This is a genomic window from Herbiconiux dendrobii (assembly GCF_052048175.1).
Lineage (GTDB): Bacteria > Actinomycetota > Actinomycetes > Actinomycetales > Microbacteriaceae > Herbiconiux.
On the sequence record NZ_JBLZQV010000002.1, the window covers coordinates 774,583 to 830,353 of the forward strand.

The 55,771-nt window shown below is 71.8% G+C and carries 55 protein-coding genes (2 of these 55 running past the window's edge); 29 read left to right on the forward strand and 26 right to left on the reverse strand.

Annotated features, from left to right (window positions below):
• The 3 genes from ACN4JJ_RS08545 to ACN4JJ_RS08555 all read right to left on the reverse strand — a co-directional run.
• Window positions 1-822: the 5' portion of a sensor domain-containing phosphodiesterase gene (locus tag ACN4JJ_RS08545; protein WP_440709482.1), read on the reverse strand. It extends 399 nt beyond the left edge of the window; the window shows 822 of its 1,221 coding nt (coding positions 1-822); its start codon is at window positions 820-822; its stop codon lies beyond the left edge, outside the window.
• A 210-nt stretch (window positions 823-1,032) separates the two neighbouring features.
• On the reverse strand, window positions 1,033-1,794 hold the full coding sequence (locus ACN4JJ_RS08550; protein ID WP_440709572.1) for a putative protein N(5)-glutamine methyltransferase: 762 nt from the start codon (window positions 1,792-1,794) through the stop codon (window positions 1,033-1,035).
• Window positions 1,795-1,862: 68 nt separating this feature from the next.
• Window positions 1,863-2,429, reverse strand: a complete 567-nt coding sequence (locus tag ACN4JJ_RS08555) for a glutathione peroxidase (RefSeq protein WP_440709483.1) — start codon at window positions 2,427-2,429, stop codon at window positions 1,863-1,865.
• A gap of 73 nt (window positions 2,430-2,502) precedes the next feature.
• Here ACN4JJ_RS08555 and ACN4JJ_RS08560 point away from each other — a divergent pair, with 73 nt between their 5' ends.
• Complete coding sequence (locus ACN4JJ_RS08560) at window positions 2,503-3,252, forward strand: DUF4232 domain-containing protein (protein ID WP_440709484.1); 750 nt, start codon at window positions 2,503-2,505, stop codon at window positions 3,250-3,252.
• A 21-nt stretch (window positions 3,253-3,273) separates the two neighbouring features.
• Here ACN4JJ_RS08560 and ACN4JJ_RS08565 read toward each other — a convergent pair whose 3' ends face one another.
• Window positions 3,274-3,996 carry an SDR family NAD(P)-dependent oxidoreductase gene (locus ACN4JJ_RS08565; RefSeq protein WP_440709485.1) on the reverse strand — a complete coding sequence of 241 codons (723 nt, stop codon included), beginning with the start codon at window positions 3,994-3,996 and terminating at the stop codon, window positions 3,274-3,276.
• Between the two features lie 326 nt (window positions 3,997-4,322).
• On the opposite strand from ACN4JJ_RS08565, the gene ACN4JJ_RS08570 reads away from it, so the two are divergent.
• The 7 genes from ACN4JJ_RS08570 (at window position 4,323) to ACN4JJ_RS08600 (ending at window position 11,036) form a co-directional block, all read left to right on the forward strand.
• Window positions 4,323-4,844, forward strand: coding sequence for a VanZ family protein (locus ACN4JJ_RS08570; protein ID WP_440709486.1), 522 nt, complete (start codon window positions 4,323-4,325; stop codon window positions 4,842-4,844).
• 81 nt (window positions 4,845-4,925) lie between these two features.
• Window positions 4,926-6,119, forward strand: coding sequence for a MarP family serine protease (locus tag ACN4JJ_RS08575; RefSeq protein WP_440709487.1), 1,194 nt, complete (start codon window positions 4,926-4,928; stop codon window positions 6,117-6,119).
• Window positions 6,120-6,219: 100 nt separating this feature from the next.
• Entirely contained in the window at window positions 6,220-6,648 is a 429-nt protein-coding gene (locus ACN4JJ_RS08580; RefSeq protein ID WP_440709488.1) for a VOC family protein, read from the forward strand.
• 85 nt (window positions 6,649-6,733) lie between these two features.
• The gene (locus tag ACN4JJ_RS08585) at window positions 6,734-7,792 is read left to right on the forward strand and encodes a phosphodiester glycosidase family protein (RefSeq protein WP_440709489.1); all 1,059 of its coding nucleotides are present in this window, start codon (window positions 6,734-6,736) and stop codon (window positions 7,790-7,792) included.
• On the forward strand, window positions 7,789-8,997 hold the full coding sequence (locus ACN4JJ_RS08590; protein ID WP_440709490.1) for a GtrA family protein: 1,209 nt from the start codon (window positions 7,789-7,791) through the stop codon (window positions 8,995-8,997). The genes ACN4JJ_RS08585 and ACN4JJ_RS08590 overlap by 4 nt, the downstream gene beginning before the upstream one ends.
• A gap of 55 nt (window positions 8,998-9,052) precedes the next feature.
• Window positions 9,053-9,571 carry a DinB family protein gene (locus tag ACN4JJ_RS08595; protein ID WP_440709491.1) on the forward strand — a complete coding sequence of 173 codons (519 nt, stop codon included), beginning with the start codon at window positions 9,053-9,055 and terminating at the stop codon, window positions 9,569-9,571.
• 25 nt (window positions 9,572-9,596) lie between these two features.
• Window positions 9,597-11,036 (forward strand): APC family permease, encoded by a 1,440-nt coding sequence (locus ACN4JJ_RS08600; protein ID WP_440709492.1) that lies wholly within the window; start codon window positions 9,597-9,599, stop codon window positions 11,034-11,036.
• Window positions 11,037-11,069: 33 nt separating this feature from the next.
• Here the strand turns inward: ACN4JJ_RS08600 and ACN4JJ_RS08605 are convergent, their stop codons facing one another.
• Complete coding sequence (locus tag ACN4JJ_RS08605) at window positions 11,070-11,591, reverse strand: hypothetical protein (protein ID WP_440709493.1); 522 nt, start codon at window positions 11,589-11,591, stop codon at window positions 11,070-11,072.
• 40 nt (window positions 11,592-11,631) lie between these two features.
• Window positions 11,632-12,834 carry an ROK family protein gene (locus ACN4JJ_RS08610; RefSeq protein ID WP_440709494.1) on the reverse strand — a complete coding sequence of 401 codons (1,203 nt, stop codon included), beginning with the start codon at window positions 12,832-12,834 and terminating at the stop codon, window positions 11,632-11,634.
• Between the two features lie 237 nt (window positions 12,835-13,071).
• Between ACN4JJ_RS08610 and ACN4JJ_RS08615 the strand changes: the two genes are divergently transcribed.
• From ACN4JJ_RS08615 to ACN4JJ_RS08645, 7 genes are read left to right on the forward strand one after another with little or no spacing between them, the layout of a single operon-like run.
• Window positions 13,072-14,190 (forward strand): substrate-binding domain-containing protein, encoded by a 1,119-nt coding sequence (locus tag ACN4JJ_RS08615; protein ID WP_440709495.1) that lies wholly within the window; start codon window positions 13,072-13,074, stop codon window positions 14,188-14,190.
• Between the two features lie 4 nt (window positions 14,191-14,194).
• Complete coding sequence (locus ACN4JJ_RS08620) at window positions 14,195-15,178, forward strand: ROK family protein (protein WP_440709496.1); 984 nt, start codon at window positions 14,195-14,197, stop codon at window positions 15,176-15,178.
• Window positions 15,175-16,152: an ABC transporter permease gene (locus ACN4JJ_RS08625; protein WP_440709497.1), complete on the forward strand. Its 978-nt coding sequence runs from the start codon at window positions 15,175-15,177 to the stop codon at window positions 16,150-16,152. The genes ACN4JJ_RS08620 and ACN4JJ_RS08625 overlap by 4 nt, the downstream gene beginning before the upstream one ends.
• A gap of 11 nt (window positions 16,153-16,163) precedes the next feature.
• Window positions 16,164-17,378 carry an alanine racemase gene (locus tag ACN4JJ_RS08630; protein ID WP_440709498.1) on the forward strand — a complete coding sequence of 405 codons (1,215 nt, stop codon included), beginning with the start codon at window positions 16,164-16,166 and terminating at the stop codon, window positions 17,376-17,378.
• A 26-nt stretch (window positions 17,379-17,404) separates the two neighbouring features.
• Entirely contained in the window at window positions 17,405-18,187 is a 783-nt protein-coding gene (locus tag ACN4JJ_RS08635; RefSeq protein WP_440709499.1) for an ATP-binding cassette domain-containing protein, read from the forward strand.
• On the forward strand, window positions 18,184-19,311 hold the full coding sequence (locus ACN4JJ_RS08640) for an SIS domain-containing protein (RefSeq protein ID WP_440709500.1): 1,128 nt from the start codon (window positions 18,184-18,186) through the stop codon (window positions 19,309-19,311). Before ACN4JJ_RS08635 ends, ACN4JJ_RS08640 begins: the two co-directional genes overlap by 4 nt.
• Window positions 19,312-19,321: 10 nt before the next feature.
• Window positions 19,322-20,347: a phosphotriesterase family protein gene (locus ACN4JJ_RS08645; protein WP_440709501.1), complete on the forward strand. Its 1,026-nt coding sequence runs from the start codon at window positions 19,322-19,324 to the stop codon at window positions 20,345-20,347.
• 59 nt (window positions 20,348-20,406) lie between these two features.
• On the opposite strand, the gene ACN4JJ_RS08650 is transcribed toward ACN4JJ_RS08645, so the two are convergent.
• From ACN4JJ_RS08650 to ACN4JJ_RS08670, 5 genes are all read right to left on the reverse strand, one after another.
• Window positions 20,407-20,922, reverse strand: coding sequence for an O-acetyl-ADP-ribose deacetylase (locus ACN4JJ_RS08650; protein WP_440709502.1), 516 nt, complete (start codon window positions 20,920-20,922; stop codon window positions 20,407-20,409).
• Between the two features lie 21 nt (window positions 20,923-20,943).
• Window positions 20,944-21,600, reverse strand: coding sequence for an Ig-like domain-containing protein (locus ACN4JJ_RS08655; RefSeq protein WP_440709503.1), 657 nt, complete (start codon window positions 21,598-21,600; stop codon window positions 20,944-20,946).
• A 94-nt stretch (window positions 21,601-21,694) separates the two neighbouring features.
• Window positions 21,695-22,393, reverse strand: coding sequence for a phosphoribosylformylglycinamidine synthase subunit PurQ (purQ, locus tag ACN4JJ_RS08660; protein ID WP_440709504.1), 699 nt, complete (start codon window positions 22,391-22,393; stop codon window positions 21,695-21,697).
• Window positions 22,390-22,683 carry a phosphoribosylformylglycinamidine synthase subunit PurS gene (purS, locus tag ACN4JJ_RS08665; RefSeq protein WP_440709505.1) on the reverse strand — a complete coding sequence of 98 codons (294 nt, stop codon included), beginning with the start codon at window positions 22,681-22,683 and terminating at the stop codon, window positions 22,390-22,392. The genes purQ and purS overlap by 4 nt, the downstream gene beginning before the upstream one ends.
• Before the next feature lie 38 nt (window positions 22,684-22,721).
• Window positions 22,722-25,439, reverse strand: a complete 2,718-nt coding sequence (locus ACN4JJ_RS08670) for a helix-turn-helix transcriptional regulator (RefSeq protein WP_440709506.1) — start codon at window positions 25,437-25,439, stop codon at window positions 22,722-22,724.
• Window positions 25,440-25,806: 367 nt separating this feature from the next.
• Between ACN4JJ_RS08670 and ACN4JJ_RS08675 the strand changes: the two genes are divergently transcribed.
• From ACN4JJ_RS08675 to ACN4JJ_RS08690, 4 genes are all read left to right on the forward strand, one after another.
• Entirely contained in the window at window positions 25,807-31,263 is a 5,457-nt protein-coding gene (locus tag ACN4JJ_RS08675) for an ExeM/NucH family extracellular endonuclease (RefSeq protein ID WP_440709507.1), read from the forward strand.
• A gap of 81 nt (window positions 31,264-31,344) precedes the next feature.
• Window positions 31,345-31,773 carry a Fur family transcriptional regulator gene (locus ACN4JJ_RS08680; RefSeq protein WP_440709508.1) on the forward strand — a complete coding sequence of 143 codons (429 nt, stop codon included), beginning with the start codon at window positions 31,345-31,347 and terminating at the stop codon, window positions 31,771-31,773.
• 76 nt (window positions 31,774-31,849) lie between these two features.
• On the forward strand, window positions 31,850-33,352 hold the full coding sequence (locus ACN4JJ_RS08685) for a catalase (protein WP_440709509.1): 1,503 nt from the start codon (window positions 31,850-31,852) through the stop codon (window positions 33,350-33,352).
• A gap of 83 nt (window positions 33,353-33,435) precedes the next feature.
• Window positions 33,436-33,861: a hypothetical protein gene (locus ACN4JJ_RS08690; protein WP_440709510.1), complete on the forward strand. Its 426-nt coding sequence runs from the start codon at window positions 33,436-33,438 to the stop codon at window positions 33,859-33,861.
• A gap of 18 nt (window positions 33,862-33,879) precedes the next feature.
• Here the strand turns inward: ACN4JJ_RS08690 and ACN4JJ_RS08695 are convergent, their stop codons facing one another.
• From ACN4JJ_RS08695 to ACN4JJ_RS08720, 6 genes are all read right to left on the reverse strand, one after another.
• Window positions 33,880-35,403, reverse strand: a complete 1,524-nt coding sequence (locus ACN4JJ_RS08695; protein WP_440709511.1) for an aldehyde dehydrogenase family protein — start codon at window positions 35,401-35,403, stop codon at window positions 33,880-33,882.
• 11 nt (window positions 35,404-35,414) lie between these two features.
• Window positions 35,415-36,560, reverse strand: a complete 1,146-nt coding sequence (locus tag ACN4JJ_RS08700; RefSeq protein ID WP_440709512.1) for a mandelate racemase/muconate lactonizing enzyme family protein — start codon at window positions 36,558-36,560, stop codon at window positions 35,415-35,417.
• The gene (locus ACN4JJ_RS08705; protein ID WP_440709513.1) at window positions 36,560-37,504 is read right to left on the reverse strand and encodes a dihydrodipicolinate synthase family protein; all 945 of its coding nucleotides are present in this window, start codon (window positions 37,502-37,504) and stop codon (window positions 36,560-36,562) included. Before ACN4JJ_RS08705 ends, ACN4JJ_RS08700 begins: the two co-directional genes overlap by 1 nt.
• The gene (locus ACN4JJ_RS08710; RefSeq protein WP_440709514.1) at window positions 37,501-38,889 is read right to left on the reverse strand and encodes an MFS transporter; all 1,389 of its coding nucleotides are present in this window, start codon (window positions 38,887-38,889) and stop codon (window positions 37,501-37,503) included. Before ACN4JJ_RS08710 ends, ACN4JJ_RS08705 begins: the two co-directional genes overlap by 4 nt.
• 98 nt (window positions 38,890-38,987) lie before the next feature.
• Window positions 38,988-39,692 (reverse strand): GntR family transcriptional regulator, encoded by a 705-nt coding sequence (locus tag ACN4JJ_RS08715; RefSeq protein WP_440709515.1) that lies wholly within the window; start codon window positions 39,690-39,692, stop codon window positions 38,988-38,990.
• Window positions 39,693-39,783: 91 nt separating this feature from the next.
• On the reverse strand, window positions 39,784-40,845 hold the full coding sequence (locus ACN4JJ_RS08720; protein ID WP_440709516.1) for a PHP domain-containing protein: 1,062 nt from the start codon (window positions 40,843-40,845) through the stop codon (window positions 39,784-39,786).
• A gap of 93 nt (window positions 40,846-40,938) precedes the next feature.
• On the opposite strand from ACN4JJ_RS08720, the gene ACN4JJ_RS08725 reads away from it, so the two are divergent.
• Window positions 40,939-41,214, forward strand: a complete 276-nt coding sequence (locus ACN4JJ_RS08725; protein ID WP_440709517.1) for a PadR family transcriptional regulator — start codon at window positions 40,939-40,941, stop codon at window positions 41,212-41,214.
• A gap of 94 nt (window positions 41,215-41,308) precedes the next feature.
• Here ACN4JJ_RS08725 and ACN4JJ_RS08730 read toward each other — a convergent pair whose 3' ends face one another.
• The 3 genes from ACN4JJ_RS08730 to ACN4JJ_RS08740 are packed head-to-tail and all read right to left on the reverse strand — an operon-like array spanning window position 41,309 to window position 42,983.
• The gene (locus tag ACN4JJ_RS08730) at window positions 41,309-41,752 is read right to left on the reverse strand and encodes a hypothetical protein (RefSeq protein ID WP_440709518.1); all 444 of its coding nucleotides are present in this window, start codon (window positions 41,750-41,752) and stop codon (window positions 41,309-41,311) included.
• Window positions 41,749-42,414, reverse strand: a complete 666-nt coding sequence (locus ACN4JJ_RS08735; protein WP_440709519.1) for an Asp23/Gls24 family envelope stress response protein — start codon at window positions 42,412-42,414, stop codon at window positions 41,749-41,751. The genes ACN4JJ_RS08730 and ACN4JJ_RS08735 overlap by 4 nt, the downstream gene beginning before the upstream one ends.
• On the reverse strand, window positions 42,411-42,983 hold the full coding sequence (locus ACN4JJ_RS08740) for an RNA polymerase sigma factor (protein WP_440709520.1): 573 nt from the start codon (window positions 42,981-42,983) through the stop codon (window positions 42,411-42,413). Before ACN4JJ_RS08740 ends, ACN4JJ_RS08735 begins: the two co-directional genes overlap by 4 nt.
• A 176-nt stretch (window positions 42,984-43,159) precedes the next feature.
• Between ACN4JJ_RS08740 and ACN4JJ_RS08745 the strand changes: the two genes are divergently transcribed.
• From ACN4JJ_RS08745 to ACN4JJ_RS08785, 9 genes are all read left to right on the forward strand, one after another.
• Window positions 43,160-43,603 (forward strand): Asp23/Gls24 family envelope stress response protein, encoded by a 444-nt coding sequence (locus ACN4JJ_RS08745; RefSeq protein WP_440709521.1) that lies wholly within the window; start codon window positions 43,160-43,162, stop codon window positions 43,601-43,603.
• Window positions 43,600-43,797: a DUF2273 domain-containing protein gene (locus tag ACN4JJ_RS08750; RefSeq protein ID WP_440709522.1), complete on the forward strand. Its 198-nt coding sequence runs from the start codon at window positions 43,600-43,602 to the stop codon at window positions 43,795-43,797. Before ACN4JJ_RS08745 ends, ACN4JJ_RS08750 begins: the two co-directional genes overlap by 4 nt.
• Entirely contained in the window at window positions 43,794-44,219 is a 426-nt protein-coding gene (locus ACN4JJ_RS08755; RefSeq protein ID WP_440709523.1) for a hypothetical protein, read from the forward strand. The genes ACN4JJ_RS08750 and ACN4JJ_RS08755 overlap by 4 nt, the downstream gene beginning before the upstream one ends.
• Entirely contained in the window at window positions 44,216-44,911 is a 696-nt protein-coding gene (locus ACN4JJ_RS08760; protein WP_440709524.1) for a DUF6286 domain-containing protein, read from the forward strand. The genes ACN4JJ_RS08755 and ACN4JJ_RS08760 overlap by 4 nt, the downstream gene beginning before the upstream one ends.
• Complete coding sequence (locus tag ACN4JJ_RS08765; protein WP_440709525.1) at window positions 44,908-45,510, forward strand: hypothetical protein; 603 nt, start codon at window positions 44,908-44,910, stop codon at window positions 45,508-45,510. The genes ACN4JJ_RS08760 and ACN4JJ_RS08765 overlap by 4 nt, the downstream gene beginning before the upstream one ends.
• 124 nt (window positions 45,511-45,634) lie before the next feature.
• Complete coding sequence (locus ACN4JJ_RS08770; RefSeq protein WP_440709526.1) at window positions 45,635-45,808, forward strand: CsbD family protein; 174 nt, start codon at window positions 45,635-45,637, stop codon at window positions 45,806-45,808.
• A gap of 88 nt (window positions 45,809-45,896) precedes the next feature.
• Window positions 45,897-46,268 (forward strand): hypothetical protein, encoded by a 372-nt coding sequence (locus ACN4JJ_RS08775; protein WP_440709527.1) that lies wholly within the window; start codon window positions 45,897-45,899, stop codon window positions 46,266-46,268.
• Window positions 46,265-50,413 carry a Pls/PosA family non-ribosomal peptide synthetase gene (locus ACN4JJ_RS08780; RefSeq protein WP_440709528.1) on the forward strand — a complete coding sequence of 1,383 codons (4,149 nt, stop codon included), beginning with the start codon at window positions 46,265-46,267 and terminating at the stop codon, window positions 50,411-50,413. Before ACN4JJ_RS08775 ends, ACN4JJ_RS08780 begins: the two co-directional genes overlap by 4 nt.
• Window positions 50,410-51,744, forward strand: a complete 1,335-nt coding sequence (locus ACN4JJ_RS08785; RefSeq protein WP_440709529.1) for a M1 family metallopeptidase — start codon at window positions 50,410-50,412, stop codon at window positions 51,742-51,744. Before ACN4JJ_RS08780 ends, ACN4JJ_RS08785 begins: the two co-directional genes overlap by 4 nt.
• Window positions 51,745-51,916: 172 nt before the next feature.
• Here ACN4JJ_RS08785 and ACN4JJ_RS08790 read toward each other — a convergent pair whose 3' ends face one another.
• The 6 genes from ACN4JJ_RS08790 to ACN4JJ_RS08815 all read right to left on the reverse strand — a co-directional run.
• Window positions 51,917-52,750, reverse strand: a complete 834-nt coding sequence (locus ACN4JJ_RS08790; RefSeq protein ID WP_440709530.1) for a 4'-phosphopantetheinyl transferase family protein — start codon at window positions 52,748-52,750, stop codon at window positions 51,917-51,919.
• An 8-nt stretch (window positions 52,751-52,758) separates the two neighbouring features.
• The gene (ppk2, locus tag ACN4JJ_RS08795; protein ID WP_291054592.1) at window positions 52,759-53,679 is read right to left on the reverse strand and encodes a polyphosphate kinase 2; all 921 of its coding nucleotides are present in this window, start codon (window positions 53,677-53,679) and stop codon (window positions 52,759-52,761) included.
• A gap of 267 nt (window positions 53,680-53,946) precedes the next feature.
• Complete coding sequence (locus ACN4JJ_RS08800) at window positions 53,947-54,639, reverse strand: hypothetical protein (protein WP_440709531.1); 693 nt, start codon at window positions 54,637-54,639, stop codon at window positions 53,947-53,949.
• A 152-nt stretch (window positions 54,640-54,791) separates the two neighbouring features.
• Entirely contained in the window at window positions 54,792-55,139 is a 348-nt protein-coding gene (locus ACN4JJ_RS08805; RefSeq protein ID WP_440709532.1) for a CHY zinc finger protein, read from the reverse strand.
• Between the two features lie 9 nt (window positions 55,140-55,148).
• Window positions 55,149-55,745: an energy-coupling factor transporter transmembrane component T family protein gene (locus ACN4JJ_RS08810; protein ID WP_440709533.1), complete on the reverse strand. Its 597-nt coding sequence runs from the start codon at window positions 55,743-55,745 to the stop codon at window positions 55,149-55,151.
• On the reverse strand, window positions 55,739-55,771 hold the final stretch of the coding sequence (locus ACN4JJ_RS08815; protein WP_440709534.1) for an energy-coupling factor ABC transporter ATP-binding protein. Its footprint extends 801 nt past the window's final position; 33 of the gene's 834 nt are visible here — the last part of the coding sequence; the start codon falls outside the window, past its right edge; its stop codon occupies window positions 55,739-55,741. Before ACN4JJ_RS08815 ends, ACN4JJ_RS08810 begins: the two co-directional genes overlap by 7 nt.

A 55,771-nucleotide genomic window follows, 5' to 3' on the forward strand; every position in this document is an offset into this window, starting at 1 on the left:
GCCTCGCCGGGGCTCCAGGGCGGCGCTCACGATCTCGAACGGCGTGCCGGCGGAGGGTCTGGCCGCGGAGGCCGAGCGGGCGACGCGTGCCCGGAACTCCGCGCGGGCCTCGGCGGTGTTCTCGGCGGCGGCCGCCTCGTGGGCGGAGGCCGGCCGGCCGTAGTGCCAGCCCTGCCCGAGCGTCGCGCCGAGCGCCTGCGCCATGACTTCGTGACGCTCGTTCTCGATGCCCTCGGCGAGCACGAAGGTGTCGGAGTGGGCCGCGTAGTCGGCGACCGCGGTCATGATCCTGGCCACGTTCTGGTCGGGCTGCTGCCGGATCAGGCCCATGTCGAGCTTGATGATGTCGGGTGCGATCAGCGGCAGCAACGCCAGGGTCGCCGGCTCCGCCCCCAGATCGTCCACGGCGATGGCGTGGCCGAGATCACGCAGGCGCCGGATGGCGGCGAGCAACCGCCCGGTGTCGCGCCCGAGCGCCCGTTCGGTGATCTCCACGGTGAGGGGCGATCCGGTTCTCAGCCCGGCGGGCAGCGTCTCGCGCCAGAGCGTGGGGGGCTCGACGTTGACGAAAAGATGGTGAGCCCGGTGCCCCTCCATCACCCCGGCCGCGGCGACGGCCTGGGCGATGCACGCGGCGTCGACGTCTTCGATGGAGCCCGCGTCGTAGGCCTTCGCCAGGGCGAGGTCGGGGCTGACCGCGCCGGAGGCGTCGGCGAATCGCGACAGTGCCTCGTGCGCGACCACGCGCCCGGTGGCGATCTCGACGATCGGCTGGAAGACCGTCCCGACGAGGGCGATGTCTCGGAAAGTCTCCAGGGTCATGCCGCCATCCTGTCTCACCCGAGGCGCCCCGGGCGACTTGGTAGGATGGAACGACTCGAAATTGTGGGGAGATCTCATGGCAGAAGTGCTGATCGGTGCCGTCGGACTGTTTTCGCTGGTCGTCGGCGTTCTCGGCGTCATGGCCGTCGTCGCCATGATCAAAGCGCCCTACAAGGGCTAGTACCCCCGCCTCCCGGGGGATCGTTCGGCCTAACGCGTGCCGGTGACCACCGTGGCGTCGAGGTCGTCCGAGCGGGCGATCTGCGGATGCAGGCCCGCGGCCTCGAAGAGCGCCGCGGTGAGCGGGGCCTGGCGCTCGCTGGTCTCGATCAGGAGGCGGCCGCCGGGCGCGAGCCATTCCGCCGCCCCGTCCACCACGCGCCGCTGCACGTCGAGGCCGTCGTCGCCGCCATCGAGCGCCATCCGCGCCTCGTGCAGCCGTGCCTCGGGCGGCATCGTCGCGATCGCCTCCGTCGGAACGTAGGGCGCGTTCACCACGAGGGCGTCGAGGCGGCCGCGCAGGGAGCGGGGGAGCGCCCCGTAGAGGTCGCCCTCGAACACGCGCTCCGGCGGCAGGTTCAGGCGGGCGCTCGCGACGGCCGCCGGGTCGAGCTCGGCGGCGTAGACGGTGCAGGTGGGTGCGGCCGCGGAGATCGCGGCGCCGACCGCTCCGGATCCGCAGCACAGGTCGAGCACCACGGCCGGTGTCGGCAGGCCGAGGAGGGCGTTCTCCACGAGGAAGCCCGTGCGCTGCCGGGGGACGAAGACCCCGGGGCCGACGGCGATCCGCAGCCCCCGGAACTCCGCCCAGCCCAGGATGTGCTCGAGCGGATCGCCCGCGACCCGGCGTGCGAGCATCCGTTCGAGGGCGGCGGGGTCGTCGCCGGCCGCCTCGATCAGCAGGGCGGCCTCGTCTTCGGCGAACACGCAGCCCGCGGCGCGCAACCGCGCCACCACGGCGGATCCGTCCACGGCTGCGGCTCCGCCTGCGGCCGCGGAACCGTCGGCCGCCGTTCCGCCCCTCGCGCTGTCGGCTGAGGTCACTCGGGTAGCGAGGCCTCGATCAGCGCCACGATCTCGGGATCGTCGGGCTGCACGGTCGGCCGGAACCGGTGCACCGCGCCATCCGGGGTCACCACGAACTTCTCGAAGTTCCACTTGACGCGCCCGGCCTTGCCCGCGGCATCCGGAGTCTTGGTGAGCTCCTGGTAGAGCGGATGCGCCGAGCGCCCGTTCACCTTGACGCGGTCGAACATCGGGAAGGTGACGCCCCAGGTGAGGGAGCAGTACTCCTTGATCTTGTCGGTGTCGCCGAGCTCCTGCAGGAACTGGTTGCTCGGGAAGCCGAGCACCGTGAGGCCGCGGTCGCCGTACGTCTTCTGCAGCTGCTCGAGCTTCTCGTACTGCGGGGCCAGCCCGCAGCGCGAGGCGACATTCACGATTAGCTTCACCGGACCGTAGTCGGCCAGCGTGGTGGTGCCGCCGTCGATCGTGGTGAGCGGGATCCGGTCGAGTGTGGGGGTGGGGGTCGCGGTCACGATCACGTCCTTCTCGCCGCGCTCCGGGTGGCGGCACGCCAGAACTCTACGCCCGCGATCGCCTGCCATCCTGGCGATCTCCTGCTTTACTGGCAGCATCCGGATGCGTTCGTGACGGCTCCGGCGAGGTCAGGGGTTGGCGATGGCGCACTACAGCACCGGTCCGGCGGGGCCGGACGGCGAACGGCGCCCCGGCGCGCACGTGCCGGCGCATGCGGCACCCGGCAGCGTGGGCGGTGCGGGCGGCCTCGGTGGTTCCGGAGGCTCCGGAGGGCAGCGGCCGGCGAACGCGTGGCGCACCGGGTTCATCGTGCTGGCCGTCATCGTGGGGCTCGCGGTGATCGGAGCCGTCGTGTGGGGCATCGTCAGTGCGGTCGGCGCACAGGGTCCGGATGCCGCGAACACGCCCCAGCCGACCGTCACCGTCACCGAGACGACCACCCCCACCGAGGCACCCACACCGACCGCCGTGCCTCTCGCCGCGTGCCCGGCCGGGCAGGTGACCGTGACCCTCGGCGAGGCCGGGGGAGCCGCCGGTTCGACGCAGGTGCCGCTGATCTTCACCAACACCGGTGCCGAGTGCACCATGCAGGGCTTCCCGCAGGTGGCGTTCGTGGGCGACGACAACGGCACCCAGCTGGGCGCCGCCGCGGTGCCCGACAGCACGAGCGCCGTGGCCTCGTTCGACCTGGCCACCGGGGACTCGGTGCAGGCCGCGCTGACCATCGAGGTGGCCGAGAACTTCCCCGACTGCGACACCGCCGCGGCCAATGGCTTCCGCGTGTTCCCGCCGAACGACTCCGGCGCCGTCTTCGTGCCCACCACCGACTACACGGCCTGCACGAACACGGGCACCGAGCTGCTGAAGATCGGCGCCGTTCAGCAGAACTGAGCGTGCGGTCCCCGCATCCGACTACGCGCCGGCGATACCCCGCAGCTTGTGGCCCACGGCGATCGACTCGCCCGACACCGCGGCGGCGGCTGGGGAGGCGAGGTACACCACGAGCGACGCCACCTGGTGCGGGGTCGACTCCGCGGCCGCGCCGACCGCCGGCGCATCCGTCGACGCGTCCTCGCGCACGACCCCGGGATTCACGACGTTCACCCCGACGCCGGTGCCCGCATAGGCGTCGGCGAGGCCCTTGGCGATGGTGATCAGCACGATGTTGCGCACCGAACCGGTGATCGAGGCCGAGCTTCGGGCGTTCTGGCCGCTGAGGCCGACGATGCGGCCCCCGCCGGCGGCCACCATGTGCGGCGCGACCGCTTCGGCCACACGGAGGAACCCGAGCGCCTTGGTGTCGACGGCGGCGATGATCTGAGCCGGGTCGCGATCGCGCGAGCGGTCCAGCGTGGTGGCCGAGGGGGCGGAGGTGATGACGAGGGAGTCGATGCGGCCGTGCTCGGCCAGCACGTCGGCGACGAGGCGGGCGACCGACTCGTCGTCACTCGTGTCGACCGGATGCGCGTGCACCCGCGCGCCGAGGCGCTCGGCGAGCGCGCCGAGCCGCTCGGGGTCGCGCGCGGCGACGACCACGGTGGCCCCCTCCTGGGCGAGCGCTTCCGCCACGTGCGAGCCGATGAGTCCGGTGCCGCCCACCACGAGGGCGACCTTCGAGTCGAGGTGCAGATCCATAGATGTATTCTGCCGGTGGCGCCGGGCTGGCATGTTCTGCCGGTGGCGCCGGGCTTCGCTCGGCGTCACCGGGTCGCGCCGGTCCCTGCCCGGCGCGACGCGACATGTGAGCGCGCGGTCGAGGGACGCGGCCTGCGGTCGCATCCCTCGGCCACACGCTCACCTTGGGTCGGCGGGTACGGCCTGCGGCCTGCCGTCCCGTGGCCTCGCTCCGGGCGGGCTCGAGTCGGGTTCGGGTCCTCGCTGGGTGAGCGCCCTCACCTCATAGGTAGGGCACTGCTGACGTTCAGGGTGCGCGCGGGCGGGGCTGCCAGGCTGGGGCGATCATGGTCTCGCTCACGCTGCTGCTCAACCTCCTGTTCGCGGGGGTGCTCGGCACGCTGGCCGTGGTGGGCGTGGTGCGCGCCGCATCCGATGCCCGGCCCGCCCGGGCGCGGGCGGTCGTGCCGCTGGTGGTGCTGTGGGCGGTGTCGGTGCTGTTCATGACGCTGCGGCCGGGCACGGGGCTGGGGGTGCGGCTGAACCTGGTTCCGCTGATTGTCGACGGGCCGGCATCCGCCGTCGACGCCGTGCTGAACGTCGCCGTCTTCGTGCCCCTCGGACTGCTGCTGGCGCTCACCGGCACGCGGTTGCGCAGCGTGTTCGCACTGGCCCTCGCGCTCACCCTCTTCATCGAGATCACGCAGTACCTCACCGACCTCGGCCGCACCGCCGACATCAACGACGTCATCACGAACACCGTGGGCGCCTGCCTCGGCTGGGCGGTCGCGAGCGGCCTCCGGCGCATCGCCGCGCGAGCCGCAGCCGTCCGCACGAGGGTCGGCCGGCCGGTCGCACCCCGCTTCTGAGGCGGCGGCCGGCGGCCGTCCCCGGGCGTCCCCGGCCTTTCCCAGCCGGGCGAACTGCGCGGCGGCTAGCCTGGGCGGTCTATGGAGATCGTCGTCGACATCGTGCTGCTCGTGATCGCCCTGCTGGCCGTGCTGGGCGGCTGGCGGCGCGGGGCTCTGGTGACGGCGGCGTCGCTCGTGGGCATCGTCGCGGGGGCGTGGCTGGCCACGGCCGTCGCGCCGCCGATCGTGAGCTGGCTGGCGGAGCTCGGCTGGGCCGACCCGATCCAGCGCGCGATCGCCGCCGGAGTCGTGCTGCTGCTGTGCATGTCGCTCGCCATCGCGCTGCTGGGCGTCGTGGCCCGGCTGCTGCGGCGCGTGATCGGGGTGGTGCGCATCGGGCGGGGGATCGACTCGCTCGGCGGAGCCGCGCTCGGACTCGTCACCTGGGGTGTCGTGGTGTGGCTGCTGGCCGGCTTCCTGCAGACCACCGGGTTGATGCCGGTGACGCAGCTCGTGGCATCCTCCCGCGTGGTGTCGACCCTGAACAGCATCTCGCCCATCCCCTCCTCCACGGCTCTGGCCGCCATCGGCGACACGCTCGACGACTCCGGCTTCCCCGAGGTGTTCGCCTTCGGCTCCGAGACCATCCAGGGCGCGGCCGAGCCCGATCCGAACGTGCCCGCCGCCGTGAACGCGGCCGCCGACGGGGTCGTGCGCATCCTCTCCTCCGCCCCGGGCTGCGGATCGGATGCCGAGGGCAGCGGCTGGGTCGTGGCCGGCGACCGGATCGTCACCAATGCGCACGTCGTGGCCGGATCCGAGCAGCTCTACGTGCAGCGAAGCGGCGTGGGCGAACTGCTCGAGGCCACGCTCGTGGTCTTCGACCCGGAGCGCGACCTGGCGGTGCTCGACGTTCCGGGCCTCGGACTCGACCCGCTGCCGCTCGGCACCGAGCTCGCCTCGGGCGACCCGGCGGTCGTCGCCGGCTTCCCCGAGAACGGGGCGTACACGGTCGTGTCGTCGCGGGTGCGTGAGGTGGTGGACGCCGTGGGCCGGGACATCTACGAGCAGGATGCGGTGACGCGCGAGATCTACTCCCTGCGCTCGACCGTGCGCCCCGGCAACTCGGGCGGCCCGCTGTTCGACGCGGACGGCCAGGTGGTGGGCGTGGTCTTCGCCCGCTCGACGATCGACGCCGAGACCGGCTACGCGATGACCCTCGACGAGATCGCGCCGGTGCTCGCCGCGGCCGGCTCCACCACCCCCGTGGCATCCGGAGCCTGCGCGGGCTGACCCGCCTCCGGGCCAGCGTGAACACCGTTCACCGATCGCATGTGTACAGCGTCCACATCCTCTGTTACCGTGGGCTCATCATCGACCGGAGGAGCCCGCCATGACCACGAACCTCAACCCGTACATCAACTTCCGCGGCCAGGCCGCCGAGGCGGGCGACTTCTACCGGTCGGTGCTCGGCGGCTCGATCACCCGCAGCACCTTCGCCGACTTCGGGATGCCCGTCGCGCCCGGCGAGGAGGGGCTCGTGATGCACTCCCAGCTGGTGACCGACGGCGGCCTGGTGCTGATGATCTCCGACGTGCCGGCCCACATGGAGCTGACTCCCGGCAACAACATCACCGTCTCGCTGAGCGGTGACGACATCGACGAGCTGCGCGGCTACTTCGACAGGCTCTCCGAGGGCGCCACCGTCTTCGTGCCGATGGAGAAGGCGCCGTGGGGCGACTACTTCGGGCAGCTCACCGACAAGTTCGGCATCAACTGGATGGTGAACGGCGGCGGCACGCCCGACAGCCCCACCGAGTAGCGCTCATGGCGAGTCCATAGGGGCTCATAGGGTGCTGAGACCTCCCGCCAGCCTCACGCCTGTGATGCGCGCGTAGCAAGGGAGGATGCGACAGACAGACACCAGGAAGAGGCGGTGGTTCCGCCGCCGTAACGTCATCATCGCGTCGGCGCTCGGCGTCGCGCTCACCCTCGGCGTGGGTACGACGTGGGCGCTCGAACGCTACGTGATCGCGCACGTGGCGATCTCCGACGTCGACGCCTACGAGGCCGAGCAGTCGGCGCTCGCCGAGGACTCGGCATCCGGAACCGGCACCGACTCCGGCACCGACTCGTCGGCATCCGGAACCGGCGTGGTCAGCGGCGGCACGAGCTACAGCTCCGACGACGCCGCCATCCAGATCTCCACGGTCACCACGGGCACCGGCGACGACACCGTCACCTACTACGTGGCCGACGTGACGCTGACGGATGCGACCGTGCTGCGCTCGGCCTTCGCCCAGAACTCCTTCGGCGAGAACATCACCGAGACCACCTCCGACACGGCGGAGGACAACGACGCGATCTTCGCGATCAACGGCGACTACTACGGTTTTCGCGACACCGGCATCGTCATCCGCAACGGCGTCGTCTACCGCGACGAGGGGGCCCGCGAGGGCCTCGCCTTCTACCGCGACGGCACCGTCGAGGTGTACGACGAGACCGCCACCACGGCCGATCAGCTGGTCGCCGACGGCGTCTGGAACACGCTGAGCTTCGGCCCGGCGATCGTCGAGGACGGGGCGGTCGTCGACGGGATCGAAGACGTCGAGGTCGACACCAACCTCGGCAACCACTCCATCCAGGGCGAGCAGCCGCGCACCGCCGTGGGCGTGATCGACACGAACCACCTCGTGTTCGTGGTGGTCGACGGCCGCAGCCCCGGCTACAGCGCGGGCGTCACGATGACCGGCCTGGCCGAGATCATGCAGTCGCTCGGCGCCACCACCGCCTACAACCTCGACGGCGGCGGCTCCTCCACCATGTACTTCGACGGCTCGCTCGTGAACGATCCGCTCGGCACGGGCACCGAGCGCGGCACCTCCGACATCCTGTACATCGAAGACGAGTCGGCGGCGACGGATGCCACGGACGCCACTTCCAGCGGATCGGCCGCGGGCTCGTGATCGTGCTCATCCCCGCCTACGAACCGGATGCGCGACTCGTCGAGGTGGTGCGCGAGCTGCGCGCCGCCGCTCCGGGAGTCTCGGTGCTCGTGGTGGACGACGGAAGCGGCCCCACGTTCGCGCGGGTCTTCGGGCAGGCGCGGGACGCCGGCGCCGAGCTGATCGGCTACCCCGTGAACCACGGGAAGGGGTACGCGCTCAAGGCGGGGTTCGCGTGGGTGCAGGCGCAGCATCCGCACGAGGCGGTGGTGTGCGCCGACAGTGACGGGCAGCACCGTGTCGCCGACATCCTGCGCGTGGCGGCCGAGCTCGCCGACGCGGTGCCCGGGGTGGTGCCCGGGGTGGTGCCGGGGGCGGGCGAGGCGCCGGACGCGAGCGCAAGCGGATCGGTGGCGGGCTCCGGCTCCGGCTCCGCCTCCGGCTCGACGATGGTGATCGGCGGGCGGCGCTTCACCGGGCGGGTGCCGCTGCGCAGCCGCCTGGGCAACACCGTGGCGCGCGGCACCTTCCGACTCGCCACGGGTCTCGAGGTCGGCGACACGCAGACGGGCCTCCGTGGCTACCCGGCCGGGATGCTGCCCTGGCTGAGGGAGGTGAAGGGCGAGCGCTTCGAGTACGAGCTGAACGCGCTGCTCGGAGCCGGCGCCGCCGGCTACGGCATCCGGGAGCTGCCGATCGAGACGGTGTACCTCGATCACAACGCGTCGTCCCACTTCCGCCCCGTGCGGGACTCGCTGCGGGTGATGCGGCCGTTCCTGCGCTACGCGGCCTCGTCGCTGGCGGCCTTCGCGATCGACCTGACGATGCTGGCGGTGCTGTTCGCGGCCACCGGGTCGCTGCTGCTCTCGGTGATCGGGGCGCGGCTCGCGAGCGCCTCGGTGAACTTCGTAGTGAATCGGCAGCTGGTGTTCCGCGCCCGCCGGCGACGCCCGGTCGCCCGCGACGCGCTGCGGTACGCCGCTCTCGCCGTGGTGCTGCTGAGCGCGAGCTACGGTCTGCTCGACCTCGCCACGGGTATCGGGGTGCCCCTGCTCGCGGCCAAGCTCGTAACCGACACCCTGCTCTACCTGGCCGGCTTCCTCCTGCAGCGCCGTCTCGTCTTCAGCCGCGCGCGCTCCGCGGCCCCGCACCCCGGCTCTGCCCCGATCCCTCCCGCCGCCCCTGCCGTCGTCGAGGCGTCCCAGATGGCCGCTCCGGGTCGGTGAGGGCGGCGATTCGGGGCTTCTCGACGGAGGGACGGGGTGGGAGTAGCGTCGGGGCATGAGCAGCAGCGGGGCGCTTGGGCCCGACGAACGACCACAGGCGCCCGAGCGCGGCGGCGAACGCGCGAGCATCGAGGGCTTCCTCGACTGGCAGCGGGCCTCCATCGTCTACAAGGCCACGGGGCTCAGCGATGCGGATGCGGCGCGCCGGTTGCTGCCGAGCCTCACCACGGTGTCGGGCCTCATCCGCCACCTGGCCGACGTGGAGCGGTCGTGGATGCGCGAGGACATGGCCGGTGAGACCCTGCTGCGCTCGCGGTGGAGCGCGGAGGACCCCGACGGCGAGTTCCGGGTGATCGAGCGCGACAGCCTGGCGGAGATCGTCGCCGACTACGAGGCCGCCTGCGCCGAGTCGCGCGAGGTGGCCGCGCAGTTCGATCTGGACGACCGCTCGGTGGCCGAGGACGGCCGGTACTCGCTGCGCTGGATCCTGCTGCACCTCACCGAGGAGACCGCCCGGCACCTCGGCCACATCGACGTGCTGCGCGAACTGCTCGACGGGGCGACGGGCGAGTAGCCGCATCCGGGGCCATGCTGGGCTCATGACCACGACGTCGACGTCGACCGGTACCTCGGAGACGCAGCCAGAACTCAAGAAGGTGATGGGCCCCAAGCTCCTGCTGCTGTTCATCATCGGCGACATCCTGGGCACCGGGATCTACGCCCTCACCGGCCAGGTCGCGGCCGAGGTGGGCGGGGCGGCCTGGTTGCCGTTCTTGGTGGCCTTCGTTGTGGCCACCATCACGGCCTGCTCGTACCTCGAGCTGGTGACGAAGTATCCGCAGGCCGCCGGCGCCGCGTTGTACGCGCACAAGGCGTTCGGCATCCACATCGTCACCTTCCTGATCTGCTTCACCGTGATGTCCTCGGGCATCACCTCGGCCTCGGCGGCGGCCGGTGCCTTCGCCAGCAACTTCGCGATCGGCTTCGGGCTCGGCAAGGGCCCCGGCCTCGCCCTCGTGATCGCGCTGGCCTTCATGCTTCTGATCGCCGTGGTGAACCTGCGCGGCGTGGCCGAGAGCGTGGGCCTGAACGTGGTGCTCACGCTGGTGGAGCTCTCCGGTCTGCTGCTGGTGATCTTCATCAGCTTCTTCGCCATCTTCGGCGGGCAGGCCGACTTCTCGCGGGTGGTCGCGTTCGCGACGCCCGACGACAAGAACGTGTTCCTGGCCATCTCCACCGCCACCTCGCTCGCCTTCTTCGCGATGGTGGGCTTCGAGGACTCGGTGAACATGGCCGAGGAGACCAAGGACGCCACGAAGATCTTCCCGCGCACGATGCTCACCGGGCTGGGCATCACGGCCGTGGTGTACGTGATCATCTCGATCGTCTCGGTGGCGATCGTGCCCGTCGGCGAGCTGGCCGGCAACGACACCCCGCTGGTGACCGTGGTGCAGACGGCGGCCCCCGACTTCCCGATCTCGGCGCTCATCCCGTTCATCTCGCTCTTCGCCGTGGCCAACTCGGCGCTGATCAACATGATGATGGCCAGCCGTCTGCTCTACGGCATGAGCAAGCAGGGCGTGCTGCCCCCGTTCCTGTCGAAGGTGCTGCCGAAGCGGCGCACGCCGTGGGCCGCCATCCTGTTCACCACCGTGATCGCCCTGGGACTCACCGCTTACGTGTCGATCGACCCGGCCAACCCGATCGCGGTGCTGCTCGGGGGCACCACCTCGCTGCTGCTGCTCGCGGTGTTCGCCGTGGTGAACGTGTGCGTGCTGGTGCTGCGGCGCAAGACGGTCGACCACAAGCACTTCCGCACGCCCACCGCGCTGCCGATCGTCGGCGCGGTCGTCTGCGTGGCGCTGGTGCTGCCGTGGACCTCGGGTCGCCCGGCCGCGCAGTACACGATCGCGGGCATCCTGCTCGTGCTCGGCCTCGTGCTCTGGGCCATCACGTTCCTGCACCGGCGCGCGCGCGGCTACGGCGGCCCCGCCGCGCTCGACACGCAGGCGCTCAGCGCCGTGGAGAAGGGCGAGTAGGGTCTCGGGCGGCTCGACGGCCGCGCTGAACCGTCAGTAGACGATCGACAGGGCCACGGTTCCCGCCCGGAATCCCGGTGCGGTCAGGATCAGGTCGGCCACGGGCGTGGGAACCTGCGAACGATCGTTGCTGTCGATGAGCAGGAGCAGGATGCCCGACTCCTCTCCCGGGGCGAGTTCGTAGAGGTACGAGAACGAGATCTTCCCATCGGGGAAGGAGTCGGAGTAATCCCACTGCAGCCCCGAGACCCCCGAGAAGCTGTATCGGGGGTCGCTGTCGTTCAGGATCGCCGCCAGCGCGCCCGCCGGAATGGGATCCGGACCGGTGTTCGTGACATACACGCCGAAGACGGAGGACCCCGACTCGGGATACTCGGTCGGCCCGTCCGCGCGACCGGAGAGGAGCGGCCGCAGGTCGCTGGCGGCGGCACCGGGGGCGGTCACCGCGAGGGCGACGACCGGGGCGGCCCACGCGGCACCGACGACCGTGCGGCGGGTCACCGTGGCGCGGATGGTCGTGGGGAGGTCGGTCGCGGCGAAGTCCGGCTCGGTCATTGCAGAAGAGTAACGGACGGGCCGGGGGGCTGTGCAAGCCTCAGATCGCGGCGATCTGGACGATCCTCTCGGGGGTCAGGGCGGTGGACTGGGGGAGGGTCGCCAACGCGGCGGGGTCGACGCCCAGGGAGAGATAGATCGCGTGCAGGGCGACCACGAGGCCGCCGGCGGCTCCCGAGAAGTCGCCCAGCTCCGCCCTCGTGAGCGTGGGGGCGATGCGGATGGTCTGTTCGAGACGCTTCTGATAGGCGCCGAGATCGGCGGTCAGCGACTTCGCGATGCCCCCGCCGAGCACGATCGTCTCGGGTTCGCTCGACACCGCGATGGCGGTGAGCGCGGTCACCAGGGCCCGATCGAAGTCGGCCCGCAGCTCGGCCGTCGCGCGCCCGGTCGCGGCATCCGTTCCCGCCGCCGGTTCGGCGAACAGTGTGGCGGGCGACTCCAGGCGCACCCCCGCCGTCGCCGCCCGGGCCATCAGCGCCGGCCCGGTGGTGAAGCTCTCGAGGCGCTCGCCGTGAGCACCGACCGGGATCTGGCCGAACTCGCCGACGAGGCCGTGCCGGCCGCGCAGGATGGCCCCGTCGATGGCGATGCCGACTCCGAGGCCGGCGCCCAGACTCAGCATCGCGGCGTAGGGGGTGTGCCGAGCGGCGCCGAAGCGCAGTTCGCCGAGCAGCGCGAGGTTGGCGTCGTTGTCGGCGTGCAGGGGGAGGCCGAGGGCCAGTTCGCACACCGTCAAGAACGCCGGATCCTCCACCTGGCGGAGGTTCGGGGCGTTCGATACCGAGCGCTCGCCCTGGTTCACCGCGCCCGGGAGGCCGAGGCTCACTCCGGCGACCGCGTCCCAGCGGTCGCCCATCGCCGCCTTCGCCTGCTCGGCCAGCCACAGGGCGAGTTCCGCCGCCCCGAGGTCGGCGGGGGTGGGGATCTCGATCGCCACCAGGGGGGTGGCCAGCAGGTCGCTGGCGATGATGCGCGTGCTCGACGCGCCGAGGTCGACACCGATGACGAGGGCTCTCGCCGCGACGAGATCGAGCAGGATGGCGCGCCGGCCGCGCTTCTCCACCACCACCTCGGAGACCTCCGAGACGATGCCGTCGACGATCAGCTGATCGATCGCCCGCGTCACCGTCGCGGCGGAGATCCCCGTCGACTCCGCGATCTGCTTGCGGGTGGCGGGGCGCTGGATCATCAGCGCCGTGAGCACGGCGGAGCGGTTCAGCTCCCGGATGTCCTGGACCATACCGCCCCTTCGATACTCGCCTCGACAGTATTTCAGTTCACGGTGAGTTCTATCGCATCCCGACGACACGAATTCGGGAGCCGTCATTCCGGGGCGAAACACAATCGTAACAACTGCGCCTTGACTTTGATTGCGCGATGAAATCAAAATGAGTCCACGAGGTCGACGACGACGGCGCCCCACAGCTCCACGGGCCCATCGGCAGGACCGCACGCTCACGTGGATAGGACACCCCCAATGAAACGCACGATCTCACCCGGCTCCCGACTCCTGGTCGTCGCTGCCGCCGCCGCTCTGGTTCTCACCGGCTGCTCGGCCGGCTCCGGTTCCGCCGGTGGCGACGACGCCCCCTCGACCCCGGCGGCCGAGCCCAGCCTCGAATTCGTCGGCCCCGGCGGGGAGACCCCCGGTGCGCTCAGCGAGCTGTCGCTGACCGACGAGGAGACCACCACGGTCAAGGACGGCAAGTTCACGGCCGCCTTCGTCTGGCACACGTCCTCCGAGTTCGTCTCGGCCGTGGAAGACGGCGCGAGGGCCGAGTTCGACGAGCTGGGCATCGAGGTCGTGGCGAGCACGCAGGCCAACTTCGACTCGGCCACCCAGGCGAACAACCTGCAGACCGTGCTGGCTCTGAACCCCGACATCATCGTCACGACGGCCGTCGACGCCGTCTCGGCCGCCGCCACCTTCCAGCCCGCGGTGGATGCGGGCGTCAAGCTCGTGATCATGACCACCCCGCCGGCCGACTACAAGGCGGGCGACCAGTACGTGTCGATCGTCACCGAAGACCTCGCCGCGGCGGGCAAGATCAACGCCGAACTGCTCGGCGACGCCCTGGGCGGCAGCGGCAAGATCGCGTACATGTACCACGACGCCGACTTCTGGTTCACGAACCAGCGCGACGAGTCGTTCAAGGCCTGGATGTCGTTCCTCTACCCCGACATCGAGATCGCCGCGGAGGAGGGCTTCGCCGACGAGGCGAAGACCCAGGAGATCGCCGCGGCCCTGATCGCCCGCAACCCCGACATCACCGGCATCTACGTGCCGTGGGCCACCGCGGCCCAGGGCGTGCTCGCGGCGCTGCGCGATGCGGGGCGCAGCGACGTCAAGGTCGTCACGAACGACCTCGACGCCACCCTCGCCGCCGACATGGCGGCCGACGGCCCCGTGGTCGGCATGGTGGGCAACGGCGCGATCGGCATCGGAAAGGGCCTCGCGATCGCCGCGGCCTACGGCGTCCTCGACAAGCCGGCGCCCGAGCTCGTCGCCTCCGAGCCGATCGCCGTCACGAAGGACAACCTCGACGAGGGCTGGATGCTCGACTACGGCACCGCGGCGCCCGTCAGCGCCGAGTAGTCAGGTGACGAGCACGACACAGCGCACCGGGCTCCGCGACGACGGGCGGGCGGGCGACACCCCGTCGCGCGACCACGTGATCGGGGTCGACCTCGGCGGAACGAAGATCCGCGCCGGGATCGCCACGATCGCGGGCGAGCTGCTCGCCGAGAAGCGCATCCGCACCAGCAGCGACGGCTCCGAGGCGATGGAGCAGATCCACGCCCTCGTGCTCGAGCTCTGCGCCACCGCCGGGGTCGCGATCGACAGGATCGCGGCCACCGGGGTCGGCGGCGCCGGTGTTCCGGATGCGACGGGTGCGTCGTTCGACCTCGCCCCCAACCTCACGGCGCTCGGCGGCACCCCGTTCGCCGGCCGGCTCGGGGAACTCCTCGGCCACCCGGTCGTGATCGAGAACGACGTCAACGTCTCGGCGGTGGGCGAGCTCGTCGCCGGCCTCGGGCGGGGGCACTCGGACTTCGTGTTCGTCTCGGTCGGCACCGGCATCGGGATGGGCATCGTCGCCAACGGGGTGCTGCTGCGGGGCGCCAAGGGCGCCGCGGGCGAGATCGGCTTCCTCCCCCTGGGGGCCGATCCGCTCGACCCGGCGAACCACGTGCGCGGCCCGCTCGAGGAGGTGACCGCCGGCGACGCCGTCTCCGGCCGGTTCCTGCTCGGTGCGGGTTCGGCGCTCTCGCCCGAGGAGGTCTTCGCCCTGGCCGCCGACGGCGACGAGCACGCCCTCCTCGCCGTCGACGAGGAGGCGCGCTGGCTGGCCGCCGGCATCGCGGCCGTCACGGCCGTCCTCGACCCCGAACTGGTGATCCTCGGCGGGGGGATCGGCTCCCGGCCGGATCTCGTGCCGCGCATCACCGCCTGGCTGGCCCGCTACGGGCAGCCCGGCCTCCCCGTCCGCATCAGCTTGCTCGGCCCCCTCGCCCCCGTGATCGGCGCCGCCGCCATCGCCATCGACGCCGCCGCCGCGGCGCAGAAAGGTCTCTCCCGATGAGCACTCCCACCCAGACCGAGCCGGGCCTGCTCGGCCGGTTCGCCACGGTGAAGTGGAGCAACTACGTCGTCTACATCGGCTTCGTGCTGGTGTTCGTGTTCTTCGCCGTCACCCAGACGCAGTACTTCCTGAACGCCACCAACCTCACCAACATCGTCATCCAGGCCGCGCCGATCACGATCATGGCCATCGGCATGGTCTTCGTGCTCAGCACGGGCGAGATCGACCTGTCGATCGGCTCCACCGTGGCGCTGTCGGCGCTCACGGCGGGGGTCGTGCTGCAGGGGACGGGCCAGTGGTGGATCGCCGCCCTCGCCGGTCTCGCGATCGGCGCCGCCGTGGGCCTCGTGAACGCCATCTTCATCACCTGGGTGCGGCTGCCCTCCTTCCTGGTGACGCTCGCCACGATGGGCCTCGTCGCCGGCCTCGCCCGCCAGATCACCGATCTGCAGTCCGTTCCCGTCACCGACAAGGCCTTCGTCTGGCTCTTCGGCGGCGGCAACCTGCTCGGCCTGCCGATCATGGTGTGGTGGACCGCCGCCGCCGTGCTCGTCGGCTGGCACCTGCTGCGCCAGCGCCGCTACGGCGCGCACGTGCTCGCCGTGGGCAACAGCGCGGCGGCCTCCCGGGTGAGCGGCATCAAGGTCAACCGGGTGCGTCTCATGGTGTTCGTGGGCAGCGCCATGACGGCGGCCCTCGCCGGTCTGCTCTACGCCGGCCGCCTCCAGGGCGCGCGGTACACGCTCGGCGAGACCGACCTGATGACGGTCATCGCGGCCGCCATCGTGGGCGGCACGAGCCTGTTCGGTGGCAAGGGCACCGTGATCGGCGCGCTGATCGGCAGCCTGCTGATGAGCATGATCAACAACGGGCTCATCCTCTCCGGACTCAACGTGTCGCAGCAGATGATCGTGCGCGGCGCCATCATCCTCATCGCGGTGTCGTTCTCGCTCCGCGGCAAGAAGAACAGCTAGAAGGGCCCGCGATGTTCCTCGACCTCCTCCGCCGGCGCAATCCCGCCTTCCTCGACGCCATCGCGGCCCTGCACCGGGAGGGGGCGCTGCCGGCCAACACCTACGCGATCGACCTCGACGCGGTGGGCCGCAACGCCTCCGCGTTCGTGGAGGAGACCTCCCGGCTCGGGCTGCAGCCGTTCGCGATGACGAAGCAGCTCGGCCGCAACCCCGACGTGTCGCGCGTGCTAGCCGCATCCGGGATCACCCACGCCGTCGGCGTCGACCTACAGTGCGCCATCGCGGCGGCCTCGGGCGGACTGCGGATCGGCCACCTCGGCCACCTGGTGCAGATCCCGCGGCACGAGGCCGACACGGCCGCCGCACTCGAACCGCTCTACTGGACCGTGTTCAACGAGACCAAGGCCCGCGAGGCCGGTGCCGCCGCGCTCCGCCGGGGCCGGGTGCAGGATGTGCTGCTGCGCGTGGTGCAGGAGGGCGACCGGTTCTACACGGGGCACGAGGGCGGCTTCCCGCTCGAGCAGATCGTGGCGGCGGCCGACCTCGTCGACGGCATCCCCGGGGTGCGCTTCGCCGGCATCACCACCTTCCCGGCCACGCTCTTCGACGCCGCGAGCGGCACCGCGGGAGCGACGCCGAACCGGTCGACCCTCTCCGAGGCGGTGCGCCTGCTGGAGGCCGCCGGCCGCACCGGCATCGAGGTGAACGCGCCCGGCACCACCTCGATCTCGGTGCTGGAGGCGCTCGCCGAGGCCGGCGCCACCCAGGTGGAACCGGGCCACGGCCTCACCGGCACCACCCCGGCCCACGCGGTCTCCGACCTCGTGGAGGAGCCCGCGATCGCCTACGTCTCCGAGGTGTCGCACCTCTGGAACGATCGCGCCTACGTGTTCGGCGGCGGTCTGTACGTCGATCCCGTGCTGGGCGAGGTCGCGACCTCGGCGATCGTCGTGCCGGCCGACGGATCCGCTCCGCGGGTGGCCGATCTCGACGCGCTTCCCGTGGAGATGCCGGCGCCCGAGGCGATCGACTACTACGCCACCATCCCGTTGCACGGCCGCACCGACGTGACGGTCGGCGACACCGTGATCTTCGGCTTCCGCCCCCAGGTGTTCGTGACCCGCGCGAGCACCGCCGCCGTGTCCGGCATCGGCACCGGCACCCACCGGGTGGAGGGGATCTGGGCCGCCGACGGCTCGGCGCCCCTCACCCTCCCGAACTCCTGACCCGCTCTCTCAGATTGGAATCCACCATGCCGAGCGAAACAGCACTCCCCGAGCCGTTGGCATCCGGGTCGCCCGCCGAGACGCCGCTGCGCCTCGTGGGCATCCACAAGAACTTCGGCGGCGTCGTCGCCATCAAACGGTTCGACCTCGACGTGCAGGCCGGTGAGATCGTGGCGCTCGTGGGCGACAACGGCGCCGGCAAGTCGACCCTGATCAAGATCATCTCCGGCCTCTACCAGCCGACGGAGGGCGAGATCTGGCTCGACGGGCAGCCGGCGGACTTCCGCGACGCCTCGGATGCCCGGGCGAAGGGGGTCGAGGTCGTCTACCAAGACCTCGCGCTCGTGGTCGACCAGCCCGTGTACATGAACATGTTCCTGGGGCGTGAGCTCACGACGGGTCCGTTCAAGATCCTCGATCGCAAGAGGATGGCGACCGAGACCCAGCAGCTCGTCGACGCGCTCGACGTGCGCATCCCCTCCGCCAAGGCCACCCTGAGCGACCTCTCGGGCGGGCAGCGCCAGGGCGTCGCCATCTGCCGGGCCACCCACTGGGCCTCGAGTCTCGTGCTGCTCGACGAGCCGACCGCGGCGCTCGGCGTGGCCGAGACCGCGAAGGTGGAGGAGCTCATCCTCAAGCTCAAGGCGCGCGGCGCGGCCATCCTGATCGTCAGCCACAACATGGACCAGGTGTTCCGCATCGCCGACCGCGTCTCCGTGCTGCGCCGCGGCACGCAGGTGGGCACCCGCGTGCTCGCCGACACGACCCACAACGAACTCGTCGCCATGATCACAGGACTCTCCTCATGAACCCCACCCGCACCACCGCCACGCCCACCGCCACCGCCTTCCCCCCGGGCGAGCATCTGCGCGCCGAGATCGCCGAGCAGCCCGCACGCTGGCGCGACCTGCTCGCGTTCCAGCGGGACGCCGTCGATGCCGCGGCCGAGCTCATCCGGAGCACCGACCCCGAGCTGATCGTCTTCGCGGCGCGGGGCTCGAGTGACCACGCCGCCCAGTACGGCCAGTACCTGGCTCACAACCTGCTGCTCATCCCGGCGATGCTCGCCACCCCGGCCACCGCGAGCGCGTTCGGGGTGACGCTGAGCTACCCGAGCTCGGTGATGCTCGCCGTGTCGCAGTCGGGCGAGTCGCCTGACCTGCTCGAGACCGTGCGCTCCGCCCAGGCCGCCGGGGTGGCCGTGATCGCGTTCACCAACGACGAGTCGAGCACTCTCGCGGGCCTGAGCGAGGTGCACGTGCCGCTCGCCGCGGGCCCCGAGCTCTCGGTCGCCGCCACGAAGACCTACACGGCCGAACTGCTCGCGCTCTACCTCGTGCTCTCGCGCGTGCACGGCGCCGACTGGGCCTCGCTCGAGCGCGCGGTCGACGCGGCGGCCACCGCGGCAGAACGCACCATCGAGGCCGGCGAGGTCTCGTCGCCGGCACTCGCGGCCGCACTCCGCGACGAGCAGCGCATCCTCGTGGTCGGCCGCGGCTACTCGATGTCGTCGGCCAAGGAGGGCGCCCTCAAGCTCATGGAGACCAACGCCATCGCCGCCTCGGGCTGGAGCGTGGCGGATGCGACGCACGGCCCCCTCGGGCAGGTGGTTCCCGGCACCCCCGTCGTGGTGCTCGCCGCGAGCCCGGGCGGGCGGGCATCCGTCGCCACCTTCAGCGCCGCCGCCGCCGCTCTGGGAGGCGAGCTCATCCTGGTCGGCGGGAACGGCCTCGACGCCTCGACGCCCGTGCGCTCGCACATAGCGCTGGCCGGTCTCGACGCGGGCGACCCCGCCTCCGCCCGGATGCCCGACGAGCTCATCCCGCTGATCGAGATCCTCCCGCTGCAGCAGCTGGCCCTCGCGCTCGCCCTCGAGCGCGGGCTGAACCCGGATCAGCCCGCCGGCCTCAACAAGGTCACGAGAACGCACTAGGGTGACGCGCATGTCCGATCAGTCCGCCGCGACCGTCCAGACCGTGCTCGGCCCCGTGCCGGCCGGGTCGCTCGGCCGGGTGATGGTGCACGAGCACCTGCTGTCGCTCGTGCCGGGTCCGTGGCTGAGCGGGGGAGCGGTCGACGATCGGGTCGACCTCGCGGTGCGGGCCCTGTCGTCGCTGGCCGGTGTGGGTGTGGGCACGGTCGTCGACATCAGCCCCTACGGCGTGGTCGGCCGGGACGACGACGGATCGAACGCGGTGCTGCTGCGCGAGATCGCCCGGCGCACGGGTCTGCACGTCGTCTCGGGCACCGCCGTCTACCTCGAGGCCTACTCGCCGCGCTGGGCCCTCGAGGCGACCCTCGACGAGCTCACCGCGCGCTTCGTGGCGGATGCGACGACCGGGATCGGAGCATCCGGGGTGCGGGCCGGGGTGCTCGGCGAGCAGGCCACCAGCCTCGGCGAGATCACGCCGCACGAGGAGAAGTGCCTGCGGGCGAGCGCCCGCGCCTCGCGCGAGACCGGTCTCGGCATCATGACGCACACCACCCACGGCACCATGGCGCACGAACAGATCGACATCCTCGAAGCCGAGGGTGCCGAGCTCGGCGGCGTGGTGATCGGGCACATGGACACGCAGCTGAGCATCGACTTCGTGCGCTCGGTGGCCGACCGGGGCGTCGCCGTGGCGATCGACACGATCGGCAAGGAGACCTGGGAGTTCTTCGTCGGCCCGCCCGAGCACGATCCCGCCGACGGCGCGTTCGTGAAGAACGCCTTCCACCGCGCCGATGCGAAGCGGGCCGACATGGTCGCGGCGCTCGTGGCCGACGGGCGCGTCGACTCGGTGTTCCTCGCCTCCGACCTCACGGGTGCGGAGGTCTGGATGAATCCCCGCACGCACGGCCGGCAGGGCTACAACTACCTCATCGAGTCGTTCCTGCCGCTGTTGCGCGAACGCGGAGTGACCGACGAGCAGTGCGACACCATGCTCGTGGCCAACCCCGCGCGACTGCTCGGCTCATCCACCTGACCGGGTGGTGAACCGGTGGTCGACAGGCGGCGGACGGCGCTGGGCGGAGCACGGACGGGTCAGGATGCGGCCAGGGCGCGCTCGAACTCCGCGAGCATCTCGGCGCTGAACAGCACGAAGCCCACCTCTCCCGGGTAAGGACTGGCGCGAACGGTGTCGACCGCGATGCGGGCGGCGCTCGCCGCGGGCCAGCCGTAGACCCCGGCGCTCACGGCGGGGAAGGCGACGGATGCCGCACCGAGCTCGGTCGCCACCTCGAGCGAGCGGCGGTACGCCGACGCCAGCACGGCCGAGCGGTCTTCGCGCGCGGAGTACACCGGCCCGACCGTGTGGATGACCCAGCGCGCAGGCAGGTCACCGGCCGTCGTGGCCACGGCCTCGCCCGCGGGCATCCCCTCGGGGAACCGTGTACGCCGCAGCTCCCGGCACTCGGCCAGGATCGACGGCCCGCCCCGGCGGTGCACGGCCCCGTCGACCCCGCCGCCGCCGAGCAGCGAGCTGTTGGCGGCGTTGACGATCGCGTCGGCCTCCACCGTGGTGATGTCGGCCTGCCGAGCGCTCAGCGAGTGGGTCATGGGCCCGACCCTACGCCGCGGCTACTGCACGTGGAAGGTCACCCGAGAGACGTTCGACGTGGCGCCGTCGGGGCCGTTCAGACGGTAGAGGAAGCCGTCGTCGCCGACGTAGCCGGCGTCGGGGTGGTACTCGAGGTCGCCGGTGACCGGGTCGAGCGTGAGGGTTCCGTGCGCGGGTGGCGTGACGCCGGCCTGGATGCTCCAGCGGCCGCCGGAGATCACGTCGTTCTCGAGCACGCTGCGATCGGTCACCGCACCGGCGCTGTCGAGCGTGAACTCGTCGTCGACCGTCTCGGCCATCCCGGCGACGGTGACGTCGAAGGTGCTCGCGGGACCGGTGCTCACGCGCGTGATCACCGCCGTCACGGTGATCGTGTCGACTCCGGTGAACGTGGGGTCGGACCGGTAGGTCAGGGCACCCGAGCTCGCGATACTGACGTCCCCGTGCGCGGCCGTGGCAGTCATCCGTGCGGTCGTGCCGTGGCAGAAGGTGCGCAGGTGGGCTGTGACGCCCGAGATGACGGTCTGGGTGGCGCCGTCATCCGCGTCGGCATAGGTGCAGACGGGCGGCTGGATCGGCCCGGTGACCGCGAAGGCGGCGGGCGCGACGGTGGTGAGCGCCGCCAGGGGGAGCAGGGCGGCGGCGGCGAGGGACAGCGAGCGGGCAGTTCGGTGCATCGAAGGCTTCTTCCAGTAGGCGGATCGCCCGTTCCCGGGGAGATCGTACCGGAAACCTCCGATTAAATGAAGAAACCTCGGATCGTGGCTTGATTCAGACCGCGAGCAGCGCGCTGACCGCCGAGCGGAACATCGCCAGCCCGTCGACACCCGAGCGCATGGCGGCCGCGGTGTCGGGCCCGAAGCCGGCCTCGACGGCGTGCTCGGGGTGCGGCATCAGCCCCACCACGTTGCCGCGCGCGTTCGTGACGCCCGCGATGTCGTCGAGCGAGCCGTTCGGGTTCACGCCCACGTAGCGGAAGGCCACCTGGCCCTCGCCCTCGAGCCGCTCGAGGGTCTCGGCCGAGGCGATGTAGCCGCCCTCGCCGTTCTTCAGCGGGATCGTGATCTCCTGGCCCTGCTCGTACGCCGAGGTCCAGGCGGTGGAGGTGTTCTCCACCCGCAGCACCTGGTCGCGGCAGATGAAGCTGCCGTGGTCGTTGCGGATCAGGCCGCCCGGCAGCAGCTTCGCCTCGGTGAGCATCTGGAAGCCGTTGCAGATGCCGAGCACCGGCACGCCGCGTTCGGCCGCCGCGACGACCTCGCGCATGATCGGCGAGTGCGAGGCGATCGCGCCGCAGCGCAGGTAGTCGCCGTAGCTGAACCCGCCGGGCAGCACCACGGCGTCGACGCCCTGCAGATCGTGGTCGCCGTGCCAGAGGGCCACCGGCTCGGCACCCGCGAAACGGACCGCGCGCTGGGCGTCCCGGTCGTCCAGCGAACCCGGGAAGGTGATCACGCCGACACGCGTCATGCGAGGGCTCCGGATGCCGCATCGGCACTGTGCGAGCCGGCGCCGTCGACCACGGTGATGTTCACCACGTCTTCGATCACCGAGTTCGAGAGCAGGTCGTCGGCGATGCGGCGCACGCTGCCGAGCACCGCCTCGTCGACGGGGCCGTCGACGGTGAGCTCGAAGCGCTTGCCGACGCGGACGTCGGTGAAGGCGGCTTCGCCCAGGCGGGCGAGGGCCCCGGCCACCGCCTTGCCCTGCGGGTCGAGAAGTTCGGCTTTGGGCATGACGTCGACGACGATCTTCGGCACGGCTGCTCCTGCGCTTGGACGGGGACGGGAAGACCGCATCAGTCTACCGTCCCGAAGCTCCCGCCCGGCCCGGGGCCCGCGGCCGGCCCGGTGCCGGTGCCCAGGCCGTCGGCCCCGCCCACCAGGCGCCCGAGCTCGCGGCGGGTGCGGGCGCCGAGCTTGCCGCGGGCCGAGTAGACGTGCGACTCCACCGTGCGCACCGAGAGGAACAGCTCCTGCGCGATCTGCTTGTTGCTGAGGTGTCGCGCCACCAGCAGGGCGACCTCGTACTCCCGCTCGGTGAGCTCGTCGGCAAGCGGCACGGGCTGGAGGGATCCGGCGGCGGCCACGGCGGTGAGGCCGGCGGCCCAGCCCGGGCCCGGGGTGACGGAACCGGCCGTGCGCGGCCCGGAGCCCGAGTCCGGCCGAGGCGGCGTTCCGCGCCCGGCCGGGGCGCCGGATGCCGCCGGGTCGAAGCGCCGGCGTCGTGCCCGGTCTTCCGCCGACTCCGGTGACGGGGCGCTCCTGCCGGCCGCGCCGGCACCCGCCGTCCGCGCGTGCCGTTCCTGCACCGCACGCTCGGCGATCGCCTGGGCGTCGGCGAGATCGCCCCACGCCGCCGCGACCTCGGCCTCGGCCACCAGGCGGGTGTACCGGTGCATCCGGTGCGGCCGGGTGAGCTGCTCGTCCACCTCGGCCAGCACGCGCTCGGCCTCGGCGGGCCGGCCCGCCCGGGCGAGCGCCGCGGCCCGCATGTGGGCCACCACGGGCCGCCAGACGGCGAACTCGAGCCGCTCGAAGCGGCCGACGGCGGCGCGCAACTCGATCTCGGTGCGCAGGGGATCGCCCCCGAGAGCGCCGAGCACCGTGCCTGACACGATCCCGGCCAGCGCCAGCGCCGTGCGGTCGTCGCGCTCCGCGGCGAGCAGGGTGGCGAACCGCAGGCGGTGCCTCAGATCGTCGGGCTCCACACCGGAGAACAGCGCGGCGATGCCCTGCAGCAGGATCACGGTGAGTTCGGCCACGATCGAGACCGGCTGATCGGTCACCGGATCGCGATTGGCGCGCGCGGCGGCGTGGAAGGTCGCCTCGCCCTCCTCGGCGCGCCCGAGCTCCGACACGGCCAGCGCCGAGAGCAGGGCGCCGCGCACCCGCGCGAGGGTCGCCGCCGAGGGCTCGGCGAGCACCTCGTCGGCGCGGTCCGAGACGGCGGGCCAGTCCAGGTCGAGGCAGGCCGTCTCGGCCCGCTGCACCTGGATCTCGCAGAAGATGCCGGGGTCGTCGATCCCGCCGCGCTCCAGCCATCCGGCGATGTCGTCCAGGCTCGTGCCGAGCGGCGTCCACGCGCTGAGGCTCGACCACCAGCGCACGAGCCGGCGCAGGTCGGCGACCGGCATCGCGGCGGGCTCGCGGCGCCGCAGCTCGGCCTCGGCCTCGGCGAAGCGGCCCTCGCGGGCGTGCGCCCGGGAGGCCTCGACCTGCAGGGCGGGCGCGTCGTCGCCCTGCCGCGCGAGTTGCACGTAGGCCGCAGCGAGATCGGCCCGACCCAGCCCGTTCACACTGCGGGCGGCCGCGGCGAGGATGCGGCCGCGCAGTTCCGGCTCCACCGCGTGCGGACCGGGCACCCCCGGGCGCATCGAGTGCCAGTTTGCGGCCAGCAGCCGGCAGATCGGCACGCTGGAGGCCGGATCGGCTGCGGCCAGCGCCCGCACGGCGGCGTGGTCGAGCGCGCCGTCGAGGTCGCCTACGCCGAGCAGGTTCTCGGCCGCCTTGGCCAGGGCGTGGTTGGCGTACAGGCCCTTCACCGCGGTGCGGTCGGTGAACACGGCACGCCGGGTGATCAGCGTCTCGATCACGGAGGGCTCGATGGAGCGGGAGGCCGTGGCGAACTCGATCCCCCTCAGCCGGCCGATCACGGCCAGGGCGAGGCGCTCGTCGGGGCTGTACTCGGCGAGCACGGCGCCCAGCACATCGGCGAGGCGGGAGCCGGCGGGCAGTTCGCGCACCGGGTCGAGCGGGTCCCACGACTCCTGGCTCGCGTCGAGGGCGTCGCGCACGAGCTCCTGCAGCAGCATCCGCGAGCCTCCCGAGCGCGCGAACAACGCCGTCTGGGTGACCGAGTCCAGCTCGCCGCCGCCGAACTGCGCGATCAGGTCGCCGGCGTCGTCGGCCTCGAGCCGGTGCAGGTCGTACCGCGCGGCGCCGCCCTCGAGCCAGAGGGCGGTCAGCGCCTCGGGCACCCGCTCGCCCGGCCGGCCCGCCGGGTGCGCGGTCAGGGCGAGCAGGGCGGCCACGCGCCGCGAGTAGATCGCACGGCCGAGCACCTCGATCGATTGCGGGTCCAGGGCCTGGGCGTCGTCGATCACGACCACCAGCGGGGCCGGATGCGCGGGAGAGCCGGGGGCGCCCGGAACGTCGGGAGGGCCGGGAACGTCGGGAGGGCCGGCAGCACCGGGAGCGCCGGCGGCACCGGCCGCACCGGGGACACCGGATGCGTCCGTCGCCAGGCGCACCAGGCGCGGGTCGCCCGAGGTGACCAGGGCTCCGAGCGGCACGGTGCTGAGCGGGGTCGCCGCCCGCACGAGCGCCGGTTCGTTCCCCGCCTGGCGCAACCGCTCGGCGACGGCCCGGCAGAAGTAGCTCTTGCCCGAGCCGAGCGCCCCGGTGACGATCACGCTCCCGCCGGCGGCCAGACGCCGGAGCACCTCGTCGACCTCGCGATCGGCCCCGACGACCCGCAACCCCCGGCCGTCGCCCCCGTGCACCCTACCTGTCACAGCGACCCCCACGATCAGACAGTGATGTTTGCGTACCGCGAGGAGGAGGGCCGGTGCGAGCGCCCGCCGCGATGCGGTCTCCACAGACTACCCACGGTGCTCACGCAGAGGTAGGGGCTTGCGGCACTCCGCGCAGGCCTCTGATCGCGGCGCACTGCCCGGGCCACAGAAGTTAATCGGAATGTAACCCGTCCGGGGGCGCATTCCTTGCATCCGGATGCCCCCTGCGCTAGCCTTTTGACCCCCAAGGGGGTGACATTTCTTCAGTTCCACTTAATTTACCTGGATGAAATGTTCAGTCTTCCTTTCGTTACCGGGGGCACCTAGCATGGCCGAATCCGTGTGAGCCGTGACTGCTAGGAGTTCCATGTCTGCATCCGCCTGGAGAACCGCGAAAGCGATTCTCGCGACGATCGCGGGAGGTGCGCTGTTCGCAGCACCCCTCGTCGGCGTCGCATCATCCGCCTCCGCCAGTGTCGACGGGGCCGGTGTCGTCATCAACGAGGCCTACCTCAAGGGCGGCAGCGCCGGGGCCCCCTTCGCCAAGAAGTTCATCGAGCTCTACAACCCGGGTGAGGCGGCGGTGTCGCTCGACGGCTGGTCGCTGCAGTACCGCTCGGCCAGCGGAACGGGAGCCGCGAACGGCGTCGCGCCGCTCACCGGCAGCATCGCTCCCGACGGCTACTTCCTCGTGCAGATCGACGGCAACGCGGCCAACGGCGCGGCGCTGCCCACCCCCGATCTCGACCTCGGCGGCACCATCAACCCCTCGGGCACGAACGGCACGCTCATCCTCGCCGACACCACCACCGCGCTGGCTCCGGCCCCCGGATCGGTGACGGGCGCCGACGACATCGTCGACCTGCTCGGCTACGGCACCTCCAACACCTTCGAGGGCGCGGTCGCGGTCGTCGACGGCCCCAACGGCACCCCCAACTCGCTCGCGCGCACCGGCTTCGCCGACACCGACAGCAACGCGGCCGACTTCGTGTCGACCGCCACGGTGACGCCGCAGAACTCGGCGGAGGGCACGGACCCCACCGACCCCAGCGACCCGACGGATCCCACGGACCCGACCGATCCCACTGATCCGACCGATCCCACAGAGCCGGCTGACCCGACGATCACCCCGATCGCCGACATCCAGGGTTCCGGCGCCGCCTCCCCGCTCGCCGGCCAGACGGTCACCACCACGGGAGTCGTCACGGCGGCCTACGCCACCGGCGGGTTCGCGGGCTTCTACCTGCAGACCGAGGGCACCGGCGGGGCGATCGACTTCGCCACGCACACGGCTTCGGACGCCCTGTTCGTCTACTCGCCGAGCACCGCCGCATCCGTCGCCATTGGTGACTACGTGCAGGTCACCGGCCCGGTCAGCGAGTACTTCGACCTGAGCCAGATCAGCGTCGACAACGCCGACGGCCTGGTGAAGCTCGATGCCTCGACGGTCACCGCTCCGGTGCCCGCCACGGTGGCGCTGCCCGCCGACGCCACCCAGCGCGAGTCGCTGGAGGGCATGCTGCTCGCGCCGCAGGGCGAGTTCACGGTGAGCGACACCTACTCCACCAACCAGTACGCCGAGATCGGTCTGGCCTCCGGCAGCACCCCGCTGCTCACCCCCACCGAGATCGCACGCCCCGGCACGCCGGAGTACACCGCGGCCGTGGCCGACAACGCCGCTCGCGCGGTGACGCTCGACGACGGCTCCAGCCTGAACTTTCTTGGCGCCACGGCGAACAAGAACCTCCCGCTGCCCTACCTCACGCAGGATGCGGCGATCACGGTCGGCTCCGCGGTCTCGTTCACGAGCCCGGTGATCTTCGACTACCGCAACAGCACCTGGAAGTTCCAGCCCACCACGCAGCTCACGGCCGACGGCGCCCTGCCGGCGACCTTCAGCGACGTGCGGGAGAACGCTCCGGCCACCCTCGGCGGCGACATCCAGATCGCCGGCTTCAACGTGCTGAACTACTTCACCACCACCGGTGACACCCTCACCGGCTGCACCTTCTACACCGACCGCGAGGGCGACCCGGTGACTGTCAACCGGGGCTGCGATGCCCGCGGTGCGGCCGAGCCCGAAGACCTCGCCCGCCAGCAGGCCAAGATCGTCGCGGCCATCAACGGCCTCGGCGCCGAGGTCGTCTCGCTCGAGGAGATCGAGAACTCGGCCAAGTTCGGCGACGAGCGCGACTCGGCCCTGTCGACCCTGGTCACCGCGCTGAACGCGGCCGCCGGCAGCAACGTATGGGCCTTCGTGCCCTCGCCCGCCGCCGACGCGCTGCCGCCGCTGGCTCAGCAGGACGTCATCCGCACCGCCTTCATCTACAAGAAGGCCGCCGTCGAGCCCGTGGGCGAGTCGCGCGTGCTGATCGACCCGGCCTTCTCGAACGCCCGTCAGCCGCTGGCGCAGGAGTTCAAGCCGGCCGGAGCATCCGGAGACGATGAAGCGTTCATCGCCATCGTCAACCACTTCAAGTCCAAGGGCGACAGCACGCCGCCCGCGACGGGTGACAACGCCAACGGTATCCAGGGCGCCTTCAACGGAGACCGCACGCGTCAGGCGGCAGCCCTGCTGTCGTTCTCCTCGTCGCTGCAGGCCGAGCTCGGCATCACCGACGTCTTTCTGATCGGTGACTTCAACGCCTATTCGAAGGAAGACCCGGCGGTGGCGCTGACGGATGCCGGCTACGTCGACCAGGGCGCGAAGACGGGCAAGTTCAGCTACTCGTTCAGCGGCGAGAGCGGTTCGCTCGACCACGTCTTCGCCTCGCCCTCGGCGGATGCGAAGGTCGACGGCGTCGACATCTGGAACATCAACTCGGGCGAGTCGATCGCCAAGGAGTACAGCCGCTTCAACTACAACGCGACGAACTTCTACGACGAGAGCGTGTTCCGCTCCAGCGACCACGACCCGGTGATCGTCGGTTACTCGTTCGGTGAGGCCGCTCCGGCGACCGTCGACCTGAACCTGATCGACATCAACGACTTCCACGGTCGCATCGATGCCAACACGGTCAAGTTCGCCGGAACGATCGAGCAGCTGAAGGCTCAGAGCCCGAACTCGATGTTCATCTCCTCGGGTGACAACGTGGGCGCCTCGCTGTTCGCCTCGAGCGTGCAGCAGGACCAGCCGACCATCGACGTGCTGAACGCGCTGAGCCTGAAGACGAGCGCCGTGGGCAACCACGAGTTCGACCAGGGCTTCACCGACCTCACCGACCGCATCATCGGTGCCGACGACGCGCGCAACGCGACGTGGGCCTACCTCGGTGCGAACGTCTACGAGAAGGGCACCACCACCCCGGCGCTGCCCGAGTACGCGATCGAGCAGGTCGGTGGGCTCCGCGTGGGAGTCATCGGCGCGATCACGCAGGAGACGCCCTCGCTGGTGTCGCCCGGCGGCATCTCGGGCCTCGTTTTCGGCGACCCGGTCGACGCGGTGAACCGCGTCGCAGCCCAGCTCACCGACGGTGACGAGTCCAACGGCGAAGCCGACGTGCTCATCGCCAGCTACCACGAGGGTGCCGGAGCCGGCCTCGTCGAGGGTGCGACCCTCGAGCAGGAGCTCGCCGAGGGCGGCGCGTTCGCGAAGATCGTGAACGACACGGATGCGAAGGTCGCCGCGATCTTCACCGGCCACACCCACAAGCAGTACGCCTGGGACGGTCCCGTCAAGGGCACCGACAAGACCCGCCCCGTGCTGCAGACCGGCAACTACGGCGAGAACATCGGCCAGGTGAAGCTCAGCATCGATCCTGAGACGCACGAGCTGGTGAGCTACACGGCCACCAACGTGAAGCGCCTCGCCTCGGCGACCGGGAAGGACGCGGCCGAGACCGCAGCGCTCAGCGCCGCGCTCGACGCCCAGCTCGTCAGCACCTACCCGGCCGTGGCCGAGGTGAAGACGATCACGGATGCGGCGCTCGCCTACGCGGCCGAGATCGGCAACCAGCCCAAGGGCTCGGTCACCGCCGACATCACCTCCGCGAACACCGGCGGCAGCTACGTCGACGGCGTCTACGTGGGCGGCTCGCGCGACGACCGCGCCTCGGAGTCGACCCTCGGCGACCTGGTGGCCGACTCGCTCGTGTCGTCGCTCAGCGACGCCGATCGTGGCGGCGCGGAGATCGGGGTCGTGAACCCCGGTGGTCTGCGTGCCGAGCTGCTGTTCAAGGGCGACACCACGTCGAACCCCGCGAACACCGACGGCACGGTGACCTACGCCGAGGCCAATGCGGTGCTGCCGTTCGTGAACAACCTCTGGACGACCTCGCTCACGGGCGCGCAGTTCAAGACCGTCCTCGAGCAGCAGTGGCAGACCAACCCCGACGGCACCGTGCCGTCGCGGCCCTACCTGCAGCTCGGCCTGTCGAAGAACGTGACCTACACGTTCGACGCCACGGCCGCCCGCGGATCGCACATCACCGGCATCTGGATCGACGGTGAGCCGATCGACCCCGCGGCCTCGTACCGCATCGGGTCGTTCAACTTCCTGCTCCAGGGAGGCGACAACTTCCGCGAGTTCACCAACGGCACGAACACGCGCGACTCGGGTCTGGTCGACCGTGACGCGTGGATCTCGTACCTGCAGTCGAACCCGGGCCTCACGCCCGACTTCGCCCGCCAGGCCGTGCAGGTCAGCGGCGTCACCGCCGGTGACGTGGAGCTGGGCGCCGACGTGTCGGCGACCGTGTCGGGTCTGGACCTGACGTCGCTCGGCAGCCCGCAGAACACCTCGCTCACGGCGACCTGGACGGGATCGGCGGCGACGTTCGCTCCCATCACGGTCACGAACGGGAGTGCGACGGTCTCCGTCGAGGTTCCGGTCGACGCCTACAAGAACAGCGAGCTGGTGCTCACCGCGTCGCCGAGCGGCACCGTGGTGCGCATCCCGGTCACCGTCGCGAACGGTCTGCCGAACCCGCCGGAGGTCGACCGCATCGCCGGAGCCGACCGCTTCGAGGTCTCGGCGAACCTGTCGAAGGACGGCTTCCCCGACGGCGCGGACTCGGTCTACGTCACCTCGGGCGAGGTCTTCCCCGACGCGCTCGCCGCGGCCCCGGCCGCGACGGTCGACAGCGGCCCGATCCTGCTCACGCAGAACGGTGTGCTGCCGCAGGCGGTGCGCGACGAGATCGTGCGCCTCGGTGCGAAGAACATCGTGATCGTGGGCGGGCCGGCGACGGTCTCCACCGCGGTCGAGACCGAGCTGAAGACGCTCGGCACCGTTACCCGCATCGGCGGGGCCGACCGGTTCGAGGTGTCGCGGAACGTGGCGAAGGCCGCCTTCCCCGACGGCGCTCCGTACGCGGTGCTCGCCACGGGCACGTCGTTCGCCGACGCGCTCTCCGCGGGTGCGGCGGTGGCCGGTGAGGCTCCGGTCATCCTCGTGAACGGCAGCCGGCCCACGCTGGATGCCGCCACGAAGGCGCTGCTCACCGACCTGGGAGTCGACAAGCTCGTCATCGTGGGCGGTGAGGCGTCGGTCTCGGCCGGCATCCTCGCCGACGCGAAGACGATCGCGCCGACCGAGCGGCTCGGCGGTGCGGACCGGTTCGAAGCATCGCGGAACATCAACGCGTACTTCTTCGACACCGCCGACCGCGTGCTGCTCACGACCGGTCTGACGTTCACGGACGCGCTCTCGGCCTCGGCCTACGCGCCCCGCATCGACGCACCGCTGTTCACGATCCCCGGCGGCTGCGTGCCGAAGGAGACGCGTGACCAGATCACCGATCTCGGGGCCACCCGGGTGACGGTGATCGGCGGCGAGGCCTCGGTGACCAAGAGCGTCGACGACCTGGCGGTCTGCAGCCGCTGACCTGCGAGAGGTCACCAGGGCGACACGCCGACGGTAGCCGCTAATTATGAATTGTTCATAATTAGCGGCTACGGTCGTTCCATGACCATCGAGCTGGAGACGCGCATCCGGGAGGCCGGGCTGCGCGTCACCGGGCAGCGCCTGGAGGTGCTGCGGGTGCTCGAAGAGCTGCCTCACGCCGACGCCGACGCCGTGCATCGCCGGGCTGCCGCCGAACTGCCCGGGTTCTCGTTGCAGGCCACCTACGTCGTGCTCAACGCGCTGACGGAGGCGGGGCTCATCCGCCGCATCGAGCCCGCCGGTTCGCCGGCGCGCTACGAGCGGCGCATCGGCGACAACCACCACCACGTGGTGTGCACCGGATGCGGCGCCGTCGAAGACGTGGACTGCGTGCACGGGGCCGCGCCCTGCCTCACGCCCGCGTCGACCGGCGGCTTCCGGGTGACCACGGCCGAGGTGACCTTCTGGGGCCTGTGCCCGGCCTGCCAGGAGCTCCAGGCCGGATCATGAAGGTCGAGGCCCGGCCGGACCGTCCAGGCCCGGTCAGGAAAGGCGAGTACAGATCATGAAAACGAATGAGGAGACCATGACCGACAACTACACCACCACGAATTCGGGTGCCCCTGTCGCCAGCGACGACCACTCGCAGAGCGTCGGCGCCGACGGACCCGTCGTCCTCCACGATCACTACCTCGTCGAGAAGCTCGCGCAGTTCAACCGCGAGCGCGTTCCCGAGCGCGTCGTGCACGCCAAGGGCGGCGGCGCCTTCGGCACCTTCACCACCACCGGCGACGTGAGCGCCTACACCCGCGCCTCGCTGTTCCAGCCCGGAGCATCCGTCGAGATGCTGGCCCGCTTCTCCACCGTCGCCGGCGAGCAGGGCTCGCCCGACACCTGGCGTGACCCGCGCGGCTTCGCCCTGAAGTTCTACACCGACGAGGGCAACTACGACCTCGTGGGCAACAACACCCCCGTCTTCTTCATCCGCGACGGCATCAAGTTCCCCGACTTCATCCGTTCGCAGAAGCGCCTGCCCGGCACGCACCTGCGCGATCACAACATGCAGTGGGACTTCTGGACCCTCTCGCCCGAGAGCGCGCACCAGGTGACCTGGCTGATGGGCGACCGCGGCCTGCCCGCCTCCTGGCGTCACATGGACGGCTTCGGCTCGCACACCTACCAGTGGATCAACGCCGCGGGCGAGAAGTTCTGGGTGAAGTACCACTTCAAGACCAACCAGGGCATCGAGATCCTGTCGCAGGATGCCGCCGACCAGATCGCCGGCGAGGATGCGGACTTCCACATCCGCGACCTCTCCGAGGCGATCGCGCGGGAGGACTTCCCGTCGTGGACGCTCTCGGTGCAGATCATGCCCTACGCGGATGCCGCGAGCTACCGCTTCAACCCCTTCGACCTCACGAAGGTGTGGCCGCACGCCGACTACCCGCTGATCGAGGTCGGCACCATGGAGCTCAACCGCAACCCGGAGAACTACTTCGCGCAGATCGAGCAGGCCACCTTCGCGCCCTCGAACTTCGTGCCCGGCATCGCGGCCTCGCCCGACAAGATGCTGCTCGCCCGCATCTTCAGCTACGCGGATGCGCACCGCTACCGCGTGGGCACCAACCACGCGCAGCTGCCGGTGAACGCGCCGCACGCGACCACGGTGAACTCGTACTCGAAGGACGGCGCGATGCGCACCGACTTCCGGGACGCCGCACTGCCCGTGTACGCGCCGAACTCGTTCGGCGGCCCGCACGCCTCGCCCGAGCGGCACGGCGACGACTCCGGCTGGGAGTCGGACGGCGAGCTGATGCGCACGGCGGCCACGCTGCATCCGGAGGACGACGACTTCGGCCAGGCCGGCACCCTCGTGCGCGAGGTGCTCGACGACGCCGCCCGTGACCGGCTGGTCTCGAACATCGCCGGCCACGTCTCGAAGGTGACCATCCCGTCGCTGCGCGAGCGCGTGCTGCAGTACTGGGCGAACGTCGATCCCACCCTCTCGGCCCGCGTCGCCGCCGCCCTGGAGCCCTCGGCCCCCGGCGCCGGCGTCGCCCCTGAGCAGGTGGGCATCGGCCAGGCGTAACGTTCTCGCCTGCCCTTGACGGCGGCCGCGACCTGGAACCCGGACGGGTGCGGGCCGCGGCCGTCGTCGTTAGGGTGGCGGGCATGAGCGCAGGGGAATCGGAAGACGCAGGGATGGCCCGGTACGTGGTCGGCGGGGTGGTCGGCGGACTGCTCGTCGGCGTGGTCGTCGGGATGCTGGTGCCCTCGATCGGTGCCGGGTTCGGGATCGGCATCGGGATGGCCGTGGGCATCGTGGTGGCGGTCATCGCCTGGGTCGCGCGGCGGCCCGGCCGCCCGTCCGGCTCGCGGGACCGGTCGGATGCGGGCGGGGGAGCTGTCTTCGTCGACACCGGGAGTTCGAGCGCCGGCACGCCTCACGGGCAGCGCGGCGACGGTGACGGGGGCGGACCGGGTGATGACAAGGGCACGCCTGGCGACTCCGGCGGTGACTCCGGTGGCGGTGGCGACTCCGGCGGCGGTGGGGGCGACGGTGGAGGGGGCGACGGCGGAGGTGGCGGAGGCGACTGACCCCGCCACGACCGCACGTCAGGCCTCGGGCAGCACCAGCACGCCGTCGACGCGGCGCGGGATCGCCGAGGCGCCGTCGCGCAGTTCCGGCGGCAGCTCCGCGGCCGGGGCGTTCTGCCAGGCCACCGGCCGCAGGTAGCGGCGGATCGAGGTGGCGCCCACCGAGGTGTGCACCGAGTCGGTCGAGGGCCACGGGCCGCCATGGTTCTGCGCCCACGCCACGGCGACGCCGGTGGGGTACTGGTCGTAGAGGATGCGCCCCACCCGCGCCGAGATCGCCGCCCGCGCCGCGGGCACGCCGGTGTCGCCGGGTTCGAGGAAGAGCGTGCCGGTGAGGGCGCCGGGAAGCGAGGCGAGCATTCGGGCGGCGTGCTCGTCGTCGCGGTAGCGTGCCACGACGGCCACCGGGCCGAAGGTCTCCTCGGCCAGCTGCGGCGCGAGGTCGTCGCCGCTGAACTCGATCAGGGCCGGCGGCGTGGTGCCGGCCGCCGCGTCGGCCTCGACATCGGAGGCGCGGGACGGACCCGCCGCCAGCCGCGCGCCCGGAACGGCCGCGAGAGCCGAGAGCCCCTTCGCGTAGGCCGCCGCCATGCCCGCGGTCAGGGCCGGCTTGGCGGAGGCGTCGGCGATCGTGGCTGCGAGTCTCGCCACGAGCGCGTCCCCGTCAGGGCCCACCGGCACGAGCGCCACTCCCGGCTTGGTGCAGAACTGGCCGCCGCCCAGCAGGATCGAGCCGCCGAGACCGATGCCGATCGAGTCGGCGCGCGCCGCCGCGGCCTCGGGCGACACGAGCACCGGATTGATGCTGCCGAGCTCCCCGTAGAACGGGATCGGCTCGGGCCGGGCGTCGGCCAGCTCGGCCAGCGCCCGCCCGCCCGCGGGCGAGCCGGTGAAGCTCGCGGCGCGGATGGCCGGCGCCTGCACGAGGTCGATGCCGGCCTGGTAGCCGTAGACCACCGAGACGGCGGTGCCCACCAGCGGCGACGTCACCGAGGCGATGATCGACCCCACCAGAGCACTCGTCGCGGGATGCGCCGGATGCGCCTTCACCACGACCCCCGAGCCGGCCGCCAGCGCGGCCGCCGTGTCGCCGCCCGGCACCGAGAAGGCGAGCGGGAAGTTGCTGGCGGCGTACACGGCCACCGGCCCGACCGGAACGAGCAGGCGCCGGAGGTCGGGGCGCGGACCCATCGGGGTGTCGCCGGCGTGGTCGATGACGGCTTCGAGGTACGAGCCCTCGCGCAGCACCTCGGCGAAGAAGCGCAGCTGGTAGGCCGTGCGGGTGAGCTCGCCGTTCAGGCGCACCGGCCCGAGGGCGGTCTCCGAATCGGCGGTGGCCACGATGCCGTCGCGCCGCGCTTCGAGGGCATCGGCGATCGACTCGAGCAGCCCGGCCCGGCCGAGGCGCCCCAGGGCGCCGAGCGCGGTGGTGGCCCGCGCCGCGGACTCGACGGCGGCGGCGAGGCCCGCGGCATCCGTCTCCTCGATGTCGAGCGGATGCTCCGCCCCGGTGGCGGGGTTCGTGCTGATGATCTGCGTCATGGTCTCGTCTCTCACATCCAGGCCGTCGAGCCGTCGGGCTTCACCGGCACGCGTCGCTCCCAGTGCACCCAGTCGTCGTGCTGCAGCGCCTGCTCGTCGATGGTGATTCCCCAGCCGGGCCGATCGGCCCGCAGCTCGAGATGGCCGTCGACCGGCTCGTAGGGGTCGTGGCACCAGGCCACCGGGTCGGGCTTGTACTCCAGGATCGAGAAGTTCGTGGTGGCGGCCGCGAAGTGCACGTTCGCTGCGGTCGCCAGCGGGCCGAGCGGGTTGTGCGGCGCCACCGGCACGTAGTGCGCCTCGGCGAGGTGCGCGATCTTGACCATCTGGGTCAGCCCGCCCACCACGCAGATGTCGGGCTGGATGATGTCGGCGCCCTGCACCGACAGCAGCCCGAGGAACTCGTTCGGCGAGTACAGCGACTCCCCGGTCGCCAGCGGCACCGACAGCGCCGAGAGCTCGGAGCGGATCCGGCCCCAGGCGGGCAGGTACTCGGGCCGGATCGGCTCCTCCAGGAAGAGCGGATCGTGCGGAGCCAGCGCCGCCCCGAGTGCCACGGCCTGCTGGGGAGACCACAGGCAGGCGTGCGCGTCGAACGCGAACTCCCAGTCGAGCGGATGCGCCTCCCGCACCTGCCCGAAATACCGCCCCAGTTCCGCCGCGACGACGCCGAAACGGTGCCGGTGCAGCTCGGTGCGGTACGGGCTCAGCTTGAACGCGGTGAAGCCGTGGCTCTCGTTCAGCGCGGTTGTGCGCTCGAGCAGCTCGGGAACATCCGGAGCCGAGTACAGTCCGGCGTACACCCGCACCCGGTCGCGCACGGCCCCGCCGAGCAGCTGGTACACCGGCAGGCCGGCGGCCTTGCCCGCGATGTCCCACAGCGCATGGTCGATCGCGGCCAGCGCGGCGAGGCCGAGCGCGCCCGGCGGGAACCGCGAGGACTGCAGCAGCAGCTGCGCCACGAAGGAGGTGCGGCGCGCGTCGATGCCCTTGATCTGCTCGAACAGGTACTCCAGCAGCGGCGGGAAGGCGAGGTCGGGCCCGTGGTTGTACACCTCGGCCCAGCCCTCCACGCCGTCGTCGGTGGTGATCTTCACCAGCACCCGCGGGCGGTCGCCCACCCGTTGCAAGTAGGTGTCGAGTCTTTCGATCCGCATCAGGCGCCCGCCCCCACGGGGGAGCCCACGCCCGCGGCGGCCCAGTCGGCGATCGACTCGCGCACCTCGTCGCGCGCGGCGGCGGTGAGCGGCGCGCTCGGCGGCCGCACCTCGCGGCGGCACAGCCCCAGCTGCTGCATGGCCTCCTTCACCACCGACACGTTGTCGGCCGAGCGGTCGCGCGCCCGCAGGAACTCGAACTGCCGGATGCTGCGCCAGAGCTCCTCGGCCCCGCTCGCGTCACCGCGCTGCAGGGCGGCGAGCATCGCCAGCGACTTCTCGGGCACCACGTTCACCAGGCCCGAGGTGAAGGCGCGGGCACCGCCCTGCCAGTAGGCGGGCGCGTACGACTCGGCGAGCCCGGCGATCCAGAGCACCTCGGATGCGGTGTGCTCGGCCACCTCGGAGCGGGTCGTGGCGAAGACGACCGGATCGGGCACCGAGTACTTCAGGGCCACGACGTTGGGCGCCGCATCGATCAGCCGGGCGATCTGCCGCCCGGTCACGATCGGCGTGCTGAGGTAGGGCACCACGCCGATCTCGGGCACGGCGGTGGCGATCGCGAGGTTGTAGTCCACCCAGCCCTCGGGCGAGAGGTAGGGCAGCACCGGCTGGTGGATCATGATCGCGTCGGCACCGGCGTCGCGGGCGAAGCGGGCATCCGCCGCCGCCGTCGCGATGTCCAGGCCCACGCCGCCGATGATCACCGCGGAGCCGGCCGCCGCATCCGTCACCGTCTGCAGCACCGCCCGCCGTTCCTCGGGGGAGAGCGCGTAGAACTCGCCCGTGTTGCCGTTGGGGGTGAGTGCGGTGACCCCACGGTCGACCAGGCGCCGGATCAGTTCGGCGAGCAGCGGATGATCGATGGCTCCCGACTCGTCGTACGGGACGACGGGGATGCCGACGACGGTGGACAGGCGCGCGATCAGGGCGTCGCGGTTCATGAGGGGGTCCTTTCGGTGGCGGGCGAAGACGGGGTGAGGGGAGTGCCGCCGGCGTCGACGTCGTCGAGCGCCACCACCGGCTTGATGCGCACCCAGAAGCCGTAGATCGCGGCGCTGATCAGGCAGCTGAGCGCGGCGAACACCAGCGGGCCCATGTAGGAGTTGTTGCTGAAGGTAAGGAACAGGCCGATCGCGATCGGGCTGATCAGGTTGCCCAGCTGCGATCCGAAGTTCTGGAAGCCGGCCACCGAGCCCACGGTGTCACGCGACTCGGCCACCTCGGCGGGCAGGCTCAGGATGGCGGCGCCGGCGAAGGAGTGCGCGGCGCTGGAGACCGTGAGCACCACCATCACGAGCACGTTCGACTCGATGAAGGGGCTGAAGCCGATGCATGCCGAGAGCACGAGGCCGGCGATGATCGGGATCTTGCGCGCAGCCCCGGCGGAGACCTTCCCGGAGGCGAGCAGGCGGTCGGAGACGATGCCGCCGAGCACGGTGGCGCCGATGGCGATGACGGCCGGGATGGCACCGACGAGGCCGAACTCCTCTTTCGAGAGCCCGCGGTCGTTCAGCAGGTAGCTGGGGTACCAGGTGAGGAAGAAGGCGCCGGCCAGCGAGCGGAAGACGTAGCCGAGCATCAGCGCCCACACCTGGTTGTTGCGCAGCAGCGCGCGCCAGGGCTTCTTCTCGCCGGTCGCCGCCGCGGCCACCATCTCGCCCTGGTCGGAGTTGATGTACTCCAGCTCTTCGGCGTTCACTCGCTTGTGCTTCTCGGGTGCCCGGTAGACGGCCAGCCAGCCCACCACCCAGAGCGCGCCGATCACGCCGATCAGCAGGAACGCGAAGCGCCAGCCGGCGAACACCGCGAGGGCGGTGACGACCGGGATCGACAGCGCCGTACCGATCTGCTGCCCCATGTCGAACAGGCTCGAGGCGAAGGCCCGCTCGCGGCGGGGGAACCAGCGCGAGACGACCTTCACGTTCGCCGGCTGCACCGGGGCCTCGCCGATGCCGAGACCGAGGCGGAACACGATCGTCGAGACGACGCCCGTGGAGAGCGCGGTCAGGGCGGTCCAGATCGACCACCAGCCGACGGCGATCGGGTAGATCACCCGCGGACCGAACTTGTCCAGCAGCCAGCCCGACGGGATCTGGAACAGCGCGTAGGTCCAGAAGAACGACGAGAGCAGCACGCCCTGGATGGCCGGGCCGATCTCGAACTCCTCCGCCATGAACGGCAGGGCCACCGCGAGGGCGGCGCGGTCGAGGTACGCGATGGTCAGGCCGAGGGCCGAGAAGCCCACGATCGTCCAGCGCATGTTCGATCGCCGTCGGCGGATCGCCGAGGCGGGTGTGGGGGCGGGCTTTGTATCATGGTGAAGCATCGTTGCTCCTTCGTAAGCAATGGTGGTCGCTCCGGTTGGAGCGGTGAACGACGGGGCGGCTCGGGAACTTGGCGGTGAACGAGCCGTCTCCTTTCCTGTTAGTCGAGCCCTCCCTCTTCGGTGTCGGCGCTCGGCGGCGCATCGGGGCGGTCGGCCTGGGGGCCGATGATCTGTCTCCGGGCGAACCCTCCGATGTGCTCGTGCACGAGACGGGCGGCCCCCTCGGAGTCGCCGGATCGGGCGGCGTCGAGGATGCGAAGGTGCTCGCCGGCCTCCTGCTCCCACGAGGCGCTGCGGGCCCAGGATCCGGCCGAGATGAGCGCGATCTGGTCGCGCAGGCCGTCGAGTGCCTGGAGCAGCAGGGGGTTGCCGCAGTTCCGGTACAGGGCGCGGTGGAACGCGCGGTTGGCGATGCTGCGCTCGGAGCCGTCGGTCGCGGCCTGCGCCCGGGCGAGTGCCTCGGCCGCCTCGTCCAGGCCCGCGCCGGTGGCGACGCTGCGGCGAACGGCCTCGGGTTCGAGCAGCAGGCGCATGTCGTAGATCGCGACCGCGTCGTCGTCGGTGAACGCGCGCACGGTCGTGCCGGTGTACGGGCGGATGACCACGAGCCCGGTGCTCTCGAGCGTCTTGAGCGCCTCGCGCACCGGCGTCTTCGAGACGCCGAGGCGGCCGGCCAGCTCCGATTCCACGAGCGACTGGCCCGGGGCCAGCTCGCCGTTCAGGATGGCGCCCTTGATCACCTCGAGCACGTGGGCGGTGCGGGAGCTCGCCGAGATCGGCTTCAGCGGCGACGACACTGTCATGCGGATCTCCTTCGACGACTCTCGTACATCATATATGACCGGCGGGAAAGCGCAATCGCGCCGACCCGCTCCCCGCGCGAGCTCCGGGGAATCAGGAGCGGGCGAAGGCGAGGAGCTCGTCGACGGGCCAGGTGGTGATGATGCGCTCGGGCGGGATGTCCGCCGCTTCCGCCCGGGCGGCGCCGAGGCCCAGGAAGCCGAGGTGGCCGGGGGCGTGCGCGTCGCTGTCGATGCTGAACAGGCATCCGGCGTCCCGGGCGAGCGCGATCAGCGGGTCGGGCGGATCCTGCCGCTCCGGCCGCGCGTTGATCTCCACCGCCACCCCGTTCGCGGCGCAGGCGGCGAACACGCGCTCGGCGTCGAAGTCGGAGGGCGGCCGGGTTCCCCGCGAGCCCTTCACGAGCCGGCCCGTGCAGTGGCCGAGCACGGTGGTGCGCGGATGCTCGATGGCCGCCAGCATCCGCCGGGTCATGGTCTTCTCGTCGGCGCGCAGCTTCGAGTGCACGCTCGCGACCACGACGTCGAGCCGGTCGAGCAGTTCGGGCTGCTGGTCGAGCTCGCCCGACTCCAGGATGTCGACCTCGATGCCCGAGAGCACCCGGATGTCGTCGTACCGCCCGTCGAGCTCGGCCACGAGGTCGAGCTGCTCGCGCAGGCGCTCCGCGGTGAGGCCGTGCGCGATGGTGAGGCTCGGCGAGTGGTCGGTGACGGCCAGGTACTCGCGGCCCAGCCGGCGCGCGGTGGCCACCATGAGCTCGACGGGCACCGTGCCGTCGGACCAGTCGCTGTGCGTGTGCAGGTCGCCACGCAGTCCTGCCGCCAGACCGGAGACCGCGTCACCCGGGCCGCTCCCCGCGTCGGCGCGGTCGCGCAGCTTCTGCAGGTAGTCGGGCACCACACCCTCGGTGGCCTGCTGCACCACCAGGAAGGTCGAGTCGCCGATGCCCTTCGTGCGCCGCAACCGCCCGTCGGCCACCCGGGCGGCGATGTCGTCGGCGGAGAGCGGATCGAGAACCGCCGCCGCGCGCCGGAACGCCTTCACCTTGAACGAGGGCGCCAGCTCCCGCTCGAGCCGGAACGCGATCTCGTCGAGGGCCTCGCCGGGGCCGGGCGCCCCCGCCGATCCCGCCTGCCCGCCGCGTGCATCCGCCATGCCCTCCAGTGTGCACCCGCGACCGCCGCCGTGCCCGCTCCGCGCCCTCTCCGTGCCCTCCCCGTGACGGGCATCCCGTATAGCGTTGGCCCCATGGAACCGTTGCAGCGGGTGACCGCGCCCACCCTCGACGTGCTCGCCATCCTGCTCTCCGCCGGCGCCGATCCGATCTTCGGCCTCGAGATCATGAAGCGCTCGGGCCGCCCCTCCGGCACGATCTACCCCATCCTGGAACGTCTCGAACGCCAGGGCTGGATCACCTCCACCTGGGAGGAGAACACCACCACCCAGCTGCACCGCCGCCGCGTCTACACCTTCACCCCCGAAGGGGCCGAGGCCGCCCGAGCCCTGGGGAACGACGGAACCTGATCCGGTTCGGGGGCGACGACGGATCGGGGGCCCGAATGTGGGCTGCGGCTCCGTCGTTGCCGGGCGGGAAGGGGAACCCGCGGCGCAGGAGCGCTCAGCCGATGGCGCCGACGTGCACGCGGATGCTCGCCGCGGGCGGGAGCCCGGTCACGGCCAGGTGGTCGCGCAGGCGGTCGTGCACCGTGCGGCAGAGCCCGGCCGCCGAGGCGGAGGCGTCGACCCCGATGGTGACCGAGATGCTCAGTGCGTCCGGTTCACCGGACACGGCGACCGGTTCGGCGATGGCCGCGGCCGCGGTGGCCGGCCCACGTGCGGCCACCGCGAGCACCGCCGAGACCAGCGACGCCGGGGCGCTGCGGGCCGGGTAGAGCGCGGTCACGCCGGGAACCGCGCTCACCAGTGCGGCCAGCTCGCGCGCCAGGTTCCTCTCGGCCGGGTTCGTCCCGGCCGGCTCTGCGGCGGCGGCATCCGTTCCGGCCAGGGCGGCGGTGGTGGCGGGCGCCTCGGAAGGCTCGGGGGCGGGTGTCGTCAGGCTCATGCGCGCTCGTCTCCGTTCGGGTCGTCGGGAACGACGGATGCGGGTGCCGGCAGCAGGTCGTGCACGATCACGTCGACGCCCGCCAGCACCAGCTCGGTGTGCCGGTCCAGGGCGACGATCACGGCGTCGCGCAGAGCCGCCGCGGCATCCGGAATGGAGGTTCCCCAGAGCGCACTCGCCTCGATCCGCACCGTGATCGGCTCACCGGGCAGCGTCACGTCGCCGTCGAGGCTGCAGCGCCCGATCACGAGCCCGGGGATGGCGTCGCCCGCGGCCCGCACGAGCCCGCGCACCGACCCCTCGGTGAGCGCCAGGTCGGCCGACGGGTCGGGATGCGACACCGGGATGCGCCGCCCGGCCCGGGCCTCGCGCCCGATGCTCTGCAGGATGCCGCTGATCCAGTTCTCGTCGGGAGCCGGCTCGTTGGAGGCCTCCGACTCGAGCAGCGTCGTCGACACCGCGCGCAGGCGCGCCAGGGCGGCGAGCGCGATCTGGCAGCCGGCGGAGCCGTCGATCGAGAGGTCGGCGGGCTTCCGGCCGGCGTCGAGGTAGTCGCTCAGCTCGTCGATGGTGTGGCCGTCGAGGTCGTCCGGCTCGAACGACGCGAAGGCGGAGCCGGCGGCGGAGGCCGGGGAGGACGGAGCGGTCTGCGGGTCGGTCATCGCCATTCCTCCATCTCGCGGATCAGGTTCTTGCGGGCGCGGGCGATCAGGCCTCTCACGGTCGACGACGGCAGATCGAGTTCGCCGCCGATGTCCAGGTAACTGTAGCCCGCGACCTCGCGCAGCACCCAGCATCGCCGCTGATCCTCAGGCAGCCGGGAGAGCGCCGCCGAGAGCGCCTCGTCGAGCGAGTTCACCTGCGCGCGGGCCTCCGGAGCGTCCGAGGCAGGGGCCTCGTACTCGTGCTGGTCGATGTCGGCGTGCTCCCGGCGGGCCCGGATGCGGTCGACCGAGCGGTTGGCCACGATCCGCATCAGCCAGCTCTTCACCGAGGCCAGCTCCTCGAGCGAGGGCAGATGCTGCCAGGCCTGCAGGAAGGCCTCCTGCACCACGTCGTCGACATCGGCGTTCGAGCCCAGGATGCGCCGGGCGTACACCCGCATCAGCCGGCCGTAGCGGCGCACGAGCACCTCGAACGCGCGCACGTCGCCGTCCGAGGCGCGGCCCGCGAGGGTGCGGTCGTCGACGTCTTCCAGCGCGGGGCCGGGGGCGGGGCGGGAGACGGGCACGACCTCATCCAACACCTCGCACGAGGTCCGCGAAACATTTTTCGGGATGTGTGTGACGAATCGGCGCCTCGTCTCGTCCTACGGGTAAGAGCCTCCAGTCCGGGGGCCACGACCTACCGGGACGCGGTACCGCAGCGACCATCGTGCGATCCGTCCCCCTGACCGAGGAGCCCATCATGGCCAACACGACGACCCCCACTCCCGCCACCGTCGGATCCGCGACGCCCACCACCACCCAGACCGCACTCGGCAAGACCGTCATCAACGACGGCGTCGTGGCCAAGGTCGCCGGCATCGCCGCTCGCGAGGCCCGCGGCGTGTACGCCCTCGGCGGCGGAGCGGCCCGCGCGTTCGGTGCGATCCGTGAGGCCGTGGCCGGCACGGACCAGACCCAGGGCATCAGCGTCGAGGTCGGCGAGACCCAGGTGGCCGTCGACGTCACCATCGTCGCCGACTACCCCACCCCGCTGCAGGACGTCGCCGACGGCGTGCGTGCCGGCATCATCCGCGCCGTCGAGACCATCGTCGGTCTCGAGGTCACCGAGGTCAACGTGACCGTCAACGACGTGCACCTGCCCTCCGACGACAAGGACGAGGCTGCCGAGGCGCGAGTCCAGTGACCGCCTCCGCCACTCGCACCGGAATCCTGGTCGGGGCGGTCCTCGCCCTCACCTGGGTCGTGCTCGGCTTCTGGGCCTTCTTCTTCGTCGCCGTGGCGATGGCGGTCGGCGCTCTCATCGGCCGCATCGTCGAGGGCAAGCTCGACGTCTCGGCCCTGGTCGGCGCCTTCCGCGGAAAGCGCTCCTCCTCGTGAGCGCCGCCGCGATCCCGCCCGCCCCCGCCGTGGCCGCGCAGGCGCCCGACCGCGACCGGGGCCGGAACCGGATCACGGCGAAGGCCCTGAACCGCATCGTCTCGGCCATCGCCGCCGAGGCCCTCGACGTCGAGGGCCTCGGCGTCGGCGTCGAGCTGGGTGACGACAAGGGCCTCCTCGCGGTGGCCGTCACCAGCCCCATCCGGGTCCCCTCGCTCGAGGGCATCCGCGCCGCCGGCTCGCTGCCGGCCGGCTCCGGCGGCACCGTGCTCGAGCGGGCCGGCGCGGCCCAGGACAGCATCCGGGATCGCGTGCCCGCGCTGACCGGCTCCACCGTGGGCCGGGTGACGGTGCGGGTCGCCCGCGTCGACATCCGATCAGAGAAGCGCGTCGACATCCGATCAGAGAAGAGAGTGCGATGAGCATCACCCAGTCACCGGATGCGGCCACCGCCGCGGCATCCGGAGCCGACAGCGGGGCTCCGGCCGCCCGCACGGGGGCCGGTCGAGCCGCCGACGCCGCTCCGACGGGCCGTCCCGACCACACCGGCGTGCACCGCCGCGTCAGCCGCCGGGAGACGCATTCGCCGCGCTCGCTGCTGGCGATCGTGCTGGCCGTCGTGCTGATCGTGGTGCTCGCCTGGATCGGCACCGAGATCGTGCTGTCGCTCCTCGGCTCCGGCGCGCTGCTCGTGGCCCCGGCGGACATGTTCTCCTCGGCGCTGAACCTCCCGGCGCTGCCGACCGCCCTGCTCGCGGCCGCCGGCATCGTCGTGGCCGTCATCGGTGTGCTGCTCCTCGTCGCCGCCGTCTCGCCCGGCCGTCGTGCCCGGCACACCCTGGCCTCCGAACGGAGCGCCGTGGTGATCGACAACGAGGTGATCGCCTCGGCACTGGCCCGGCACGCCTCGCTGGCTGCCGACGTCGACCCCGACAACGTGACCGTCTCGGTCTCGCACCGTGTCGCCGAGGTGCGGCTGGTGCCGAGCGCCGGCCGGCCCGTCGACCGGGCCGCCGTGCAGTCCGAGGTCGACGAGCGCCTCGCCGATTACGACCTGCGGCCCCGCCTGCGGGCACGGGTGCGGGTCGCCGAGCAGTCGAAGGTGGGCGCATGAACGCCACCAACCGGGCCCTGAACCGGATGCTCGTCTTCGTCGTCGGCCTGCTGCTCGCGATCGTGGGTGCCGGGGCTGCCGCCCTCGCGCTCGTCCCGGTCGTCCGGGACGCCTGGGTCGGCGCATCCGGAACCGTCTCCTCGCAGGTGACGGGATTCCTGCAGGGCAACCCGCTCGGCGACACCGGAGCGAGCTGGCCGCTCGCGGCCGCGCTCGTGCTGCTGGTGCTCGCGATCGTGTTGCTGATCGTCTTCGTGGTGCGCCAGGGCGGCGGCCACACCCGCACCGCCGTCACCGAGCGCGCCGACGACGGCACCATCCTCGTCGACTCCTCGGTGGCCGAACACACCCTCGAAGACGCGCTCGCCACGCACCCGGAGTTCGTCGCCTCGCACGTCTCCACCTACGCCGTTCGGCACGAGCCCGTGCTGAAGATCTCGGTCACCTGCCGTCGCGGAGTCTCTCCCGCCGACGCCTCCCGGATCGTCGACGACACCCTGACCGCGCTCGACCGGCTGCTCGGCCGGGAGCTGCCGGCCCTCGTCCAGCTGAGCGGCGGGTTCCGTGCCCGCGTCCGCTCCACCACACGGCTGCAGTGAGTCCCCCGCCTCACTGCAGTCCCGACCTCCCTCCCCACCGACTGCCGGTTCTCAGCCGGCAGTCGGTTCGGGAGGGTAGTACAGGGAACACCACCGAAGAACACCCTCGAGAAAGGAACGGATCATGAGTGCATCCGACAAGATCGGCAACGCCGCCCAAGACCTGGCCGGCAAGGCCAAGGAGGCCGTCGGCAAGGTCACCGGAGACGACCAGAAGGTCGCCGAGGGCAAGGGCGACCAGGTCGGCGCCGACGCGAAGAAGGCCGGCGAGAACGTCAAGGACGCCTTCAAGCACTGAGCCGCCCTCGCGCACGAGTCGGATGCCCCGTCGCCGGATTCCGGCCGGGGCATCCGATCGTTAACCTTCGTCGTGCACAATGACCCCCATGTCCAAGAAAATCGATTCCGCGCTCTCCAAGCTGACGGAAGCGCTGAAGCACCATGCCGAGGTCGTCTCCGCCGACAAGGTGCGTGCCGACAAGGTCGCCCGCGCGAACGCGAAGGTGCGCCGCGCGGCCGCCGCCTACGCCTCGGCCGTCTACTCGCGCACCGCGACCGAGAGCCCGTTCCTCGACATCCCCGACCCGCGGCTCGCCGAGGAGACCGTCGCGTCGCTGAAGGCGGAGCGCGACGCCATCAAGGCGCGCAAGTCGGCCGCGAAGGATGGCGCGAAGGGGAGCGCTCCGAAGCACGGCGCGGCCGAAGACGCGGCGCCCGAGAGCTCTGACGAGGCAGCGACGAGCGACTCCGGATCGTGAGCCCCGCCGCGGCCCCCGGGCGCCCTCAGGCCGTTCTCGACCGGAGCGCGGAGGCCGCGCCGCCGCGCACCCTGCTCGATGTGTTCCGCCGGTCGGTGGCCGAGCATCCCGAGGTCTCGGCGCTCGAAGACGCCCGCGGCGCGCTGAGCTATCGCGAGCTGATGGCGCGCGTGCTCGCCACCGCCGCGGAGCTGCACGCGGCGGGGGTGCGCCGCGGCGATCGCGTCGGCATCCGGATGGAGTCGGGGCGTCGCGAGCTGTACATCTCCATCCTCGCGGTGCTGGCCGCCGGGGCCGCCTACGTGCCCGTCGACGCCGACGACCCCCAGGAGCGCGCCGACCTGGTGTTCGGCGAGGCCGCCGTGGCCGGCATCATCACGGGCACGGGCCACTACAGCCCGCGGAGTGCTGCGCAGCCCGAGCCGGTTCCGGATGTCGCCACCGCGGTCGTCGCATCCGGGACCGACGTCGCCGCCCTCACGCCCGCCGAGGCCGGCACGCGCCTGTTCGCCCGGGTCGAGCCGCCGCACGCGAGCACGGCGGCGCTGCCGATCCTCTCGCCGCCGCGGCCCGAGGACGACGCCTGGATCATCTTCACCTCCGGCTCCACCGGCACGCCCAAGGGCGTCGCCGTGAGCCACCGCTCGGCCGCCGCCTTCGTCGACGCCGAGTCCCGCCTGTTCCTGCAGGCCGAGCCGATCGGCCCGGGCGATCGCGTGCTGGCCGGTCTCTCGGTGGCCTTCGACGCCTCCTGCGAGGAGATGTGGCTCGCCTGGGCGCACGGCGCCTGCCTCGTGCCGGCCCCGCGCTCGCTCGTGCGCAGCGGCATGGATCTGGGCCCCTGGCTGATCACCCGCGACATCACGATCGTCTCGACCGTGCCGACGCTCGCCGCCCTGTGGCCGGCGGAATCGCTCGAGAACGTGCGCCTGCTGATCTTCGGCGGCGAGGCCTGTCCGCCCGAGCTGGGGGAGCGGCTCTCGAGCGGCGGCCGTGAGGTGTGGAACACCTACGGCCCCACCGAGGCGACCGTCGTGGCCTGCGCCGCCCCGCTCGGCGGCCCCGGACCGGTGCGGATCGGTCTGCCGCTGGACGGCTGGAACCTGGCGGTCGTCGATGCGTCCGGAGCGCGCGTGGGCGAGGGCGAGATCGGTGAGCTGATCATCGGCGGCGTGGGCCTCGCGCGCTACCTCGACCCCGCGAAGGACGCCGAGAAGTACGCGCCCATGCCGAGCCTCGGATGGGAGCGCGCCTACCGCTCGGGCGACCTGGTGCGCTTCGACAGCGAGGGCCTCGTCTTCCAGGGCCGCGCCGACGACCAGGTGAAGGTCGGCGGCCGGCGGATCGAGCTCGGCGAGATCGAGTCCGCCCTGCAGCAGCTGCCGGGCGTCTCGGGTGCCGCCGTCGCCGTGCGCACGACCGCGGCCGGCAACCAGATGCTGGTGGGCTACCTCGTGGCCGCCGATCCGCAGACCTTCGACCGCGACGACGCCGTGCGACGCCTGCGCGAAGAACTGCCCGCCGCCCTCGTGCCGCTGCTCGCCGTGCTCGACGACCTGCCCACCCGCACCTCGGGCAAGGTCGACAAGGCCGCCCTGCCGTGGCCGCTTCCCGGCATGGCCGGCAGCACGGAGGGGGTCGGCGACGCCGGGAGCCTCGACGAGCTCGACCCCGGCCTGCGGCAGGTGGCCGCGCTCTGGACGGCGGTGCTCGGTGCCCCCGTCACCGACCCCGCCGCCAACTTCTTCGATCTCGGCGGCGGATCGCTCGCCGCCGCCCAGCTGGTGGCGGGCCTTCGCGAGATCGACCCGGAGTTCACGGTGGCGGACGTCTACTCGCATCCGCGGCTCGGGGCGATGGCCGCCGAGATCGCGCTGCGCGTGCCGGGGTTCGCCGATCCGCAGGGCGAGGCGGGCTCCGCATCCGGCACCGGCTCGGACGGCCCCTCCGTGAGCGAGACCCCGCTCCGGATGCGGGTGCTGCAGACCGTGCTCGGCGTGCCGCTGTTCGTGCTCGCGGGCCTCCGCTGGCTGGTCTACCTGCTCACGGCCTCGGCCATCCTCCAGCCCTTCGGCGACTTCGCCTTCCTGCCCGTCGTGCCCTGGTGGGCGCTCGTGATCGGGCTCGTCCTCTTCGCCACGCCCTTCGGCCGCATGGGCATCTCGGTTCTCGCCTCGCGGCTGCTGCTGCGGGGCCTGCAGGGCGGCGACTACCCGCGCGGCGGCCGCTGGCACCTGCGGCTCTGGCTCGCCGAACAGATCGCGCACCAGGTCGGCGCCGTCAGCCTGGCCGGTGCCCCGTGGATCAACTACTACGCCCGCGCGCTCGGCGCCCGCATCGCCGACGACGTCGACCTGCACTCCCTCCCGCCCATCACGGGCCTGCTCACCGTGGGCCGTGGCGCCTCGATCGAGCCCGAGGTCGACCTCTCCGGCTACTGGATCGACGGCGACACCGTGCGTGTCGGTGCCGTGCGCATCGGCGCCGGCAGCACGGTCGGCGCCCGCAGCACGCTGCTGCCGGGCACCCGTATCGGCAAGCGCGCCGAGATCGAGCCGGGATCGTCGGTGTTCGGGCGGGTGCCCTCCGGCCAGCGCTGGGCCGGCAGTCCCGCCCGCCGCGTCGGCAAGTCACGCGAGTGGTGGCCGGCCGAGCGGCCCGCCCGCAAGACGGGTTGGCTCGTGGCCTACGGCGCCTCCTCGGTGGCGATGTCGCTGCTGCCCCTGCTCGCCTTCGCCGTCGGCGGCGTCATCGTGGCCGCATCCATCGAGGGATCCGCGTCCCTGGCCGAGGCAGCGGCCCGCAGCGCCCTCGCGCTGGTGCCCGCCACCCTGGCCGCCGGAGTCGTGCTCGCCGGCCTCGTTCTGCTGACCACCCGCCTGCTCGGCCTCGGCGTCACCGAGGGCATCCACGCCGTGCGCGGCCGCATCGGCTGGCAGCTCTGGTCGACCGAGCGCCTGCTCGACCTCTCGCGCACCATCCTCTTCCCGCTCTATTCCGGGCTGTTCACGCCGGTCTGGCTCCGGATGCTCGGGGCCGAGATCGGCCGCGACGTCGAGGCCTCGACGGTGCTGCTCATCCCAGCCATGACCACCGTGCGCGACGGCGCCTTCCTCGCCGACGACACCCTGGTGGGATCCTACGAACTCGGCGGCGGGCGGATGCGCGTGGCGCGCGCCGAGATCGGCGAACGGGCCTTCCTCGGCAACTCGGGCATGGCCGCGGCCGGTCACACCGTGCCGCGCGACGGTCTCGTGGCCGTGCTCTCCTCCGCTCCGCGCAAGGCGAAGGCCGGGTCCTCGTGGCTGGGGTCACCGGCCGTGCGTCTGCGCCGCACCGTCAACCAGGGCGACCCGAGCCGCACCTTCTCGCCGCCGGCCCGGCTGCGGGTGGCCCGCATCCTGTGGGAGCTGTGCCGCATCCTGCCGGTGTTCGTCACCTGCGCCATCGGCCTGGGCGTGCTGTTCGCGCTCGCGGCGCTCACGTCGGCCTTCGGAGTGCTCGTGGCCGCGCTGCTCTCGGGCGTGGTGCTGCTGGCGGCCGGAGCGGTGGCCGCGCTGGTGAGCACGGTGGCGAAGTGGGTGCTGATCGGGCGCATCCGGGCGGGCGAGCATCCGCTCTGGTCGGGGTTCGTGTGGCGCAGCGAGGTGTCGGACACCTTCACCGAGATGGTGGCCGCGCCCTGGTTCGCGCAGGCCGCTGCGGGCACGCCCGCGCTGGTGTGGTGGCTGCGCAGCCTCGGTGCGCGGATCGGCCGGGGCGTCTGGATCGACACCTACTGGCTGCCCGAGGCCGACCTCGTCACCCTCGCCGACGCCACGACGGTCAACCGCGGATGTGTGGTTCAGACGCATCTGTTCCATGATCGAGTCATGAGCTTGGACACGGTCATCCTCGAACGGGGCGCGACGCTCGGCCCGCACAGCGTCATCCTGCCGGCCGCGCGCATCGCGACCTCGGGTACGGTGGGGCCGGCGTCGCTGGTGATGCGCGGTGAGCTGGTGCCGCGCGGATCGCGCTGGAGCGGCAACCCGATCGGGCCGTGGCGCGAGGTGCGCACCTCGGAGTACCGCTCGCCCGAGGCGATCTCGGCGGCCGTGGCCTCCGCCTCCGCCTCCGCCTCCGCCTCGCAGGGTGCCGCGTGATCGGGCGCGGTGTCGCGTTCTCCGGAGATCCCTACACGCCGGGCGTCGGCACCTGGTCGTACCGGGTGCACTCCTACGACCTGACGCTCGACTACCGGGTCGAGACGAACCGCCTCGATGGCGTGGCCGTGCTGCAGGCCGAGGCCGTGGTGGAACTCGACCGCATCACGCTCGACCTCTCCAAGCTCAAGGCCTCGAAGGTGTGGCTCGACGGGCGGCGCCTGCCGCGGCTCAGCCAGAGCACCCACACCCTCACGATCCGTCCCGACGCCCCGATCGCGGCCGGAACCGCGTTCGAGCTGCGGATCGAGTACGGCGGGCGGCCCGGCCCGCGGCGCAGCACTTGGGGTCACATCGGCTGGGAGGAGCTCGACGACGGCGTGCTCACGGCCTCGCAGCCCTCCGGATCCTCCACCTGGTTCCCCTGCAACGACCGGCCGGGCGACAAGGCCGCGTACCGCATCCGCCTCTCCGCCGAGCAGGAGTACACGGTCGTCTGCAGCGGCGAGCTGCTCGAGAAGAGCACCCGCAGCGGCCGCACCACCTGGCTCTACGAGCAGACCGCTCCGACCGCCGCGTACCTCGCCACGGTGCAGATCGGCCGGTACCAGCGGCGAACGGATGCCCCGGGCCGCGCCCGCGGCAAGCCGCCCGTGCCCGTCGACTACGCCTATCCGGCCGCGCTCGACGCCCGGGCCTGCGCCGACTTCGACGGCCTCGCGCACATGCTGCGGTTCTTCGCGGCGACCTTCGGGCCGTATCCGTTCTCGCGGTACACGGTGGTGGTCACCGAGGACGAGCTGGAGATCCCGCTCGAGGCGCAGGCGCTGGCGATCTTCGGGGCCAACCACGTCGACGGCGAGGGCGGGTCGGAGCGGCTGATCGCGCACGAGCTGGCGCACCAGTGGTTCGGCAACAGCGTGGGGCTGGCGGCCTGGAAGGACATCTGGCTGAACGAGGGCTTCGCCTGCTACGCCGAGTGGCTGTGGTCGGAGGAGGCCGGCGGGCCCTCGGCGGCCGCTCTGGCGACCGAGCACCACGCCCGGTTGCGCGCCGCCCCGCAGGATCTCGTGATCGGCGAGCCGGGCGCCGCCTCGATGTTCGACGACCGCGTCTACAAGCGCGGCGCCCTCACGCTGCACGCGCTGCGGCTGCGCCTCGGCGACGCCCCGTTCTTCGCGCTGCTCACCGCCTGGACGGCGGAGCACGCCCACGCGACGGCCGACACGGCCGCCTTCGTGGCGCTCGCCGAATCCCGAACCTCCCTCCCCCTCCAGGACTTCTTCGGCGCCTGGCTCCACACGGAGTCCCTCCCCGCCCTCGCCCCCTGAGGCCCCCCCTCCCCTCCCCTCCCACACCCTCCCACCGCGACTTGCCATAACTTGTGGCAAGTCGCCCCCGAATACGGCGACTTCTGCCAAGTCGGCGCCCGCAGACGGCGACTTCTGCGAAGTCGGCGCCCGTAGACGGCGACTTCTGCCAAGTCGTCGGCAGGCGTGCGGGTCAGGCGGGGGACGGATGCGCCCGGTGGGCGGTGAGGTCGTCCAGGGGGAGGCGCTTCCAATTGATGACAGGGACTACCGGCTTATCGGGCTTCTGCGCCTTGCCGTCCTTGCTGCTCTTGCCCTCCTTCGGCGCGCGGAGGCCGATGGCCACGCTCGCGCGCACGGCGGGATCCAGCCGCAGGTCCGCGATCGCGAAGCGCGGTGCGGGTTCCTCCCTCGGGTTCTCGGCCGGGGCGGTGCCCGGTACTCCCGGCGCGGGCGGCAGCGTCGCCGTGATCGCCCCCTCGCCGGAGGCGATCCGCACCTCCGCCGGGTCGAGCGTCAGCCCGCGGCCGTCGGCCTTCAGCGCGGCCTCCATCCGGGTCCAGTGCTGCACCGGTTCCCAGTTGCGCCCGGCAGGACGCGCGGCGGACGGGATGAGCGCACTCACCGCGGCCAGGCCGGCGGTCGTCGCATCCGCGGGTTCGACGTCGATGCCCACGGGTCCGCGCCACATGGCCGCCACGGCGACCCCCGCGGCGCAGTGCGCGATGCTCAGGCTGATCCGCCGGCCCTTGGCCGAGCGCAGTTCCGCCTCGGGACGCCCGTGCGGCCCGCCGCACACGGCGCAGTGGGCGCTCACCACGATCTCGGCCGGCGGAAGCGCACCGTCGAGCAGCTCCGACGCCAGCATCCGGATGGCGGCCCGCCCCACCACGAACCTCCCTGCGGCGGACTCGTCCGCGGTTCCCGCGAACCGCTCGCGCTCCGCCGCGCTCAGTAGCGGCAGCAGTGCCTGCACCGCGTCGGGCGCGACGACGCCCGCCGGCAGCGGCGTCCACCGCACGTGCACCCGGGGAGTCATCGCAGAGGCCGGTGCTCGCCGCGCTCGTAGACGTCGACGGCCGATCCCACGATCGAGGCGTCGGGCACCCCGGCGACCTCGGCATCCTTGTCGTCGTAGTCGAACAGGCTCAGCACGTGCCGCATCGCCTCGATGCGGGCGCGCTTCTTGTCGTTGGACTTGACCACCGTCCACGGCGCGGTCGCCGTGTCGGTCGCGGCGAACATCGCCTCCTTGGCATCCGTGTACCGCTGCCACTTGTCCAGCGACTCGAGGTCCATCGGCGAGAGCTTCCACTGCCGCACCGGGTCGACCATCCGGATGGCGAAGCGGGTGCGCTGTTCGTCAGCCGAGACCGAGAACCACAGTTTCACGAGGTCGATCCCGGATCCCGTCAGCATCGACTCGAACATCGGAACCTCGCGGATGAACTCGGCGTACTCCGCGTCGCTGCAGAAGCCCATCACGCGCTCGACGCCCGCCCGGTTGTACCAGGAGCGGTCGAAGAACACCATCTCGCCGGCGGCCGGCAGGTGCTTCACGTAGCGCTGGAAGTACCACTGCCCGGCCTCGCGCTCGGTGGGCTTCTCGAGCGCCACCACGCGAGCGCCCCGAGGATTCAGATGCTCCATGAAGCGCTTGATCGTGCCGCCCTTGCCGGCGGCGTCGCGCCCTTCGAACACCACCACGAGCCGTCGCCCGTCGCGCTTGATCCAGTTCTGCAGCTTCAGCAGCTCGATCTGCAGCAGACGCTTGGTGCCCTCGTACTCGGTGCGGTCCATCCGCTGGTCGTAGGGGTAGCCCTCGCGCCAGGTGTCGACGGCGCTGCCGTCGGTGCGCACCAGCACGGGGTCGTCATCGTCGTCGTCGCGCACGCTGTAGCCGAGCAGGGAGTCCAGCGCCGGGGGGACGGCCTGGCCGCCCGAGAGGATCGTCACGCCGGAACCGTACCCCTCCCAAGCGAAGCGCAAGTGAACGGACGGGGTCGCTTCGCCGCGCCTCCGTCAGAGTGCAGCGGGACCGGGCCCCCAGGCCCCGATCAGCGGATGCGACGCTGCGCTGTGCGGTGGATCGAACCCGAAACGACCGGCCGCACAGCGCAGCGTTGCCACGAGAGTAGCGAGAAATGAATGGGACTCCCACTCCCATAACTTGGGACCGATCGTCCCACTTCGTCTCCGTCGTCCCGGTCCCGGGCGCTGTGATCAAAACGTGCCCGACCTGCTTCCGTCGACCGTGCTCGCTCTCGCGGCGATGACGGTCGGAAGACGCGAGTAGCTGCGGATCCAGGCCGCCAGGTCGACCGCGACGTATCCCGCGAGCTCGCACATGTAGCGATGATCGACGGTCAGGTCGCGAGCGTGAATGGGCTCGTGGTGCGCAGCGCGGTTGCGCAGGAGCCGCAACCGCTCCAGCCGATCCCGAACGTGGCTGCGACGCCCGGTGAGGTTCGGGATCGCTCCGGCGAGAGCGGGCACCCACAGTGCGGCGTGGTGTCTGTTGGCCAGAAGTCCTTCCCAGAACGACGTTCTGAGTTCTGCTACGAGATGGCCCGCCGTCCACGATCCGACACCCTTCTTGCGGTTGAGGTGGCGCGCCGCATCGTCTACGGCGCTCCGGTCGAGGGGTGAAAGCGGTGCCGAGTTCCACCAGTCGGTGCGCTGGAAGTGCTTGACGAGCGCGTCGTGCATGGCGTTGCGGATGCCGACCTCGAGCGCGGCGAACGCACCGAGAACGGCGCAACTGGCCTCGATGTTCCAGGAATAGAGTCGGACGGCGCAAGCGGGGTCGGCATCGCACGCGGGGTCGGCATCGCACGCGGCGAGATAAGGGGTGAGACGTTCCGCGCCGATGATCGTCGGGAGTTTCTCAAGCGTTTTCGGATCGGTAGAGCTCATGACCACCTCCTGCAGAGGTGACATTGTCTCAGATAAAAGAGTGCTGTAGAATCTCCTCCGTAAGCCCCGGACGAGACGTGTATGCGTCGGCGCGCCGGGGCAATCACCTTTAAGGTGTCAGATATCTCTGAGGTGTCAGATTTCTCTGGACGCTAGGCTTCGTCCGCATCGAAGTAGAGGTGCTCGTGCAGCGCGCACCCGGGGTTGAAGGGGGCCGCGCAGGCGGGGCAGGCGTCGGCGCGGCGGTACTCGGCGATCGTGAGCTCGGTGCCGCAGACGCCGCACAGCACCGCCAGCTCGTCGCGCGCCGAGGCCGGCCAGGTGCGCGACGGGTGCCCTGCCGCCGCCTCGTGGCAGAGGTGGCACGGGTAGTGCGACCCGCAGCACGCGAAGCGCAGAGCGATCACGTCCAGCGGCGTGCGGTAGTGCACGCACCGCGTCTGGGCATCGACGACCGGGCCGAGCACAGGGGGCCGCGAGCGGTCGCCGGGAACGCGCACGAGCATCCGCTACGCCACCCCTCGCGCCGTGAGCGCCTCGCCCAGGTCGTCGGCGTGCTTGAGCGACACCACCAGGAACGGGATCACGAACGCCTGCAGCCCGCCACCCGCCCCGCGCGCCTTCTGCGCCTCGCGCACTCCCGCCGCGAGCCGGATCAGCACCGGCACCGTCGTGATCGCCACCGCCAGCACGAGCGCCACCCGCGCCGGGTCGACCCCGAACCGCGTGAACGGCTGCAGCCCGCGCTCGAAGGCGTCGAGCAGATCCGCCACCCGTGTGGTGAGCACGAGCATCGCCGCCAGCAGGATGGCGGCCAGCACGCGCGAGGTGTTCGCGATGGCCGGCTCGGTCTGCAGGAAGAGCAGCTGCGCCCCCAGCGTGATCACGATCACCCAGCGCACCCCCACGACCTGCCGGCCGAGCTCGCGCAGCCCGAGCCCGGTCACGAGATACCCGCCGACCGTCACCGCGCCGGCGATCCCGGCGGCCAGGTAGGTGGAGGGCAGCAGCGACACCGCCAGCACCAGCACCAGCAGCACGAACGCCTTCGGGCCCGCGGGGGCGCGGTGCATCCACCCGGTCCCGGGACGGTAGAGCGTCAGCACGCGAGGCTCGCCTCGTAGCGGTCGAC

Bases quoted from the DNA above. Each gene is read 5' to 3' on its own strand.
- ACN4JJ_RS08555 (WP_440709483.1), bottom strand. From the start codon at position 2,429: ATGGCAGGCGATCGCGGGCGTAGAGTTCTGGCGTGCCGCCACCCGGAG.
- ACN4JJ_RS08560 (WP_440709484.1), top strand. From the start codon at position 2,503: ATGGCGCACTACAGCACCGGTCCGGCGGGGCCGGACGGCGAACGGCGC.
- ACN4JJ_RS08565 (WP_440709485.1), bottom strand. From the start codon at position 3,996: ATGGATCTGCACCTCGACTCGAAGGTCGCCCTCGTGGTGGGCGGCACC.
- ACN4JJ_RS08570 (WP_440709486.1), top strand. From the start codon at position 4,323: ATGGTCTCGCTCACGCTGCTGCTCAACCTCCTGTTCGCGGGGGTGCTC.
- ACN4JJ_RS08575 (WP_440709487.1), top strand. From the start codon at position 4,926: ATGGAGATCGTCGTCGACATCGTGCTGCTCGTGATCGCCCTGCTGGCC.
- ACN4JJ_RS08580 (WP_440709488.1), top strand. From the start codon at position 6,220: ATGACCACGAACCTCAACCCGTACATCAACTTCCGCGGCCAGGCCGCC.
- ACN4JJ_RS08585 (WP_440709489.1), top strand. From the start codon at position 6,734: ATGCGACAGACAGACACCAGGAAGAGGCGGTGGTTCCGCCGCCGTAAC.
- ACN4JJ_RS08595 (WP_440709491.1), top strand. From the start codon at position 9,053: ATGAGCAGCAGCGGGGCGCTTGGGCCCGACGAACGACCACAGGCGCCC.
- ACN4JJ_RS08600 (WP_440709492.1), top strand. From the start codon at position 9,597: ATGACCACGACGTCGACGTCGACCGGTACCTCGGAGACGCAGCCAGAA.
- ACN4JJ_RS08605 (WP_440709493.1), bottom strand. From the start codon at position 11,591: ATGACCGAGCCGGACTTCGCCGCGACCGACCTCCCCACGACCATCCGC.
- ACN4JJ_RS08610 (WP_440709494.1), bottom strand. From the start codon at position 12,834: ATGGTCCAGGACATCCGGGAGCTGAACCGCTCCGCCGTGCTCACGGCG.
- ACN4JJ_RS08615 (WP_440709495.1), top strand. From the start codon at position 13,072: ATGAAACGCACGATCTCACCCGGCTCCCGACTCCTGGTCGTCGCTGCC.
- ACN4JJ_RS08625 (WP_440709497.1), top strand. From the start codon at position 15,175: ATGAGCACTCCCACCCAGACCGAGCCGGGCCTGCTCGGCCGGTTCGCC.
- ACN4JJ_RS08630 (WP_440709498.1), top strand. From the start codon at position 16,164: ATGTTCCTCGACCTCCTCCGCCGGCGCAATCCCGCCTTCCTCGACGCC.
- ACN4JJ_RS08635 (WP_440709499.1), top strand. From the start codon at position 17,405: ATGCCGAGCGAAACAGCACTCCCCGAGCCGTTGGCATCCGGGTCGCCC.
- ACN4JJ_RS08640 (WP_440709500.1), top strand. From the start codon at position 18,184: ATGAACCCCACCCGCACCACCGCCACGCCCACCGCCACCGCCTTCCCC.
- ACN4JJ_RS08645 (WP_440709501.1), top strand. From the start codon at position 19,322: ATGTCCGATCAGTCCGCCGCGACCGTCCAGACCGTGCTCGGCCCCGTG.
- ACN4JJ_RS08650 (WP_440709502.1), bottom strand. From the start codon at position 20,922: ATGACCCACTCGCTGAGCGCTCGGCAGGCCGACATCACCACGGTGGAG.
- ACN4JJ_RS08655 (WP_440709503.1), bottom strand. From the start codon at position 21,600: ATGCACCGAACTGCCCGCTCGCTGTCCCTCGCCGCCGCCGCCCTGCTC.
- purQ (WP_440709504.1), bottom strand. From the start codon at position 22,393: ATGACGCGTGTCGGCGTGATCACCTTCCCGGGTTCGCTGGACGACCGG.
- ACN4JJ_RS08675 (WP_440709507.1), top strand. From the start codon at position 25,807: ATGTCTGCATCCGCCTGGAGAACCGCGAAAGCGATTCTCGCGACGATC.
- ACN4JJ_RS08680 (WP_440709508.1), top strand. From the start codon at position 31,345: ATGACCATCGAGCTGGAGACGCGCATCCGGGAGGCCGGGCTGCGCGTC.
- ACN4JJ_RS08685 (WP_440709509.1), top strand. From the start codon at position 31,850: ATGACCGACAACTACACCACCACGAATTCGGGTGCCCCTGTCGCCAGC.
- ACN4JJ_RS08690 (WP_440709510.1), top strand. From the start codon at position 33,436: ATGAGCGCAGGGGAATCGGAAGACGCAGGGATGGCCCGGTACGTGGTC.
- ACN4JJ_RS08695 (WP_440709511.1), bottom strand. From the start codon at position 35,403: ATGACGCAGATCATCAGCACGAACCCCGCCACCGGGGCGGAGCATCCG.
- ACN4JJ_RS08700 (WP_440709512.1), bottom strand. From the start codon at position 36,560: ATGCGGATCGAAAGACTCGACACCTACTTGCAACGGGTGGGCGACCGC.
- ACN4JJ_RS08705 (WP_440709513.1), bottom strand. From the start codon at position 37,504: ATGAACCGCGACGCCCTGATCGCGCGCCTGTCCACCGTCGTCGGCATC.
- ACN4JJ_RS08710 (WP_440709514.1), bottom strand. From the start codon at position 38,889: ATGCTTCACCATGATACAAAGCCCGCCCCCACACCCGCCTCGGCGATC.
- ACN4JJ_RS08715 (WP_440709515.1), bottom strand. From the start codon at position 39,692: ATGACAGTGTCGTCGCCGCTGAAGCCGATCTCGGCGAGCTCCCGCACC.
- ACN4JJ_RS08720 (WP_440709516.1), bottom strand. From the start codon at position 40,845: ATGGCGGATGCACGCGGCGGGCAGGCGGGATCGGCGGGGGCGCCCGGC.
- ACN4JJ_RS08725 (WP_440709517.1), top strand. From the start codon at position 40,939: ATGGAACCGTTGCAGCGGGTGACCGCGCCCACCCTCGACGTGCTCGCC.
- ACN4JJ_RS08730 (WP_440709518.1), bottom strand. From the start codon at position 41,752: ATGAGCCTGACGACACCCGCCCCCGAGCCTTCCGAGGCGCCCGCCACC.
- ACN4JJ_RS08735 (WP_440709519.1), bottom strand. From the start codon at position 42,414: ATGACCGACCCGCAGACCGCTCCGTCCTCCCCGGCCTCCGCCGCCGGC.
- ACN4JJ_RS08745 (WP_440709521.1), top strand. From the start codon at position 43,160: ATGGCCAACACGACGACCCCCACTCCCGCCACCGTCGGATCCGCGACG.
- ACN4JJ_RS08760 (WP_440709524.1), top strand. From the start codon at position 44,216: ATGAGCATCACCCAGTCACCGGATGCGGCCACCGCCGCGGCATCCGGA.
- ACN4JJ_RS08765 (WP_440709525.1), top strand. From the start codon at position 44,908: ATGAACGCCACCAACCGGGCCCTGAACCGGATGCTCGTCTTCGTCGTC.
- ACN4JJ_RS08770 (WP_440709526.1), top strand. From the start codon at position 45,635: ATGAGTGCATCCGACAAGATCGGCAACGCCGCCCAAGACCTGGCCGGC.
- ACN4JJ_RS08775 (WP_440709527.1), top strand. From the start codon at position 45,897: ATGTCCAAGAAAATCGATTCCGCGCTCTCCAAGCTGACGGAAGCGCTG.
- ACN4JJ_RS08800 (WP_440709531.1), bottom strand. From the start codon at position 54,639: ATGAGCTCTACCGATCCGAAAACGCTTGAGAAACTCCCGACGATCATC.